General features: G+C 73.9%; 45 protein-coding genes (2 of these 45 running past the window's edge). 21 read left to right on the top strand and 24 right to left on the bottom strand.

All coding sequences use genetic code 11. The features are described 5' to 3' along the window. From CLT75_RS11135 to CLT75_RS11145, 3 genes are all read right to left on the bottom strand, one after another. A protein-coding gene (locus CLT75_RS11135) for a non-ribosomal peptide synthetase (protein ID WP_486485129.1) crosses the window boundary here: on the bottom strand, positions 1–103 show its beginning. Its footprint begins 6,071 nt before the window's first position; the window shows 103 of its 6,174 coding nt (coding positions 1–103); its start codon is at positions 101–103; its stop codon lies off the left edge, out of view. Positions 104–818: 715 nt separating this feature from the next. Beyond that, positions 819–1,835 (bottom strand): cupin-like domain-containing protein, encoded by a 1,017-nt coding sequence (locus tag CLT75_RS11140; protein ID WP_209310310.1) that lies wholly within the window; start codon positions 1,833–1,835, stop codon positions 819–821. After that, complete coding sequence (locus tag CLT75_RS11145) at positions 1,832–2,011, bottom strand: hypothetical protein (protein WP_135240733.1); 180 nt, start codon at positions 2,009–2,011, stop codon at positions 1,832–1,834. The genes CLT75_RS11140 and CLT75_RS11145 overlap by 4 nt, the downstream gene beginning before the upstream one ends. Before the next feature lie 279 nt (positions 2,012–2,290). On the opposite strand from CLT75_RS11145, the gene CLT75_RS11150 reads away from it, so the two are divergent. The 4 genes from CLT75_RS11150 (at position 2,291) to CLT75_RS11165 (ending at position 6,562) form a co-directional block, all read left to right on the top strand. After that, on the top strand, positions 2,291–4,246 hold the full coding sequence (locus CLT75_RS11150) for a sensor histidine kinase (RefSeq protein ID WP_135240734.1): 1,956 nt from the start codon (positions 2,291–2,293) through the stop codon (positions 4,244–4,246). Further along, entirely contained in the window at positions 4,243–4,920 is a 678-nt protein-coding gene (locus CLT75_RS11155) for a response regulator (RefSeq protein ID WP_318334566.1), read from the top strand. The genes CLT75_RS11150 and CLT75_RS11155 overlap by 4 nt, the downstream gene beginning before the upstream one ends. 417 nt (positions 4,921–5,337) lie before the next feature. After that, a complete protein-coding gene (locus CLT75_RS11160; RefSeq protein WP_135240735.1) occupies positions 5,338–5,634 on the top strand; it encodes a DUF1540 domain-containing protein in 297 nt (98 codons plus the stop codon). Positions 5,635–5,785: 151 nt separating this feature from the next. Next, entirely contained in the window at positions 5,786–6,562 is a 777-nt protein-coding gene (locus tag CLT75_RS11165; RefSeq protein WP_135240736.1) for a DUF2470 domain-containing protein, read from the top strand. A gap of 8 nt (positions 6,563–6,570) precedes the next feature. On the opposite strand, the gene CLT75_RS11170 is transcribed toward CLT75_RS11165, so the two are convergent. Beyond that, positions 6,571–7,473 carry an IS5 family transposase gene (locus tag CLT75_RS11170; RefSeq protein ID WP_135240737.1) on the bottom strand — a complete coding sequence of 301 codons (903 nt, stop codon included), beginning with the start codon at positions 7,471–7,473 and terminating at the stop codon, positions 6,571–6,573. A 303-nt stretch (positions 7,474–7,776) separates the two neighbouring features. Here CLT75_RS11170 and CLT75_RS11175 point away from each other — a divergent pair, with 303 nt between their 5' ends. From CLT75_RS11175 to CLT75_RS11195, 5 genes are all read left to right on the top strand, one after another. After that, complete coding sequence (locus CLT75_RS11175; RefSeq protein ID WP_135240738.1) at positions 7,777–8,160, top strand: metalloregulator ArsR/SmtB family transcription factor; 384 nt, start codon at positions 7,777–7,779, stop codon at positions 8,158–8,160. A gap of 147 nt (positions 8,161–8,307) precedes the next feature. After that, complete coding sequence (gene arsB / locus CLT75_RS11180; RefSeq protein ID WP_135240739.1) at positions 8,308–9,393, top strand: ACR3 family arsenite efflux transporter; 1,086 nt, start codon at positions 8,308–8,310, stop codon at positions 9,391–9,393. An 82-nt stretch (positions 9,394–9,475) separates the two neighbouring features. Then, positions 9,476–9,883 carry an arsenate reductase ArsC gene (locus CLT75_RS11185; protein ID WP_135240740.1) on the top strand — a complete coding sequence of 136 codons (408 nt, stop codon included), beginning with the start codon at positions 9,476–9,478 and terminating at the stop codon, positions 9,881–9,883. Positions 9,884–9,978: 95 nt separating this feature from the next. Beyond that, complete coding sequence (locus tag CLT75_RS11190; protein ID WP_135240741.1) at positions 9,979–10,341, top strand: ArsR/SmtB family transcription factor; 363 nt, start codon at positions 9,979–9,981, stop codon at positions 10,339–10,341. A gap of 64 nt (positions 10,342–10,405) precedes the next feature. Next, positions 10,406–11,080, top strand: a complete 675-nt coding sequence (locus CLT75_RS11195; protein ID WP_135240742.1) for a pyridoxamine 5'-phosphate oxidase family protein — start codon at positions 10,406–10,408, stop codon at positions 11,078–11,080. 19 nt (positions 11,081–11,099) lie between these two features. Here CLT75_RS11195 and CLT75_RS11200 read toward each other — a convergent pair whose 3' ends face one another. Beyond that, entirely contained in the window at positions 11,100–12,008 is a 909-nt protein-coding gene (locus CLT75_RS11200) for a helix-turn-helix domain-containing protein (protein ID WP_486485339.1), read from the bottom strand. A gap of 315 nt (positions 12,009–12,323) precedes the next feature. Between CLT75_RS11200 and CLT75_RS11205 the strand changes: the two genes are divergently transcribed. From CLT75_RS11205 to CLT75_RS11230, 5 genes are read left to right on the top strand one after another with little or no spacing between them, the layout of a single operon-like run. After that, on the top strand, positions 12,324–12,722 hold the full coding sequence (locus tag CLT75_RS11205; protein ID WP_135240744.1) for a cupin domain-containing protein: 399 nt from the start codon (positions 12,324–12,326) through the stop codon (positions 12,720–12,722). After that, positions 12,715–14,073: a class I tRNA ligase family protein gene (locus CLT75_RS11210; protein ID WP_135240745.1), complete on the top strand. Its 1,359-nt coding sequence runs from the start codon at positions 12,715–12,717 to the stop codon at positions 14,071–14,073. The genes CLT75_RS11205 and CLT75_RS11210 overlap by 8 nt, the downstream gene beginning before the upstream one ends. Continuing rightward, positions 14,066–16,369, top strand: coding sequence for an FAD-dependent oxidoreductase (locus tag CLT75_RS33135; RefSeq protein WP_486485130.1), 2,304 nt, complete (start codon positions 14,066–14,068; stop codon positions 16,367–16,369). Before CLT75_RS11210 ends, CLT75_RS33135 begins: the two co-directional genes overlap by 8 nt. A gap of 5 nt (positions 16,370–16,374) precedes the next feature. Next, entirely contained in the window at positions 16,375–16,749 is a 375-nt protein-coding gene (locus CLT75_RS11225) for an avidin-fold protein (RefSeq protein ID WP_486485131.1), read from the top strand. Beyond that, positions 16,742–17,443, top strand: coding sequence for a LysE family translocator (locus CLT75_RS11230; protein ID WP_135240748.1), 702 nt, complete (start codon positions 16,742–16,744; stop codon positions 17,441–17,443). Before CLT75_RS11225 ends, CLT75_RS11230 begins: the two co-directional genes overlap by 8 nt. Before the next feature lie 60 nt (positions 17,444–17,503). Here the strand turns inward: CLT75_RS11230 and CLT75_RS11235 are convergent, their stop codons facing one another. Genes CLT75_RS11235 through CLT75_RS11245 form a run of 3 tightly spaced genes read right to left on the bottom strand, consistent with a single transcriptional unit; the run spans position 17,504 to position 22,570 of the window. Next, complete coding sequence (locus tag CLT75_RS11235) at positions 17,504–19,027, bottom strand: class I SAM-dependent methyltransferase (RefSeq protein WP_135240749.1); 1,524 nt, start codon at positions 19,025–19,027, stop codon at positions 17,504–17,506. Between the two features lie 34 nt (positions 19,028–19,061). Continuing rightward, entirely contained in the window at positions 19,062–20,852 is a 1,791-nt protein-coding gene (locus tag CLT75_RS11240; protein ID WP_135240750.1) for an ABC transporter ATP-binding protein, read from the bottom strand. After that, complete coding sequence (locus CLT75_RS11245) at positions 20,849–22,570, bottom strand: ABC transporter ATP-binding protein (RefSeq protein WP_135240751.1); 1,722 nt, start codon at positions 22,568–22,570, stop codon at positions 20,849–20,851. Before CLT75_RS11245 ends, CLT75_RS11240 begins: the two co-directional genes overlap by 4 nt. A gap of 170 nt (positions 22,571–22,740) precedes the next feature. Between CLT75_RS11245 and CLT75_RS11250 the strand changes: the two genes are divergently transcribed. Then, on the top strand, positions 22,741–24,732 hold the full coding sequence (locus tag CLT75_RS11250; RefSeq protein ID WP_135240752.1) for an acyl-CoA dehydrogenase family protein: 1,992 nt from the start codon (positions 22,741–22,743) through the stop codon (positions 24,730–24,732). Positions 24,733–24,755: 23 nt separating this feature from the next. Here the strand turns inward: CLT75_RS11250 and CLT75_RS11255 are convergent, their stop codons facing one another. The 3 genes from CLT75_RS11255 to CLT75_RS11265 all read right to left on the bottom strand — a co-directional run bounded on the left by CLT75_RS11255 (position 24,756) and on the right by CLT75_RS11265 (position 26,499). Then, on the bottom strand, positions 24,756–25,724 hold the full coding sequence (locus CLT75_RS11255; RefSeq protein ID WP_209310311.1) for an HAAS signaling domain-containing protein: 969 nt from the start codon (positions 25,722–25,724) through the stop codon (positions 24,756–24,758). After that, positions 25,721–26,059 carry a PadR family transcriptional regulator gene (locus CLT75_RS11260; RefSeq protein WP_135240753.1) on the bottom strand — a complete coding sequence of 113 codons (339 nt, stop codon included), beginning with the start codon at positions 26,057–26,059 and terminating at the stop codon, positions 25,721–25,723. The genes CLT75_RS11255 and CLT75_RS11260 overlap by 4 nt, the downstream gene beginning before the upstream one ends. Before the next feature lie 95 nt (positions 26,060–26,154). After that, complete coding sequence (locus tag CLT75_RS11265) at positions 26,155–26,499, bottom strand: hypothetical protein (protein WP_135240754.1); 345 nt, start codon at positions 26,497–26,499, stop codon at positions 26,155–26,157. Between the two features lie 293 nt (positions 26,500–26,792). Between CLT75_RS11265 and CLT75_RS11270 the strand changes: the two genes are divergently transcribed. From CLT75_RS11270 to CLT75_RS11280, 3 genes are all read left to right on the top strand, one after another. Then, positions 26,793–28,007, top strand: coding sequence for a cellulose binding domain-containing protein (locus CLT75_RS11270; RefSeq protein WP_135240755.1), 1,215 nt, complete (start codon positions 26,793–26,795; stop codon positions 28,005–28,007). Between the two features lie 288 nt (positions 28,008–28,295). Continuing rightward, positions 28,296–30,491 carry a BTAD domain-containing putative transcriptional regulator gene (locus CLT75_RS11275; protein ID WP_135240756.1) on the top strand — a complete coding sequence of 732 codons (2,196 nt, stop codon included), beginning with the start codon at positions 28,296–28,298 and terminating at the stop codon, positions 30,489–30,491. Continuing rightward, positions 30,488–32,536 (top strand): BTAD domain-containing putative transcriptional regulator, encoded by a 2,049-nt coding sequence (locus tag CLT75_RS11280; protein ID WP_135240757.1) that lies wholly within the window; start codon positions 30,488–30,490, stop codon positions 32,534–32,536. Before CLT75_RS11275 ends, CLT75_RS11280 begins: the two co-directional genes overlap by 4 nt. A 4-nt stretch (positions 32,537–32,540) precedes the next feature. Here the strand turns inward: CLT75_RS11280 and CLT75_RS11285 are convergent, their stop codons facing one another. The 13 genes from CLT75_RS11285 to CLT75_RS11345 all read right to left on the bottom strand — a co-directional run bounded on the left by CLT75_RS11285 (position 32,541) and on the right by CLT75_RS11345 (position 54,675). Continuing rightward, positions 32,541–34,997: a hypothetical protein gene (locus tag CLT75_RS11285; protein WP_135240758.1), complete on the bottom strand. Its 2,457-nt coding sequence runs from the start codon at positions 34,995–34,997 to the stop codon at positions 32,541–32,543. Position 34,998: 1 nt separating this feature from the next. Further along, a complete protein-coding gene (locus CLT75_RS11290) occupies positions 34,999–35,634 on the bottom strand; it encodes a helix-turn-helix transcriptional regulator (RefSeq protein ID WP_194802792.1) in 636 nt (211 codons plus the stop codon). Between the two features lie 119 nt (positions 35,635–35,753). After that, entirely contained in the window at positions 35,754–36,053 is a 300-nt protein-coding gene (locus tag CLT75_RS11295) for a YbaB/EbfC family nucleoid-associated protein (protein WP_486485340.1), read from the bottom strand. A 53-nt stretch (positions 36,054–36,106) separates the two neighbouring features. Next, positions 36,107–39,391 (bottom strand): right-handed parallel beta-helix repeat-containing protein, encoded by a 3,285-nt coding sequence (locus tag CLT75_RS11300; protein ID WP_486485132.1) that lies wholly within the window; start codon positions 39,389–39,391, stop codon positions 36,107–36,109. Positions 39,392–39,395: 4 nt separating this feature from the next. Further along, positions 39,396–42,404: a hypothetical protein gene (locus CLT75_RS11305; protein WP_135240760.1), complete on the bottom strand. Its 3,009-nt coding sequence runs from the start codon at positions 42,402–42,404 to the stop codon at positions 39,396–39,398. 7 nt (positions 42,405–42,411) lie between these two features. After that, positions 42,412–43,770 (bottom strand): type VII secretion protein EccB, encoded by a 1,359-nt coding sequence (gene eccB / locus CLT75_RS11310; RefSeq protein WP_135240761.1) that lies wholly within the window; start codon positions 43,768–43,770, stop codon positions 42,412–42,414. Between the two features lie 6 nt (positions 43,771–43,776). Further along, on the bottom strand, positions 43,777–45,186 hold the full coding sequence (gene eccD, locus CLT75_RS11315) for a type VII secretion integral membrane protein EccD (protein WP_135240762.1): 1,410 nt from the start codon (positions 45,184–45,186) through the stop codon (positions 43,777–43,779). A 13-nt stretch (positions 45,187–45,199) separates the two neighbouring features. Continuing rightward, positions 45,200–49,159 (bottom strand): type VII secretion protein EccCa, encoded by a 3,960-nt coding sequence (gene eccCa / locus CLT75_RS11320; protein WP_135240763.1) that lies wholly within the window; start codon positions 49,157–49,159, stop codon positions 45,200–45,202. Next, entirely contained in the window at positions 49,156–49,554 is a 399-nt protein-coding gene (locus CLT75_RS11325) for a hypothetical protein (protein WP_135240764.1), read from the bottom strand. Before CLT75_RS11325 ends, eccCa begins: the two co-directional genes overlap by 4 nt. Before the next feature lie 2 nt (positions 49,555–49,556). Beyond that, entirely contained in the window at positions 49,557–53,000 is a 3,444-nt protein-coding gene (locus CLT75_RS11330; protein WP_135240765.1) for a hypothetical protein, read from the bottom strand. 42 nt (positions 53,001–53,042) lie between these two features. Continuing rightward, positions 53,043–53,882, bottom strand: a complete 840-nt coding sequence (locus CLT75_RS11335; protein WP_135240766.1) for a hypothetical protein — start codon at positions 53,880–53,882, stop codon at positions 53,043–53,045. Between the two features lie 132 nt (positions 53,883–54,014). Continuing rightward, positions 54,015–54,317, bottom strand: a complete 303-nt coding sequence (locus CLT75_RS11340) for a WXG100 family type VII secretion target (RefSeq protein ID WP_091416607.1) — start codon at positions 54,315–54,317, stop codon at positions 54,015–54,017. Positions 54,318–54,354: 37 nt separating this feature from the next. Further along, the gene (locus tag CLT75_RS11345; RefSeq protein WP_135240767.1) at positions 54,355–54,675 is read right to left on the bottom strand and encodes a WXG100 family type VII secretion target; all 321 of its coding nucleotides are present in this window, start codon (positions 54,673–54,675) and stop codon (positions 54,355–54,357) included. Between the two features lie 252 nt (positions 54,676–54,927). Here CLT75_RS11345 and CLT75_RS11350 point away from each other — a divergent pair, with 252 nt between their 5' ends. The 3 genes in view from CLT75_RS11350 to CLT75_RS11360 are tightly spaced (at most 26 nt apart) and all read left to right on the top strand, a layout consistent with a single transcriptional unit that may run on beyond the window. Beyond that, positions 54,928–55,338, top strand: a complete 411-nt coding sequence (locus CLT75_RS11350) for a YbaB/EbfC family nucleoid-associated protein (protein WP_135240768.1) — start codon at positions 54,928–54,930, stop codon at positions 55,336–55,338. Continuing rightward, entirely contained in the window at positions 55,335–56,216 is an 882-nt protein-coding gene (locus tag CLT75_RS11355; protein ID WP_135240769.1) for a WXG100 family type VII secretion target, read from the top strand. The genes CLT75_RS11350 and CLT75_RS11355 overlap by 4 nt, the downstream gene beginning before the upstream one ends. A 26-nt stretch (positions 56,217–56,242) precedes the next feature. Beyond that, positions 56,243–57,671: the 5' portion of a DUF6531 domain-containing protein gene (locus tag CLT75_RS11360; protein WP_135240770.1), read on the top strand. It continues 18,536 nt past the right edge of the window; 1,429 of the gene's 19,965 nt are visible here — the first part of the coding sequence; its start codon is at positions 56,243–56,245; its stop codon lies beyond the right edge, outside the window.

A 57,671-nucleotide genomic window follows, 5' to 3' on the forward strand; every position in this document is an offset into this window, starting at 1 on the left:
ACGCGGTGTCGCGACCACCGGCCAACCGGTCGAGGAACCACATGCGGTGCTGGGAGAACGACGGAGAGTAATCAACCTGGACACAGTTCTCTAGCTGGCGCAATTCGAATTCTCCTCGACTGGAAACCGGCAGGCGACAAGCGATTACCGACGCATGCGATTGCGTCGGCGCGCAATTCGGTCAGACATCCCGAAGCGCCATGCCCATTCATTCACCCATCGGGCGAAATGCATGGCAAGGCGGAAATCGGTCGTATGCACGACCCATTCCACCGCTCGTACTGATCAGGGGCAGGGCCTGGCTGGACGCCATCCCACGTAGCCGTATGTCGGATTTGGTCCCGCTACGACCACAAACGAGAGATCACAGAATCACTCCCAAGCGACCTTTACGATCCTTAAGTTCGTTTCCGGACGCAGATCCCCCGACACCTCCGGACGGACTCATTCTGCAACGCCGTCCGACGCTCTCGCAAACCCCATCCTGTCGGGAAGCCGATGATCGATGGACGGCAACTCGACGTGGATCTTCGAGAACGGACGCCCATTCAGGGACGCCTTTTCACGCATCGCCGCAGATGGCGGCGGGGGCGGGCGCCCGGGCGTCGCGGCCTCCCCGGGGCGCCGCCGCGCCGGGCAACCCGGCGAAAAAATTCTTCGCGTACGGTTGCCCGGGCGGCGGTGATGGACATGAACGGCGGACCGGGCCGCGCCCGTCGTACCACGGGCACCTCCCCCGGACGGTGGATGCGACCGGCCGACCGGCCGACCGTGCCGGCGGCGCCGGACCGACCACTGTGGCCGGAGTGTGACGCTCGCTACACGGCCTCGGCACCGGCCGCCGGCGGCGTGGCCATCTTGTGGTTGCGGCCGGGCACCCGGAAGTGGTGGAACGTGACAGTGGCGCTGACGTCCAGCGCGTGCACCCAGTGCCACCAGCCGACCGGCACCAGCAGCATCTGCCCCGGTTCGAGCACCGTCTCCAGCACCGTCGCCTCGGCGTACCGGGGATGCCGGTCGAGGTCCGGTCGCGCCGCGTCCACCGCGCTGAACGTCCCGCCGCGGGGATAGACCAGATGCCGCTGGTACGACGGCACCAGCCGGACGTGCTTACGGCCGAGCACCTGGCAGAGCAGCACGGTGCTGTTGTCCACGTGCAACGGCGTGACGGTGCCGGCCGGTCCCAGCAGCAGGTGCCCGCCACCGGCCGGGTCGACGAGGTGCGCCGGCGGCCGCACGTCGGCGGCGAGCGCCCGCAGCGCGCCGTTCCAGTTCTCGTTGCGCGGCACCATGTAGTAGTCGTTCGTCCGCGCGCCGGAGTCCAGCAGCGCCACGTAGTCCGCGAACGGCATGGTGGTGCGGTGCCTGTCGTACTGCCAGGCGTGGTCGGGGTTCGCCTCGCGGCCGGTCATCACCTCGACGACAGCGTCCGGGCACCTGCGGGCCATCCGGGCCGGTGTCCAGTCCCGCGCGGGCCAGTCCTCCATCAGGCCGTCGAGCACGACCGGCCGGTTGCCGTAGTAGTAGCGGGCGAAGAACTCCTCGGCGCCGGGGGCGGACCGGCGCTCCAGGGCGCGGCCCCCGTCGTCCTCGCGCAGCACCCGGTAGGTGTCCAGCACCGACTCCATCCAGTCGTAGCGCAGCGCGAGCCGCCGGCACACGGCGAAGTACGGATGGCCGGCGAGCGCCGCCAGCTCCGCGTCGACGGCGTCGGCGTCCGCGCCGGCGGCGACGGCCGCCGCGCGGGCCTGCCCGGTGGCGACGCCCATCGCCAGGTTCTCGGCGAGCCACTCCCGCCAGGCGGGGAGCAGGCCCGGCGCGGCGGCCACCGTCACCGGGTGACCTCGACGGGCGGAGCGGCCGGCGCGGCCGGGCGGAGCGACAGCACCACGGCGCCGCCGCGGACGTCGGCGGGCGGCGGCGTGAGCCGGGGCGCCCGGGTGTACTCGGAGCAGTTGACGTAGGAGTTCTTGACGTGGGCCGGGATGTGGTCCGGCGTGGTGTCGGTCATGCCCGGCAGTCAACCGGCGCGGCGTCCCGGGCCGCCAGGGACGCCGATCCCGTCCGGCCCGGGACGCCGTCGCCGCACCGCACGGCCGATCCCGCCGTCCCGGCCGGACCGGGACATCCGCCCCTGGCCGCCGGGACGCCGCCGCCCGCAGGGTGACGGCGGCGGGCCGCGCCGGCGCGGAAACGGTACGGCGGGCCCGCGTACCGCCCGGCCCGCCACCCGGCTCACGCCGTTCAGGTGGTCCCCCGACACCTCCCGGCCTGACACAGTGGACCCGACATGCGTGACGACCTCCTCACTCCGCGTCGAACGGCCTGGGCCGTCCTCGTCGCCACCGGCGTGCTCACGCTCGGCGCGGTCGCCGGCTGGGCGGTGGCGACTCCCCCGTTCACCGCCGGTCAGCTCTACTCGCTCGTCGACCTGCTCGACGGCGTCGTCTACGGCGCGGCGGCATGGCTGATCCTGAGCCGCCGGCGCAGCGGCAGCCGGCTTCCGGGGTGGATCGCCGGCGCGGCGGCGCTCGGCGGCGCGCTCGCCGCGTGCTGCGCGCAGTGGCAGCTCGCCGTCGGCGGGCCGCCGCTGCTGACCGCCCTGCACCAGTGGGCCTGGGTGCCCGGCCTCTACTCGCTCGTCGTGGTCATGCCCTGGCTGCTGCCGGAGCGGCCGCCCGGCCGGCTCGACCGGATCGCGGTCGCGGTCGGCCTGGGGTACGTGGCGCTGACGGTGGCCGTCCTCGCCACCGCGCCGCCGCCGGTGGGAGTGGTGCCGCTGACGCCGGAACTGCGCGAGGCCCGCGCCGCGCTGCTGCGACCGTTGTCCCCCGTCCTGCCGTACGCGCTGGTCGGGCTCGGCGCGCTCGCCGCCGCCGGCGTCGCGTGGCGGTGGCGGCGCGGGGAGCCCGCGCTGCGCAACGGCCTCGGCTGGGTGACCGCGGGCAGCGCGTTGCTCACCCTGGCCTTCCTGGCCACGCTCCTGCCGCCGGCGGTGGTGCCGCCGGCCGTCCCCGCGCTGCTGATGCTCGCCTCCCAGGCGTTCTTCCCCGCCGCGGTGGCAGTGGTGGTGCTGCGCCAGCAGTTGTGGGGCATGCGGCTGGCCGTCCGGCGCACCCTGGTCTGGCACCTGATGACCGCGACGGTGATCGCCGCCTACTGCGCGGCGGTCGCCGTGTCCGATCGGCTGCTGCCGCACGCCGCGCCGCTGCCGCAACTGCTGGTCACCGGCGTGATCGCGGCGGCCTTCCAGCCGGTCCGCGCGCTCGTGCAGCGACGGGTGGACGGGCTCGTGCACGGCGAGTCGCCCGAACTCCTGCTGCACCGGGTGGTGCGCAGCGGCGGCAGCACGACCGACATCGGCGCGGCGGTGGCCACCGCACTGCGGCTGGCCGACGTGCGGATCACCGAGGACGGGCCGCAGCCGCCGCCGCACGAGGGCGGGCCGCCGGTCACCGTGCCGCTGGTCCGCGGCGACCGGCTGGTCGGCCACCTGCACGCCTGGCCCCGGCCCGGCGAGCTGCTGGACGACCGGGCCGGGGAGGCGCTCGCCGTCCTCGCCCCGGTGGTCGCCGCGATGGTGGACCTCGCCGGCACGAACCGGGACCTGGCCCGGTCGCGGCAGCGGCTGGCGGAGGTACGCGACGAGGAGCGCCGCTCGCTGCGCCGGGACCTGCACGACGGCCTCGGGCCGGCGCTCAGCGGCATCGGGCTGGGCCTGGCCGCCACCCGCAACCTGCTGCGCCGCGACCCGGACCGGGCCGAGGAACTGCTGGACCGGCTGACCGAGGAGCTGACCGCACGGGCGGCGGAGGTACGCGAGCTGGCGCACGGGCTGCTGCCGCCGGTGCTCGCCGACGGCGGCCTGCGTCCCGCCCTGGACCTGCTGCGCACCCAGTACGCGCGGGCCGGGCTGCGGATCGTGATGCGCGCCCCCGCATCGCTGGACCCGCTGCCGGAGCCGGTCGCCACCGCCGCGTACGGCGTCACCGCCGAGGCGGTGCGCAACGTGCACCGGCACGCCGGGGTGGACACCTGCACGGTGTCGCTGGACCGGCTACCGGACCTGCTCCGGGTCACCGTCACCGACGAGGGCCGGGGCGTGGCCGCCGGGCCGGTCCGCCCCGGCGTGGGCCTGCACGCCATGCGGGAACGGGCGCAGGCGGTCGGCGCGACGCTGACCGTCGGGCCGGCACCCTCCCGCGGCACCACCGTCTGCCTGACCGTCCCCCTGGAGTGCCGGTGACCGACCACCCGATCCGCGTCGTCGTGGTGGACGACCACCCGGTCTTCCGGCTCGGCATGAGCGCGCTGCTGGACACGCTCGACGGCATCGAGTGCGTCGGCGAGGCCGCCGACGCGTCCGAGGCCCGGGTGCTGGTCGACAGCACCAGGCCGGACGTGGTGCTGATGGACCTCCATCTCGGGCCGGGATCCGGGATCGAGGCCACCCGGGCGTTGAGCCGTGACCACCCGGAGGTCCGGGTGCTGGTGGTGACCATGCTCAACGACGACGCCTCACTCGTCGCCGCGGTACGCGCCGGAGCGCGTGGATACGTGCTCAAGGGGGCCTCGGCCGCGGACGTGGAGCGCGGCATCCGGGGTGTGGCCGGCGGCGACCTGGTCCTCGGCGGCCCGCTCGCCGACCGCGCCGCCGCTCTGCTGGGCGCCCGCGCCGACGGCCCGTTCCCGGAGCTGACCGACCGGGAACGCGAGGTGCTCGGCCTGCTCGCCCGGGGCCTGTCGAACCCGCTCATCGCGCACCGGCTCGGGCTGAGCGCCAAGACCGTACGGAACAACGTCTCCGCCATTCTGGTCAAACTCCGTCTCGGCAGCCGCGCCGAGGCGATAGCCCGGGCGCGCGACCACGGAATGGGTAATCCGAACGCCGCCGAACTGCCGCCGTCCCCGGCCCGCTGATCGGCGCCGCCGATTTCGAATCCGGCGCCCCGGTTTCGATTCCGGTCCGGTCGGCGGAGACGATTCCCGCACGCCGTTCCGGGGCGCTCCCGGCACACGCCGGGCCTGTGTCGTGGCTGCTCACCGGCGCTGCCGCCGGCCGCCCCGCCGCGCCGGGAGCGGGGCGGAGAAGGACGCCTCCCCGTGTGGAAGAAAGCCTTCCCTAACCAAGGTAAGGCTCATCTTCGCCGGTCCGGGACTCGGCGCGGAAACGGCGACTTACGGCCGCCAACCCCGCATTCCGTTGTTAAGGTGAGCATGATCCTCACTGACGGCGGACGGGTTTGAGGACCGGGCCGCACGGCAAATACCCGATGGCATTCGAGCACCACGAGGCCGGCTGTTCGTGTCCGCCGGCCCGCATGACTTGGAGGCACCATGAAGACCCTGTTGCAGTCTCCGCCGGTACGTGAATGCGCCGCCACCGCGTGCAGCTTCAACGACAACGGCTGTCACGCTCCCGCGATCACCGTGGCGGCGTCCGCCGACGCGGCCTCCTGCGCGACGTTCGTCGAGTCCTCGCTCAGCGGCGGGATCGCCGAGGTCACCGGCGCGGTGGGCGCCTGCGCGCGGGCCGAGTGCGTGTACAACACCAACCTCGCCTGCACCGCCGAGTCGATCACGGTCGGCCCGGGCGCCACGGTCAGCGACTGCCTGACCTACCAGCCCGCCTGACGAACCGGACACCACGCCCGTACGGGTCACGACGGTCACCGTCGTGACCCGTACGGCTGTGCGGCATCCGACCCGCCGTTGCACAGGTAAGCCTTACCTACTACCGTCTGACCTGGGCCGACTTCACCCCTTCCCGGCCGAGGAGACAGACATGGCGTTGCACCCCGCCGGGCGCCCGGCCCCGTCGGCCGGCGTCGCCCCGGTCGCCGCCCGGCCGTCGGCGCTCCCCTCCACGCCCCGCGACGCCGTCTCCGCCCGGTGCGTGCTGAGCGCCGCCTCCTCGGTGCGGCTGACGCTCGGCGACACCACCGCCGACCTCCTCTCCGCCCACGCTGTCCTCCCCGACGGCACGATCGTGCTCGCGGTCGACGCGATGAGCCGCACCGGCGGCCTGCTGGTGGCCGCGCGCGGCCACAGCGGTGCGGTACGCCTCGACGTGACCCACCTCGCGCCGGTCGCCGTACGCTCGCGGGTGCGCGCCCGGCTGCGGATCCTCGGCACCGCCCGCCGCTTCGACCCGGCCGCACTCGACGCCTGCGACCCGGCCACCGTGATGTCGCTGCTCGACCTGCCGCCGGTGGCGCTGTGGGCGATCGCGCCGGACGAGATCGTCCTCGACCGGGCCGCCCAGCCCGTCGCGGTGGACCCCGGCACGTACCGGGCCGCCCGCCCGGACCCGATCGCCGTCGACGAGGCCGCCCACCTCGCGCACCTGGCCCGCTGCCACAGCGACCTCCTGGACCGGCTCGGCACGCTCGTCGACAGCGGCGCCGGCGCGACGCGGATCGTCCCGGTGGCGCTCGACGCCGAGGGCATCGTGCTGCGCGCGGAGCGGCCGGACGGTCACACCGACACCCGGTTGTCCTTCACCCGGCCGGTCACCGCCGGCGCCGGCCTCGCCGAGGCGTTGCGGACGCTTGTCGCCTAGCCCGTGTTTCATAAGGCCCGGAGGTACTGGTTGATGGCGGCGATGGTCAGGGTGGCTTCGTAGCGGACGGCGAGTTTGTCGTAGCGGGTGGCCATGGCGCGGTGTTGTTTGAGCTGGTTGATGCCGCACTCCACGGCGTGGCGTCGGCGGTAGGTCTCAGGGTTGAAGGCGGGTGGCCGGCCGCCGCGGGAGCCTTTGGCGCGGCGGTGGGCGTCTTGGTCGGTCTTGCTCGGGATGCAGGCCTTGATTCCGCGTCGGCGCAGGTAGGCGCGGTTGGCCCTGGACGTGTAGGCCCGGTCCGCGAGGACCTGCTGCGGGCGGGTCCGGGGCCGGCCGGGACCGCAGCGGGTGACGCGGATGCGGTCGAGGACCGTGGTGAATTGCGGGCTGTCACCGCGATGTCCGGCCGTGACGACGGTGGCCAGGACCTTACGGCCCTGTTCGCAGGCGAGATGGGTCTTGGTGGTCCATCCGCCTCGCGAACGGCCCAGCGCATGATCGGCAGGCTCGGCGTAGATCCCGCCGGGTGGTTCTTTCTGCTGGTCGCCGTTACGGCGGGCGCCGGCGGCGTGTTGATGGGCGCGGCTGATCGTGGAGTCGACGCTGACGGTCCAGTCGATGCGCCCGGCCGCGTCGGCTGCGGCTTGCAGCCCTGCGAGGATGCGGGCCCAGGTGCCATCACGTTGCCAGCGGCGGAACCATCGATACAGCGTCTGCCATGGGGCGTAGTTCGCGGGTACGTCACGCCAGGGCGCACCGGTGCGTACCCGCCACCGTATGCCGTCGATGATCTGTCGTCTGGTCCACTTGCACGGTCTTCCCCGCGACGATTCCGCAGGCAGCAAAGGGTGCAGGTGCTGCCACTGGATGTCGCTGAGGTCATGCCGCGCCGCCGCCGCTAGGCTGGCCACGAGGTCTCCGGTATTCAGGTTTGCTTGGTCGCTTACCCACTTACCGGAGACCTCTTCAGCAATCGATCACCGCCACGCCGTGACCTCACCCGGCCCACGCCCACTTACGAAACACGGGCTAGGGCGCCGGGGCGGATCGCGTCCGCCCGGATCGAGGAGGCTCACGAGCGCCGCGGGTCAGCCGGGTTCGCCGTCGAGCCCGCCGCTTCCGCTCCGTACTGAACGCATCGCAGCGACACCCTGTCTTGATGTCGGTCTAAACAGGGGCTTGCGCGCTGATTAGATGGGTGTCAACCTAGAGACATGCCGAAGCAACAGGCGCCGATTCCCCTCGTCGACCTCAACGCCGACGCGCCGTGCTGCCCCTCGCTGGCGCAGCGCCGGGTCCCGGCCGAGACGGCGGCGGTGCTCGCGCCCGCGTTCAAGGCCCTCGGCGATCCGGTACGGCTGCAGCTGATGTCGATGATCGCGTCCGCCGAGGGCGGCGAGGTGTGCGTGTGCGACCTGACGCCGGCGTTCGACCTGACCGGGCCGACGATCTCCCACCATCTCAAGACGTTGCGCGAGGCGGGCCTGGTGGACGCCGAGCGGCGGGGCACCTGGGTCTACTACCGCGCGCGGCCGCAGATCCTGCGCCAGCTCGCCGGCCTGCTGTCGATCGAGCCGGCCGCCGCGGCGCAGCGGTAGCCGCACGCCACACCCCGCGGAGAGCCGGTCCGATCACCGTCACACCTGCCACCGCCTCGGCCCGCAGGCTCTCGAGGCAGCCGCCCCGCACCGGCGCGGCCTCACCCTGCGCGTACGCGCCGGCACCGACAACCCACTGGAGCCTCCATGAGTACCGCCACCACAGCCGACCACGCCCCGCCGGTGGTGGCACGCCTGTCGCGCCTCGACCGGTTCCTGCCGGTGTGGATCGGCCTGGCCATGGTCGCCGGTCTGCTGCTCGGCCGGATCGTCCCCGGCCTGGACGAGGCTCTCGGCGCCGTCGAGGTCGGTGGCATCTCCCTGCCCATCGCCCTCGGCCTGCTGATCATGATGTATCCGGTCCTGGCCAAGGTCCGCTACGACCGCCTCGACACCGTCACCGGTGACCGGCGCCTCCTGGTCTCGTCGCTGATCCTCAACTGGATCGTCGGTCCCGCCGTCATGTTCGCCCTGGCCTGGGTGTTCCTGGCCGACCAGCCGGAGTACCGCACCGGTCTGATCATCGTCGGCCTGGCCCGCTGCATCGCGATGGTCATCATCTGGAACGACCTGGCCTGCGGCGACCGGGAGGCGGCAGCGGTCCTCGTCGCCGTCAACTCGGTGTTCCAGGTCCTCGCCTTCGGCCTGCTCGGCTGGTTCTACCTGTCGGTGCTGCCGGGCTGGCTGGGTCTGGACGGCGCCGCGCTGGAGGTCTCCGGCTGGGACATCGCCGGTAACGTGCTCGTCTTCCTCGGCATCCCCCTGCTCGCCGGCTACCTCTCCCGCCGCCTCGGCGAGCGCACCAGGGGCCGCGACTGGTACGAGCGGCGGTTCCTGCCCAGGATCGGGCCCGTCGCCCTGTACGGACTGCTGTTCACCATCGTCGTGCTGTTCGCCCTGCAGGGCGAGGCCATCACCGACCGACCGGCCGACGTGGCCCGCATCGCTCTGCCGCTGCTGGCCTACTTCGCCCTCATGTGGGCCGGCTCCTACCTGCTCGGCCGGGCCATCGGCCTGAACTACGAACGCACCACCACCCTGGCGTTCACCGCGGCGGGCAACAACTTCGAACTGGCCATCGCGGTCGCGATCGGCACCTTCGGGATCGCCTCCGGCCAGGCCCTCGCCGGCGTCGTCGGCCCGCTGATCGAGGTCCCGGTCCTCGTCGGCCTGGTCTACGTCTCGCTGTGGGCCCGCGCCCGCCTGTTCCCCGCACCGGGAACCCGGCCGTGAGACGCCTCGGCCCCGGATCCGTCACCGGCATCCACCGCGCCGCGGCACGCCGCGCGGCAACCACCCGAATCAGGGAGACCCGATGAGCGACAAGCCCAGCGTCCTGTTCGTCTGCGTGCACAACGCCGGCCGTTCCCAGATGGCCGCCGGGTGGCTGCGCCACCTCGCCGGCGACACCGTCGAGGTGCGCTCCGCCGGCAGCGCGCCCGCCGGCCAGGTCAACCCGGCCGCCGTCGAGGCCATGCGGGAGGTCGGTGTCGACATCACCGACCAGACCCCCAGGCTCCTGGAGTACGAGACGGCGGAGTCCTCGGACGTCATCGTCACCATGGGCTGCGGTGACGCCTGCCCCGTCTTCCCGGGCAAGCGGTACGAGGACTGGAAGCTCGACGACCCCGCGGGCAAGGGCGTCGACGCGGTACGCCCCATCCGGGACGAGATCCGTACCCGGGTGGAACGGCTGCTCGCCGAGCTGCACCCGACCGCCTGACATCCGCCCTCACGGTCGACACCGGAGTGGCAACCGACGATGATCCGGTCCTGATTGCACCGGCGGGCGGCCGCCGTTGGTGCGACGATGCAAGCGTGGGAACTGCGAAGACTGCCACCCCTGCCATCTCGCCGCTCACCGGCGAGCCGATCAAGCGTGCCGACGCCGAACGCCTCGCGGGCGTCCTGAAGGCGTTGGCCGACCCGGCCCGGCTGCGCCTGCTCAGCCTGATCCAGTCCGCGCCGGAGGGCGAGGCGTCCGTCAGCGACCTCACCGCGCCGCTCGGTCTCTCCCAGCCGACCGTCAGCCACCACCTCCGGATCCTCACCGAGGCCGGTCTGATCGAGCGGGAGAAGCGGGGCGTGTGGGCGTACTACCGCCTGGTGCCGTCCGCGATCTCGGCGATCGCCGAGTTGCTGACGCCGCCTCGTAAACGGCCGACGAAGAAGGTCCGCTGAGCCGGCACCCTTGAGGTGCGCGGCCCGAGCCGGTAGAAACGGCGGGGCCGACAGGAGATCAGTCATGACCGACACCGACGGGCGGTTGTCCGCGACGCCGCGTACGACCCTGCGCCGGATGAAGGAGAAAGGGCACCACGACCGCGCCGCCCTGTTCGACGTGCTCCGGGCCGCCTCCGTCTGCCATCTCGGCGTGCTCGTCGACGGCGGCCCGATGGTGGTGCCGACCGTCTACGGCTTCGACGACAGGCACCTCTACCTGCACGGCTCGGTGGCCAGCCGGAGCCTCACCACCGACGCCGAGGTCTGCGTGACGGTCACCGTGGTCGACGGGCTGGTCCTGGCGCGCTCGGTGTTCGAGCACGGGATCAACTACCGCAGCGCGATGATCTACGGCCGGCCCCGGTGGGTGACCGACGCCGAGGAGAAGGTGTACGGCCTGCGGCTGCTGACCGAGCACGTCGCCCCCGGCCAGTGGGACCACGCCCGCCGCCCGAACCGGCGGGAACTGGCGGCCACCGCGCTGCTGGCGCTTCCGCTGGCCGAGGCGTCGGTCAAGACGCGCAGCGGACCGCCGGACGACGGCGACAGCCCGGACGCCGCCCTCGGGCTCTGGGCCGGCGAGCTGCCGCTTGTCGCGCGCTGGGAGCAGCCGGTGACCGACCCGGCGCTGCCGCCGGCGACGCCGGTGCCGGCGCACGTCGCCGCGCGCGCCGGCACCCGCGCCGACCAGGGCTGACGGGCGGCCCCCGGTCCGCCTACCGGAGCTGGCGGGCCACCTCCGCCAGCGGCAGCCGGGGCTGGACGGCCGCGCGGGCGGCCACCACGGCGAGAGCCCGGGGCACACCGGCGCAGTGCGCGATGATCTCCCGTACCGCCGCGCGCTCGGCGGTGAGGCGACGCTCGCCGAGGCGCGCCGCCAGCAGGTCCCACGCCTCACCGGCGGCCAGCTCGTCGACCACGACCGGGCACGCGGCCTCGCCGACGACCAGGCCGGTGAGGCGGTGCCGGCTGGTCACGACCACCATGCAGCCGGGTACGCCGGGCAGCAGCGGCCGCACCTGGTCGGCGTCGCGGGCGTCGTCGAGCACGATGAGCATCCGGCGTCCGGCGAGCGCGCTGCGGTAGAGCCCGGTGCGCGCCGCAGGTCCGCACGGGACGCCACCGGGTACGTCGAGCGCCTCGATGAGGCCGCCGAGCGCCTCCGCCGGCGGCACCGCCGCTCTGCCCGGTTCACTGCCGCCGAGCTGGACGTGCAGCACCCCGTCGGCGAACCGGGCCGCCGACCGGTGCGCCCAGCGCAGCGCCAGCGCCGTCTTGCCGATGCCGGACCGGCCGGACAGGACGCACACGACCACGCTCGACATCCGTCGCGGTCCGCCGTCGAGCAGCCGGTCGAGTTGCCGCAGTTGGGCGGAACGGCCGGTGAAGCCGGGAATCTCCAGCGGCAGTTGCATGGGGCGGATCCGGGCCGACAGCGCCGGGTGGGCGGGCAGGCCGAGGACCTCGCGGAGCAGCCGGACGGTCGCGGGCCGCGGACGGGTCACCCGCGACGACTCCAGGTTGCGGATGCTCCGGACGCTCAGTCCGGTACGAGCGGCCAACTCCTCCTGTGTCAGGTTGGCCAGTCGCCGGGCGGTAGCTATTTCATGACCCAACGTATCCATGTAGCCGATCACAGCGTCGTCTCCGTACCGGTTCTGGTGGATTCATGACGGTGGACCACCGACGCCGCGACCGCTGAGCGGGCAGTCAGCAGCGACATTGCCGGTGATCTGCCGGTGAAGCTCCTGTTGGCCAGACGAGGTTAAGTCCACAGTGGGTCCGACGCTATCGACCGGAGTCGAATCGACGGTCGACGAGACGGGCCCTTCCCGGCATCGGTGCAGCGTCGCAGAAGCAGCACTTCCGGTCACTCTCCGCAAACCTCAGATCCGTCCGGCGCGGGCCCGGAGGGCAGCGCGCCGACCAGGAGGACGAACATGCGAAGGTACGTCAGCGACACCGCCGAACTCACCGACGAGTACGGCATCCGGATCGGCCGCTGGACGCAGTACCGCGATCTCGGCCCGTTGCCGTTCGACGCCATGTGGTGCGTGATCCCGCCCGGCGGCAGCAGCAGCGAGGACATCCACCCCGAGGTCGAGTTCGCCGTGGTGACCCGCGGCACGGCCATCTACGAGGCGGGCGGCGAGAAGGTCGAGGTGCCGACCGGCGGCGTCATCCTGCTCGAACCCGAGCAGCGCCACGTCATCCACAACCCCTCGCCGGAGCAGCCGCTCACCATCCTCAGCATCTACTGGATGCCCCGGCCCGACGACGCGGCGCAGCCCGACGACGCGGCGCAGCCCGGCGCGGACGACGGAGCCGGCCGTGACTGACGCCGCCTCCGGCGTGGTGCTGGTGGTGACGCCGCCACCGACGCCGAACGGGCCGCTGCACCTCGGGCACCTCAGCGGCCCGTACGTCGCCGGGGACATCGCGGCCCGCGCGCTGCGCGCCGCCGGCCGGCGGGTGGTGACCCAGTGCGGCCTGGACGCGCACCAGAACTACGTGCTCGCCCGGGCGGAGGCGCGGGGCGAGACTCCCGCGGACACCGTCGACCACTTCGGCTCGTCGATCCACGCCGCGCTGCGCGCCGCGCGCATCCGGTACGACGTCATGGCCGACCCGCTGGCCGACGCCGACTACCGCCGGGCGGTGGCGAGCCTGCTCACCGAACTGGTGGAGGCGAAGGTGGTGGAGGTCGCCCCGGTGTCGCTGCGCGCGTGCGCGGCCTGCCGGCGGACCCTGCACCACGTCCGGGTCGCCGGGCGCTGCCCGGCCTGCGGCGCCGGCGCGAACGGCGGTACCTGCGAGGGCTGCGGCGGCTTCTGCACCGCCGCGAACCTGGCCGGTGCGCGGTCGACCTGCTGCGACGCGGCACCCGAACCGGTCACCTGCACGGTCCCGGTGCTGCGGCTCGACGAGCACCGGGAGCGGCTGGCCGAGTTCTGGTCCCGCGCGGTGCTGCCGCCCCGGCTGCGGCGCCTCGTCGCCTCGTACCTCGACGGTGGGCTGCCGGAGGTGCCGCTGGCGTACCCGACGGACTGGGGCGTCGAGTGGGACGACGGCCTGCGCATCGACGTCTGGGCGGAGATGGCCCTGGCCAACCTGGTGCTGCCCGCCCGCCACCTGCGGCCGGACGCGGACACGCTGGCCGGGTACCTGGACGCGTGGCGGGACGTGGACGAGCAGTGGATCTTCCTCGGGGTCGACAACGCGTTCTACTACGCGCTGCTCATCCCGGCCCTGCACCTGGCCGCCGGGCTGCCCGACCGGCCGACCGGGCTGGTCGTGAACGAGTTCTACCGGCTCACCGGCGCCAAGTTCTCCACCAGCCGCGAGCACGCGATCTGGGCGCACGAGTTCCTGGCCACCGAGGACCCGGCGATGGTCCGGGCGTTCCTGAGCTGGGACCGGCCGGACAGCTACGAGTCCGACTTCCGGCCGGAGGCGTACGAGGCGTTCGCCGCCCGGTACGCCGCGACCCTGGCCGGCGCCGTACCCGGCCTGGACGGCGTGCTCGCCGACACCGAGCTGACCCGCGGCGAGCAGGCGCTGCGCCCGGAGCACTTCGACCCGGCCACCGCGGTCCGGGCGGCGCTGGCCGCGTACCCCGGTGCGCCGACGCGGGCGGCCCGGCTGCTCGGCGTCGTCGGCGGCGCGGAACCGGCGGGTTCGGATGGGTGAGCCGCGCGTGCTCGTCGTCGGCGCGGGCGTGAGCGGCGTCCTGCTCGCCCGGCGGCTGCGGGACGCGGGCGCCGACGCGGTCCTGATCGGTCCGCACGGCGGCGGTCCGGACGGGCGGCCCGCCGACGCGACTGCCGCGTCCGGCGGGCTGGTGCGGGCCTTCGAGCCCGATCCGGCCGCCCGGTCCCTCGCCGCCGCGAGCCTCGCCGAACTGCTGGCCGATCCGTCCCTCGCGACAGCGGCGGGGTGGCGGCGGACCGGCTCGCTCTACCTGCTCGACGCCGGGCCGGCGGCCGGCGTGGACGGCGCCGAGATACTCACCCGGGCCGAGGTCGCCGACCGGTTCGGCTTCGCCGGACTCCCGGACGGCACGGTGGGGATCTGGGAGGACCGGGCCGGCTACCTGGACCCGGACCGGCTGCGCCGGACCGTCCTGCGTGGCCTCGGCCGGACCGAGACCACACCGGTGGCCCGCCTCGACGACCGCGTGGTCGAGCTGCGCGACGGCCGCCGGCTCACCGGCGACCTCGTCGTCGTGGCCGCCGGCGCCTGGACCCCGCGCCTGCTGCGCGCCGCCGGGCTGCCGGCCTCGCTGCGCACCAAGCACATCCAGTACGCCCACCACGTCACCGGCCGCGCCGAGCTGCCGTGCTTCGTGGACGAGACCAGCGGCCTCTACGGCCGGCCGGCCGGTCCGGGGCGGATGCTGCTCGGGCTGCCCAGCGACAGGTGGGACGTCGACCCCGCCGTCCCCCGAGCCGGACGCCGCGCTGGCGGCACGGGTCCTGACCGTGGCGGCACGGCGGCTGCCCGGCCTGGACCCGCGACCGGCCGGCCTGCCGGTGAGCGCCGCCGACTGCTACAGCGAACCCGCCGGCCTGGCCCTGCGCCACGTGGCCGGCGCGGTGCACACCTTCACCGGCGGCAGCGGCGGCGCCGCCAAGACCGTCCTGGCCGCCAGCCGGCTCGCCGCCACCGCCCTGCTGAACACCCGAACCGCGATCCCTGTCCCCCACGGCCAGACAGAGGCAGACTGATGACGCAGACCTTTCACACAGTGGGAATCGGCGCCGTGCCGGCGAACCTGAGCCTCGCGGCGATGTACGACACCCTCGCGCCGCACGACATCGCGCTGTTCGAGGCCCGCGACCGGCCGGGCTGGCACGACGGGATGCTGCACAGCGGCGTCCGCATGCAGACCGGCTGGGTCAAGGACCTGGTCTCGCTCTACGACCCGACCCACCCGCTGTCGTTCCTCAACTACCTGGTCACCACCGGCCGGGTGTACGCCCTGCTGGGCGCCGGGTTCGACACCATCCCCCGGATCGAGTACCAGCAGTACCTGGTGTGGGCGGCGGGTCAGCTGCCGCGCATCACGTACGGCACCCGCGTCGACCGGGTCGAGTTCGACGGCGCGCTGGTCAGCCGCAGCGGCGGTGCGGAGGTCGCCCGCTCCCGGCACCTGGTGCTCGGCAGCGGAACCGTCCCCTTCGTACCGGAGTTCCTGGACGCCCTCGACCCCCGGCACCTGTTCGTCGCCGACGAGCTGCACCAGCGCCTCGCCACGGTGCCGGACGAGCCGGACCTGCCGTGGATCGTGATCGGCAGCGGCCAGACCAGCGCGGAGTGCGTCGCGGCGCTGCTCGCCCGCGGGTGCCGCGACATCAGGTGGATCGGACGGCGGTCGTGGTTCGCCCCGCTGGAGGACTCCCCGTCGGCGAACGACCTGTACCGGCCCGCCTACCAGGAGGCGTTCCTCACCCTGTCCCGGGACGTGCGGGAACGGCTCGTCTCCGGTCAGATCCTGACCAGCGACGGCATCTCCCCCGGCACGCTGCGCGGCGTCTACCAGCACAACTACGAGGAGCGGCTGCGCACCGGCCGGTTCCCGGTGACGATCATGCCGAGCCGTACCGTGACCGGCGCCCGGCAGCTCGACGGGGAGGTCGAGCTGGAGTGCCTGACCGCCGGCAGCGGCGAGGAACGGCACCGGGCGGTGAACCTCGTCGTCGCGGCGGGACGCCGGCAGGCGCCGCTGCCCTTCGACCCGGAGCTGACCGCGCTGATCGACCTGGACGAGCGCGGTGAGCCGGTCATCGAGTCGGACTACTCGATCCGGTGGAAGCACGCCGACGACCACAAGATCTTCGTGCTGAACCGGGGGCGGTACGTCCAAGGGCTCGTCGACTCCAACCTGAGCATCCTGCCGATCCGCAGCGCGATGATCCTCAACTCGATCGCCGGCCGCACCGTCTGCCGGTTCCGCGACGACTACCTCAGCACCCGATGGGCGTGAGTGCGATGACGTCATTCGACTACGACGACCGGATCTTCGTCTCCGTCGACCACGCCGGCGACGCCGACCCGCTGCGGGGGCACTACCACCAGCGCGGCGACCTGGTCTGGGCGGAGATCTCCGGCGGCCCGGTCCGGCACGGCCGGCTCGCCGGCACCTGCGACGCGCGGGGCGTGGTGCGTTTCGCGTACGTGGAGGTGCTCGTCGACGGCAGCATCGTCGTCGGCGAGTGCGAGTCGCGGCCCGAGCGGCTGCCGGACGGCCGGATCCGGCTGCGCGAGCAGTGGCGCCGGCACGGGCCGCGCCGCGACAGCGGCGTCTCCGTCATCGAGGAGGCCGCCCCGGCCCGCGCCGAGGCGAGGGAGGAGCAGCGTGTCTGACATCCAGATCGTCAGCTTCGTCGCGGCGAGCCTGCTCATCATCATCGTGCCGGGCGTCGACTTCGCCCTGGTCACCCGGCAGACCGTGCGGTACGGGCGGCGGGCCGGGTTCGTGGTGCTGGCCGGGCTGTTCGCCGCCGCGCTGGTGCACGCCTCGCTCGCCACCGCCGGCCTGTCCGCCCTGCTGGTGTCCTCGCCGACGCTCTACACGGTGCTGCGCGTCGCCGGCGCGCTGTACCTGCTCTACCTGGGCGGCACCATCCTCTGGGCCACCCGGCCACGACGGGCGACGGCCCCGGCCGCGCAGCCGGTCCCCGTGGGCGCGGGCGGCCCCGGGCCGGACGCGGGCACCGGCCCTGCCGCCGCGCCGGAGACGGTGGCCGCCGACGAGCCGCACGTGGCCCGGCGCTCGTTCGTCATGGGCGTCACCAGCCAACTGCTGAACGTCAAGGTGGTCGTCTTCTACGTCTCGTTCGTGCCGCAGTTCGTCAAGCCCGGCGACGGCGCGGCGGCCCGTACGGCGGTGCTGGCCGCCACGTTCATCGGCCTCGCCGTGCTCTGGTGGGCCTGCTACATCCTGCTCATCGACCGGTTGCAGCCCTGGCTGACGCGGCCGTCGGTGCTGCTGGTGATCGAACGGCTGACCGGGCTGATCCTGATCGTCCTGGCGGTGCGGATCGCGCTGAGCCACTGAGCCGCACCACAGGCGCCCGCCGGCCCGGCCGCATCCAGCCGGGCCGGCGGCGCTGTGGTGTCAGGCGTTGCGCGGACGGTGGGCAACGGTGAGGACGTGGGTGGTCGGCCACTCCAGCGGCCGGCCGTCCAGGTCGGTGAGGGACGCGACCGGTGCGATCCGGTTGTCGATCACCCAGTCGTTGCGGACCGGCGCCGAGGCCGGGCCGATCTCGAAACCTGCCTCGGTGAGCAACGCCGTCCAGTCGGCGAAGCTCAGGCCGCAGAACTGCTCCTTCGTCTCCGACAGCCAGTTGTCGGTGTAGTCCTTGCGGGTCAGGTAGTCCATCGCCGCGCCCAGGCCGAGACGGACCGCGCCGTCGGCCAGGGGCTCGTACGCGAAGCCGAACGCGAAGTCCACGGCGAACTGGTCCAGCCGCGCCCGCGTCGACAGTCCCGAGACGTACCGCCGGACCTCGGCCGAGGTCAGGTCGGCCAGGTCACGGCGGGGCGAGGCGGGGTTGTCGCCGTCGTCTGTGGTCAGCCGCAGGATCACCGGCCGACCGGGGTCGTCCGGTCCGCACACGTCGCTGTTGATCCAGACGCCGCCGGGCACCGTGTGGTCGTGGATGCGGCGGGCGAACTGGAGCAGCGACTCCCGCTGCCGCCCGTACGACCAGATCTCGTGGGTGAGCGCGAAGGTGAGCGTGGTGTCGACAGAGCGGTCCTTGAACACCGCGCCGCCGAGGACGTTGCGGTGGAAGAAGTAGACGTTGGCGTTGCGGAACACGCCCTGCGCCTTCTTGTGCAGGCACTCCTGGTAGAGGTGGCGGGCCACCTCCACGCCGATCAGGTCGCTCTCCCGCAGGGCGGACTCCCGGTCGGCCAGTTCCAGGACCGCGCCGGCGCCGCAGCCGATGTCGACGATGCGGCCGGGCTGCACGTACCGGCGCACCGAGTCCCACTTGCGGTGCGCGGCCGAGGCGAACGCCTCCACGTAGGTGCGGTAGTCACGGGTGACGGTGAGGCCGCCCTCGTCGCCGACGAGCGGGTCGTTCACCACCGACCGGATCGCCTCGACCAGGCGGTAGCGCTCGAACACGTCGATCGTCGCCGGGTGGGTGAGCGTCCGCCAGGTCTCGTCGCCGGCGGCCAGGCGCAGCAGCACGTCCCACGGCCGTTCCGGGGTCTCGGGCAGGTCCGGGTCGGCCTCGACCTGCGCGATCGCGAAGCCGAGCCGCTCGTACAGCTTGGCGACCTCCGGCGTGGAGCAGGCCACCACCGTGTCGGCGGGGGTGAGTTCGAGTCCGGTGGCCACCGCGATGCTCTTGAGCGTCACCTCGGCGAACGTGTCGGTGTACGCGGTGTCGAAGATCGGTACGGCCAGCGAGCGCAACCCGGTGAGCACGCTGAACCGCTCGATCGCGGCCTCCCGCCTGTGGTACGCGACGGGGTTGCGCCGGGTGTTCTCGTGGTTGGCCGACGTCACCGCCCAGACCACTGTGGCCTCGTCGCCGGCGAGCCGGCTCAGGTAGTCGGCCTGGAACCGGGTCAGCAGGTGGTGCCGCCCCGGGAACAGCACGAAGCGGGTCGGCAGGTCGGTCATGGTCACCTCGCCTGGGCGGTGGAGCGGTCGGTGATCATACCGGGACGCGCCAGGAACGCCAGAGATGGCCGTACCGGCCGTCGGCGGCGAGCAGTTCCTCGTGCGTGCCCTGCTCCACGATCCGGCCGTGGTCGAGCACCACGATCCGGTCCGCGCTCACCGCCTGGCTGAGCCGGTGCGCCACGATCAGCGTGGTCCGCCCCTGCGTGGCCGCGAGCGCCGCCCGGTCCAGGTCGCGGGCCCCGGCGCTGCCCGCCTCGGCGGTCGCCTCGTCGAGCACGGCGACGGCGGGCGCGGTGAGCACCAGCCGGGCCAGGGCGACCTGCTGGGCCTGCGCGGCGGTGAGCCGGTGGCCGCCCTCGCCCACCGGCGTCGCCAGCCCGTCCGGCAGGGCACGCAGCCAGGTGGTGGCGCCGACCCGCTCCATCGCGTCGAGCAGCTCGGCGTCGGTCGCGTCCGGGGCGGCCAGGCGCAGGTCCTCGGCCAGCGGCCCGGCGAAGACGTGCACCTCCTGGCTGACCAGTGCCACGTCACGCCGGGAGGTGGCCTCGCCCGCACCGGTGAGCGGCGCGCCGTCGAGGCGTACCGATCCGTCGGTGGGCGCGATGATCCCGGCGGCGATGCCGGCGAGCGTGCTCTTGCCGGCGCCGCTGGCGCCGACCAGCGCGACCCGCTCCCCCGGCGCCAGGCGCAGCTCGACGTCGGCGAGCACCAGCGGCCCGTCGTCGTAGTGGTGCCGGCGCACCGTGACGTCCAGCGCGGCCGGGCCGCGCGGGCCGGCGGGCGGGGCGGCCGGGCCGGACACGGTGGCCGGGCCGGTGTCGGGCAGGTTCGCCACGCCGACCAGCCGGGCGAGGCTCGCGCCGGCCTGCAGCACCGAGTCGGACTCCATCAGCAGCAGGCCGATCGGGTTGAACAGCCGGTGGAAGTAGAGCGCGGCGGTGGTCGCCGCGCCCACAGTGACCAGGTCGTCGCGGACCAGGAAGAACCCGGCCACGAGCACCGCGGCCAGGCCGAGGAACTCCGACCTGTTGATCCGCAGGCCGAAGCGGGTGTGCAGGTTGAAGATCTCCAGCGACAGGTCACGGGCCAGGCCGGACCGCTCGGCGATCGCCGCCACGTGCGCGTCCTCGGTCCGGTACGCGCGCACCGTCGCCGCGCCGCGCAGCGCACCGGCCATCGCCTGCGTCCGCTCACCGGTGGCGACCCGCTCGCGGGCGTAGTACGGCATCGAGCGCCGCAGGTACCAGCGCAGCGCCAGCGCGTACGCGGGCGCGGCGACCAGCCCGGCGAGGCCGAGCCGCCAGTCCAGCGCGACCAGCCCGAACACGGTGAGCACGACCGACAGCAGCGCGCCGACGAACGACGGGCCGCTCACCGCGATCACGTTCGTCACCACCGCCACGTCGTCGCCGACGCGGGCCAGCAGGTCGCCGGTGCCGGCCCGCTCCAGCGTCGCGGACGGCAGATGCAGCGCCCGGTCGAGGACGCGCTCACGCAGCCGGGCCAGCACCGTCTCGCCGAGCCGGGACGCGAGCGCGGCACCGAGCGCGGTGAGCAGGCCGGTGAGCACTGCGGCGGCGGCGATCACCGCCACCCGGCCGGCGATCCGGGAGGCCGGAGCGTCGGCGATGACGTCGTCGACCAGGCGGCCGAGCACCCAGGGTGCGACCAGGCCGCCGGTGGCGGCGGCGACGAGCACCGTCGCCGCGGCGGCGCTGAGGCCGGGCCGGTCGCGGAACCGGGCGACGAGCGTGGTCCAGGTCTGGCGGGCGGACGCGACAGGCAGCAACGTCCGGCCGGGGGTACGCGGTTCGGCGGTCACCGCAGCGTCTCCTCGCGGTAGCGGGGGTCCTCGGCGAGCAGGCGCTCATGTTGTCCCTCGGCGGCTACCCGGCCCTCGGCGATCACCACCACCCGGTCGGTGATGCGCAGCAGGGCCGGGCTGCTGGTGATCAGCAGCGTGCCCCGGGGCGCCGCCCGGCGCGCTTCGGCCAGCCCGTCGGCGAGCTGCGCCTCGGTGGCCGCGTCGACGGCGGTGGTGGGGTCGTGCAGCACCAGCACGGGCGGGTCGGCGTGCAGCGCCCGGGCCAGCCCGAGCCGCTGGCGCTGTCCACCGGAGAGGTTCGCGCCCCGCTCGACGAGCCGGTGGTCGAGGCCGCCGGGGTGCGCGTCCACCACGTCCTGGGCGGCGGCCGCGCGGACGGCGGCGTGCAGCCGCGCCTGATCGGTACGGGCGCCGGCGGCGAGGTTCGCCGCCACGGTGCCCTCGAACAGCGTCACGTCGTGCGGTTCGACGAGTACTGTGCCGCGCAGCGCGTCGACGTGCAGGTCGTCGGCGGGCACGCCGTCGACACGCACGGTGCCCCGGCGCACGTCCGGCGGCACCCGCCCGGACAGCAGCGCCACCAGCGCCTCGGCGTCGGCCGGGTCGTACGCGAGCACACCCACCAGCTCGCCGGGGCCGACGCGCAGGTTCACCCCGTCGAGTCCGGCGTGCCCGACGTCGTCGAGGGCCAGCCGTGGCCCGGCCGCGGGCGCCGGGGCGGGCGCGTCGCCGGGCCGGGTCAGCGGCTCGGCGCCGAGCACTCGCGCCACCCGGGCGGCGGAGGCGCGGGCCATCGCGAACAGTTGCACGCACCAGCCCATGGTCTGCACCGGCTCGGCCACGAACTGCGCGAGTCCGACCACTGTGACCAGCTCGCCGATGGTGAGCCGGCCGCGCAGGGCGAGCCAGCCGGCCACCCCGGCGACCGCGGCGAGGAACAGGCCGTTGGCGGCGGTGGTGAGCCCGAGGTGCAGTCCCTTGGTGTTGGCGGCGCGCAGCGTCACCGCGAGCGCGTTGCGGCTGGCGGCGGCGTACCGGCCGGCGGCGTGGTGCTGGGCTCCGATGCCGCGCAGCACGCGCAGTCCGGAGACGAGGTCCACGGCGAGCGCCGTGGTCTCGGCGAGGGCCTCCTGCTGGGAGCTGCTGCGTCGGGACAGCAGCGGCGCCATCCGTTGCAGCACCAGCACCAGCACCGGTACGCCGACGAGCACGCCGAGTCCGAGGGGGACGTCGATGACCAGCAGCGCGGTCGCCGCGACGGTCAGCGCGGTCACCGCGGCGACGCCGAATCCGGCCACCCGCACCACGAGCGCGGAGAGTTCGGCGTCGGAGGCGGCGACCGAGAGCATCTCGCCGTCGCGCAGGCCGGAGCGGTGCCCGCGCGGGTCGAGCGCGCGCTCGGCGATCTCCACCCGCAGCAGGTGCGCCTCCCGCTCCACCGCGGCGAACGCCTGGCGGGCGCCGTTGCGGTAGGCGAACGCGAGCACGGCGAACAGGGCCGCGAGGCCGGCGACCGAGTACGCCAGCGCCCACGGGTCGCCGGTCACCACGGCGCGGTCGATGATGAGGCCGATCGCCACCGGCACGAGCGCCTCGGCGACCTGGTGCAGGCCGAGCAGCGTCACGCCGATCAGCACCGGCCGTCGCTGGCGGCGCAACGCCTGACGCAGCACGTACCGGGCCGTGACGGCGCCGCCGGCGGGATGCGGGGACACGAGGGGTTGCCTCCAGTGCTCGAAGTGAGGACAGCCTAACCTCAGCCGCCGGGGTGGCCGAGCCGGGTGGCACGGCTCACCACGGCCTCCGCCAGCGGGGCACGGTGACCGCCGGTAATGTTGATCAGGCCGAGAGTGCACCCATATGTCCGCTGCCCCGAGGAGCGACCATGCTCGATCACGCGTCCGGCCGAATCGACATCGCCCGCCTTCAGGAGACGCTCGACGGACCGTGGGCCGAGGTTCGCCAGGCCCACCGCAAACACCTCGACGAACGCTTCCTCCCGGTCTACGGCGAGACCGGCGACCAGGCGCGCGAGCGGATCACGCGGCTGCTCGGCGAACTCCCGGTCGAGCTGGGCATCGCCGCGGGCTTCCCGCCCGAGTACGGCGGCCGGTCCGACATCGGCGCCTCGATCGTCGCCACCGAGATGCTCGCGCAGGTCGACCTGTCACTCATGGTGAAGGCCGGCGTGCAGTGGGGCCTGTTCGGCGGCGCGGTCGCCGCCCTCGGCACGAAGCGGCACCACGACGCCTACCTCCGGGACATCGTCGAGGGACGGATCTTCGGCTGCTTCGCGATGACCGAGACCGGCCACGGTTCGGACGTGCAGCAACTGCGCACCACCTGCGTCTACGACCCGCAGACGCAGACCTTCGACCTGCACACGCCGCACGAGGCGGCACGCAAGGACTACATCGGCAACGCGGCCCGGGACGGGCGGATGGCTGTGGTCTTCGCCCAGCTCGTCACCGGCGGACGCCGCCACGGGGTGCACGCGTGGCTGGTGCCGATCCGCGACGAGCACGGCAACCCGATGCCCGGCGTGACCATCGGCGACGCCGGACCCAAGGCCGGCCTGCTCGGCGTCGACAACGGGCGGCTCAGCTTCGACCACGTACGGGTGCCCCGGGACATGCTGCTGGACCGGTACGCGCAGGTGGCCGAGGACGGCACGTACTCCAGCCCGATCGAGAACGACTCCCGCCGCTTCTTCACCATGCTCGGCACGCTGGTGCGGGGCCGGGTCAGCGTGGGCGGCGCCGCGTCGGCGGCCACCAAGGCGGCACTCGCCATCGCGGTGCGCTACGGCGACATCCGCCGCCAGTTCAGCGACGGCGCCGGCGACCGCGAGGTGCTGCTCAACGACTACCTGGCCCACCAGCGCAAGCTGCTGCCGGCGCTGGCCACCACGTACGCGCTGCACTTCGCCCAGACCGAGCTGGTCGCCGCGCTCGACGAGATCCAGGGCGGCGACGGGCCGGTCGACGAGCACCGGCAGCGGGAGCTGGAGTCCCGTGCCGCCGGCCTCAAGGCGGTGCAGACCTGGCACGCCACACGCACCATCCAGGCGTGCCGGGAGGCGTGCGGCGGCGCCGGCTACCTGTCCGAGAACCGGCTGCCCAGCCTCAAGGCCGACACCGACGTGTTCACCACGTTCGAGGGCGACAACACGGTCCTGCTCCAGCTCGTCGCCAAGGGGCTGCTGACCGGCTACCGGGACGAGTTCGGCTCGCTGGACGGCTGGGGGCGCGCCTCCTTCGTCGCCGAGCAGGTACGCGAGATGGTGCTGGAGCGCACCGCCGCGCGGGCGCTCATCGCGCGGCTGGTCGGCGCCGTGCCCGGCCGGGACGACGAGGTCGCCGTGACCGACCGGGGCTGGCAGCTCAAGGTGTTCGAGGACCGCGAGGAGCACCTGCTGGACAGCGCGGTCCGCCGCCTGCGCGGTGGCGCCTCCACCAAGAAGGACCGTCCGTTCGACATCTTCAACGACGTGCAGGACCACGTCCTCGCCGTCGCCGCCGCGCACGTCGACCGGGTGACCCTGGAGGCGTTCGTCGCAGGCATCGACGCGACAGCCGACCCGGCGGTCAAGGAGCTGCTGTCCCGGGTCTGCGACCTGTACGCGCTGAGCGTCATCGAGGCGAACAAGGGCTGGCTGCTGGAGCACGGCCGGCTCACCCCGGCCCGGTCGAAGGCGATCACCGGCGTGGTGAACGGGCTGCTCAAGGAGCTACGCCCGTACATGCGCACGCTGGTGGACGGTTTCGCCATCCCGGACGCGTGGCTGCACGCCGCGATCCTGCGCGAGGAGCCGGCACGGCAGGAGACGATGGCGGCCCACGACGCCACGGGCGACCCACAGGCGGCCGCCGCGTAGCCGGCCGGTGCCACGGCCCCCGGTCAGCCGCCGGGGGCCGGCGCGGGTCGCGCCGGTGCCGGCGTGCCGGCCGGTTCGCCGACGGCGGCCTGCGACGCGGCGTACGCGCCGGCGCCGATCGCCAGGTACAGCCCGCCGAACAGCCAGAACGCGGCGAACAGGAAGCCGCGCTCGGCCATCGCGGAGATCATGACGAGCGCGCCGGCCAGGGCGGTCACCGCGTACCCCGCCCGGATGCCGTACGCGCACAGCGCGCCGGCGACGAGGGGTCCGGCGATCCACAGCGCCGCACCCGCCCAGCCGATGCCGACCGAGCCACCGGCGGTCGCGACGGTCACGAGCACGCCGGGCAGCGCCACGATGCCGCCGGTCAGGTAGCGCCACCACCGTCCACCGGCTCCTCGCCGCATCGCCCACGGCACGAGCGCCGCCGCGACGGCCACCAGCGCGAGCGGGACGTAGTACAGGCCGATCTCGCCGGACGCGCAGGCGAGCAGCGTCAGCACCGCCGCGCCGGCGAACCGTGCCGGACCGCGGGCCCGGCCCCGCAGCACGAGCGGCGCGGCCGCGAGGAGCGCCGGCAGCAGCGTGAGCATCGCGATGCCGGGGCCGAACCGCCGGGCGACGCCCTGCTCGCCGGGGTCGGCGCCGAGCGGGTCGACCGGCAGCGTGGACGGCAGCAGGAAGCTCACGCACACGGCGATCAGCACGCCGGCCGCCACCGCGACCACTGACAGCATCCGGGCGGCCCGCTCCGCGCCGTCCCGGACCGGCAGGCCCAGTTCCTCCCGCGCCTGGCCCGCCACCGTGTGTGGTCCGCCGAGACCGGCGAGGATCTCCGCGATGTCGCGCCCGCTGTCCAGCGCGTCGGCGATGTGCGCGCGGACGTCCGCGACGATCTCGCGCGCCTCGTCCGGCGGGACCTCCGACAACTCCTCGTCGAGGGCCCGCAGATAGGTCTCCGCCGCCTCCGGGAGGCCGTCGTCGCTCATGTCTCCTCCGTTATCAGCTCGTCCACGTGCGGCTGGATCTCCCGCCACACCGCCGCGAACATCCGCAGGTGCGCCCGGCCCTGATCGGTGATCGTGTAGTACCGCCGGGCGTGCCCCTGCTCGGGCGCCACCCACCGGGTCTCCACGGTGCCCGCCTGCCGCATGCGGGCGAGCAGCGGATACAGGCTGCCCTCGCTCGCGGTCAGGCCGCGGACCGCGAGCCACTCGGCCAGTTCCAGGCCGTACATGTCGCGTCGCGAGAGCAACGCGAGCACGCAGTACTCCAGCACGCCCTTGCGGATGTTCGTGGTGATCCGCTCACGTGCGCCGTCCATGCGACGCAAGATACCTTGCTATGCAAGACATGTGGCGCGAGGGGTCCGCGGCGCACCGCGCTCGCCGCACCGCGGACCGGCGTCGCGGGGGTCGGTCAGATCGTCTTGTACGAGCCGAAGGTGCCGCGCGTCGTCCAGCCCCGGAAGAGGCCGAGCCCGTAACCGTGCCCGCTGCAGTCGGCGGACTGGTAGCCGATGACGTTCTGGAAGCCGCCGCTCCAGCCGAGCAGCCAGTCGGCGTCGGCCGGGAACGGGCGGCACAGGTCGTCCGGCACCGCCTGCCGGGCGACCACGGCGAGCGGATCGCTGGAGTAGAAGACCAGGCCCGTGTCGGGGTTCGGCATCGTCGCCGGCTCGGCGGCGGCGGGCGCGGCGAACAGCGGGACGGTCAGGGCCGCGGCGGCGAGACCGGCGGCGATTCGCATGGTGGACGTGCGCATTCTGTCCTCCAGGGACGGTGGGCGGCCAGGAGGGGGCGGCGGTTTACCACCCCGTCAGGAGTGATGCGCATCGATGCAAACGATGCCGCAGGAAGGTTGAATTGTCAACCAAATCGGTGACGGACATCGACCGACGTGTGTTGACACATTTTGTTACGGCGGTGATAGTAACTGCAAAGCTCCCGCCGGTCCCTCCGCTGGGACGCATCGCGGCGGCGCCACACCGACGTGGCCGGCACACCGCCACCACCACCGTCCAGGGAGCGCCGTCGACGACGTCCCCTGGAGGACGCATGAGAAGACGATCGAAGATCTACGCCGGGCTGGCGGCCGCCCTCGTCCCGCTCGCCTCCGTGGTCGTGGCGCTCGGCGCCACACCCGCCGGCGCCGCGATCGGCGGCTCGGGGCCCTACCCCGCCGACTACGAGACCTCGTCGAGCCTGCCCAACCACACCATCTTCCGGCCCCAGACGCTCCCGTCCGAGCGCCTTCCCGTCCTGGTGTGGGGCAACGGCGCGTGCTCGGCCAACGGCCTGTCGCAGGGCACCTTCCTGCGCGAGATCGCCTCGCACGGCTTCCTCGCCATCGCCAACGGGGCGCCGAACGGCTCCGGCTCGACGAACGCCCAGATGCTCACCCAGTCCATCGACTGGGCGGTGGCGGAGAACTCCCGCTCGGGCAGCAAGTACTACAACCGGATCGACACCACGAAGATCGCCGTGGCCGGGTTCTCCTGCGGCGGCCTGGAGGCGTACGCGGTCTCGAACGACCCGCGCGTCACCACCACCGGCATCTTCAGCAGCGGCCTGCTCAACGACGCCGACGACTACCAGCTGCGGCGGCTCACCAAGCCGATCGCGTACTTCGTCGGCGGCCCGAGCGACATCGCCTACCCGAACGCGATGGACGACTGGGGCAAGCTGCCGGCCGGGCTACCCGCCTTCATGGGCAACCTGAACGTCGGGCACGGCGGCACGTACGACCAACCCGACGGCGGCGAGTTCGGCCGGGTCGCGGTGCTCTATCTCAAGTGGCGCCTGAAGGGCGACATCAGTGCCGGCGCCAACTTCGTCGGCCCCGACTGCGGTCTGTGCCGCACGCAGTGGAGCGTCCAGCAGAAGAACCTGACGCTCGATGCCCCGCCGCCCACCACTCCCCCGCCGACGACCCCGCCGCCCACCACGCCGCCGCCGACCACGCCGCCGCCGGGCGGGGCCTCCTGCACCGCCGTCTACGCCGTCCAGGACCAGTGGAACGGCGGCTTCGTCGCCAACGTGACGGTGACCGCGGGGAGCACCGCGCTGACCGGCTGGCGCGTCACGCTCACCCTGCCCGGCGGCGCCGCGATCAGCTCGCTGTGGAACGGCGTGCCCAGCGGCACCAGCGGCACCGTCACCGTGGCGAACCAGAGCTACAACGGACGGCTCGGCGCGGGGCAGAGCACCACCTTCGGATTCCAGGGCACCGGGACCGGCGGCGGCGCCACCGCCACCTGCACCGGTAGCTGAACCATCTCGGCGGGGCCGGCGCCGGACGCCGGCCCCGCCCGAGGTGAGTATCGTCTCGCCGGGACGCCCGGCCCCCGCCCGGTCCGTCGTGGACGGTCCCTGCCGGCGTCGCGAAGACTGCCTGCTAGCGCGACCGGCGGCGGCCCTAGACGAACATGACGCGCACCGGAAAGCCCTGCGCCGTAAGCTTTTCGGCCATCCACACGAAGTTGACATGGTAGATGGTTGGGCTAGGGTTCCGCCGAACGGTTGTCACCGAGGCAGGTATCCGGTCACCACGAGGACGGCATGACGGCACAGTGCAGTGGCTTCGACATCCGCTTGCTGGGCAGTCTCCGGATCACGTTCGCCGGGCGGGAACTGCCGCTGCGCTCGGCGCAGCGCCGGGCCGTCTTCAGCGCGCTGGCGCTCACCCCGGAACGGGGCCTGTCCCGGGACGAGCTGATCTCCGCGGTCTGGGGTGACCATCCGCCGGCCAGCGCGACCGGCAACCTCTACACGTACGTCTCCGCCCTGCGCCGCATGCTCGAACCGGACCGTGACAGGTGGTCCTCCGGCCGGGTGCTCACCTCCGAGGGCGGCAGCTACCGGCTGCACCTCGACGCCGACGCCGTCGACGTGCACCGCTTCGAGCGGCTCCGCGAACGCAGCCGCGCGCCCCGCGCCACCGGGGACACGACGGGCGAACTGGCCGCGCTGGACGCCGCGCTGGCCGAGTGGCGGGGAGACGAGGCGCTCGTCGGCGTACCGGGACCGCGAGCCGCCGGCCATCGGATCCGGCTGGGTGAGCTGTACCTGGCCACAGTGGAACGTCAGGCCGACCTGATGCTGGGCCTCGGACGCGGCGCCGAGGTCGTCGACCGCCTGCTCGCGCTCGTCGGCCGCCACCCGGCCCGGGAGAGCCTGTACGCGGTGGCGATGCGGGCGCTGGCCGCGCAGGGGCGTACCGCCGAGGCGCTCGCGCTCTACGCCACGCTGCGGGACCGGCTGGTCGAGGAGTCGGGCACCGAACCCGCCGCCGCCGTCCGGCAGATCCACGACCAGCTGTCCGGCGCCACCGCGGCCCCGGTACGCGGCCCGGGGCCGGTCCCGGCCCGGCACCCCGGTTTCCGGGGCCGTTCCGCCGCGCTGGCCCGGCTGCGCGCGGCGGTCACCGGCCTCGCCGGCGGACGCGGCGGCAGCATGTGGATCAGCGGCGAGGCGGGCATCGGCAAGTCCGCGCTGCTGGCCGAAGGGCTCAGCGGCGCGGCGCCGCTCGGCGTCCAGGTCGGCTGGGCCGTCGGCGACGAACTGGCGTACCGGATGCCGTTGAGCATCGTGCTGGAGTGCCTGTCCCTGGGCAACGACGCGGACGGCCTGCCCGCCTCGCTGCACGCCTGCACCGGCGGGGCACCCCCCACCATGACCGTCATCGACACGGTCCAGCGGTTCGTGGTCGCGCGGTGCGCCGAACGGCCGCTGCTGCTGGTCCTGGACGACCTCCAGTGGGCCGACGACATGTCGCTGCTGGTCTGGCACGCGCTGCACAAGCTCACCCCCCGGCTACCGCTGCTGCTCGTCTCCGCCGCCCGCCCGGTCCCGGCCGGATACGAGGTACGGCTCCTGCGCCGGGTGCTGCCCCGCGACGGCACCACGCTCGTCGACCTCGGCCCGCTCGACGACGACACCGCGACCGGCCTGGTCCGCGCCTGGTCCCGTCCACCCGGCCCGGGCCCCGGCACCGTGCGCTCGTTCGTCGCCGCGGCCGCCGGGAACCCGTACTACCTGCGGCATCTCGTCCTCGCCGACCGCGACGGCCGGACCGCCGACACTCCCGGACCGGAACTGACCGACGCGGTCTCCCGGCACCTGCAGCCGCTCGCCGACGACACCCGCCAGTTGCTGCGGGCGATCGCGTTCCTCGGCAACAACTACCTGGTGGCCGACCTGGCCGCGGTCACCGGCAAGTCGGCGCCGGAACTCGTACCCGCGGTGGAGGAGGCGCTGGCCGCCGGGATCCTCGTCGAGGACGGGCGCCGCCTGCGGTTCCGACATCCGGTCATCCGCCGGGTCCTGCGCGGCGCGATCCCGACCGCGCTGCGGGTGCTGATGCACAGGCAGTTCGCCCAGCGGCTCGCCGAGGCCGGCGGCGACCTCGGCCGGGTCGCGGGCCAGCTGCTGGCCGGACCGGTGCCGGTCGACGCCTGGGTACAGGAGTGGCTGACCGCGCACGCCGCGCAGCTGGGCGCCGCCGCTCCCGCGCCCGCGATCGCGGTGCTGCGCCACGCCGTCGCCTCGCCCGGCCTCTCCGCGTCGTCCCGCGAGCTGCTCACCGCGGAACTGGCCCGGGTGCTGCACCGCTGCGGCCTGCCCGCCGGCGCCGAGGCGACCTGGGTGTCGGCGCACACCGGGGACGCCGCCACGCGCGCCGAGATGAACCGGATCGCCGGCCCCCCGGACGGGCCGTCGGCGAACGTCGGCCCGGCGGTCGTCGGGCAGCGGTGAGGAGACTGCGCGTCACCGTTCTGGGGCCGGTACGCGCTTGGAACGGCGAAGTCGAGATCGACCTCGGACCGGCCCGGCAGCGGGCCCTGTTCGCGATGCTGGCCGCGAACGCCAACCGCCCGGTCACCCGCGCCGAGCTGATCCGGGCGCTGTGGGGCGAGTCGGCGCCGAGCGCCGCGGCGGGCAACATCTACACCTACGTCTCCGGGCTGCGGCGCGCCCTGGGCCCGGCCGGTGGGCTGCTGCGTTCCGGCCGGGCCGGATACACGCTGCGCCTCGAACCCGGCGCGCTGGACGCCGACCGGTTCGAGGCGCTGTGCGAGGCGGCGGTGGAGCCGGCTGCCGCCGGGCGGCCCGGGCAGGCCGTCGCCCTGCTCGACGAGGCGCTCGCGCTCTGGCAGGGCGAGGCGTACGCGAACGTCACCGGACTCTTCGCCGACCTCGACCGGCACCGCCTGACCGAGCTGCGGATCGCCGCGGCGGAGCGGCGGGCCCGGCTGGTCCTGACCGGCGGCGGCGACGATGCGCTGATCGCCGACCTGACCGCCCTGGTCCGTGACCATCCGCTGCACGAGCCGTTCCACGAGCTGCTGATGTGCGCGCTGCACCGGGCCGGCCGGGGCACCGAGGCCCTGGACGTCTTCCACGCGGCGCGCCGGGTGCTCGTGGACGAACTCGGCGTCGAGCCCGGCCCGGCGCTGCGCGAGCTGCAGGGCCGCATCCTCGCCGAGCCGGCGCCGCCCGTACCGGTGGCACCGGCAGGGGTGGCGGCAGGGGTGGCGGCGCCGGCCGCGCCGCCCGTACCGCGACGGGGACGCCTGGTCGGGCGCGACGCCGAGCTGGCGCTGCTGCGCGACCTGATGGACGCGGTGGGCGAGGGCCGCAGCGCGATCGTGTGGATCGAGGGCGAGCCGGGCATCGGCAAGTCCGCGCTGCTCGACACGGCGCTGCACGAGGCGCGGGCCCGGGGCCACCGGGTCGTGCGCGGCAGCGCCGAGGAACTCAGCAGCCGCATCCCGCTGCACCTGATGCGCCGGGCGCTGCGCCTGGAGGACGCGCCGCACGACGACCCGGCGACGGCCGTCGAGCGGGTGCTCGACCGCGTCCGCCGGCTGACCGCCGAGGGCCCACTGGTGCTGGCCGTCGACCATCTCCAGTGGGCCGACGAGGTGAGCCTGCTGGCCTGGGAGCGGCTGGCCGCGCTGACCCGGTGGCTGCCGCTGCTGCTCGTCGCGACCGCCCGGCCCGAGCCCGGCCGCCGCGACCTGGCCCGGCTGCGGCGCGGGGTGAGCACCCGCGACGGCCACCTGATCCGGCTCACTCCCCTGCCCCCGTCGGACATCGAGCAGATCTTCGGCCGGACGATGGGCGTGCCGCCCGGCGCCACGCTGCGGTCGCTGGCGCCGCTGGCCGCCGGCAACCCGCTGTACGCCCGGGAACTGGTCACCGGCCTCGTGGCCGAGGACGGGGTACGGGTGGTCGACGGGCTCGCCGAGGTCGACGCGCGGGCCGACGAGATGCCACGGTCGCTTCTGGACACCGTGCGGGCCAGCCTCGACCACCTCTCCCCCGGCGCGCGGGAGGCGCTGCGCTACGCCGCCCTGCTCGGCGACGAGTTCGCCGTCGCCGAGGTCGCGGCGGTCACCGGGCGCACGCCGTTCGACCTGATGGCCGACCTGGAGGAGGCGGTCGCCGCCGACGTCCTCGTGGACGCGGGCAGCGAGCTGGCGTTCCGGCAACCGGTGCTGCGGCGGGCGCTCGCCGGCAGCATCCCCGCCGCGCTGCGGCCGACGCTGCACCGGCACGCGGCGCAGGCGCTCGCGGACAACGGCGGTCCCGTCACCCGGGTCGCCGGACACCTGCTCGCCGGGCCGCCGGAGGTGGACGAGTGGCTGGTGGGCTGGCTGGTCGCGCACGGTGCCGAGCTGTCCCGGCAGGCCCCGGAGCCGGCGCGGGAGCTGCTGCGCCGCGCCCTGGCGGCCCCTCGGCTCCCGCAGGCGCAGCGGACGACGCTCGCCGCCCTCCTCGACAGTCCCGACCGGTAGCGCCTCAACGCAGCCCGGGAACGCCCACGAACCGGCGGGCGGCGGACGCCGGGACAGGCGTCCCCGGGCCGGTCCGGCGCGCGAGGTGCTGGCGCAGGGCGGCCAGAGCGAGGGCGTCGAAGCGCACCCGCCCGTCGACCGGCGGCTCCTCCACCGCCAGTTCCCGCACCAGGAGCCGGGCGGGGGCACCGGCCTCCGGCTCCTGCACCTGGAGCACCGTGAACGCCGTACCGGGCAGGAAGAGAACACGGGCCGGGACGCCGTCGCCGGTCTCGAACGCCGCAGTGCGCCGCGCGGTGGCCGACCAGATCAGCACCTCGACCGTGCCCGGCAGGTCGGCGGGCGGCTCGGCGAGCGCGTTGGTGAACCCCCAGTCGGTGAGCACCCGGCGCTGCGCGATCCGCCGCAGGTCCGCAGTGGTCAGCTCGGCGCCGGCGTACGCGACGCCGCGGTGCACCGGCAACCGGCGTACGCCCGCCGACACGCACCTGGCGAACGGCACGTGCCCGCCCGGCTCGGCGGACCGCAGCGCCTGGTCGAGGCCGTCGCCGGCGGCGGAGAGGTAGAGGCGGACGGCTGTCGCGTACTCCACCGCGTCGGCGCCGCCCGCGAGCGCCGGATGCGCGGCGAGCACGTCCGCCACCTCGGCGGCGACGGCGGCGATCTCCCGGCGGAACGCCCGCCGGAACCAGGTCCGCTCCTCGTCCAGGTCGGGACCCGGGCGTACGCCCCGCGCGTCGTCGCCGGGGGTGCGCTGGAAGCGGACGGGCGCCGGTGCGGGGCGGTGCACCGGCAGCGTCATCGTCGGGCTGGTCGCCCAGCCCGCGCCGCCGCCGAGCACCGGCCCGGCCACGACCCGCGCCGCCGCATCCGGCCCGTTCGCGTCCGGCCCGATGCCGTGAAGCCCGGACACGTCCGGCCCGGCCACGTGAAGCCCGGCCGCGACCGGCCCGGCACCGGGAGGCTCGGAGACGTCCGTCCCGGCATCGTGAGGACCGGCCGCCTCCGCCCCGGGGCCGGGAAGGCCGGAGCCGTCCGGCAGGGTCGTGTCCGGCGGGGCTGCGGGAACGGCGGCTGCGGAAACGGCCGCGCCCGCCGACGGCGCGGGCGGGCCGGCCACGACGACGGGCACCGGCTCCGGGACGGGCGCCGGCACCGACGGCGCGGGAGGCAGCCCGGCGGCGTGACCCGTGGTGTGCCGGTAGGTCCCGGCCTCGATCCCGCGCGCCGAGAGCCCCGGGCGTCCCGGCGCCACGAGCGAGGACGGCTGCACCGCCGCCCGCTTGCGGGTCGCCGGGTCCAGCCGCTCCGCCAGGTCACCGGCCAGTTCCCGGTGGCGGTCCGCCACGGCCGGCGCCGGGTCGTCCACGACGAGCCGGACGCGGTCCGGGTCCATCGGCACCGCGCGGATCCGGTCGGCGTGCCGGGGTGGCTCCGGGCCGCGCAGCCAGAGGCCGGACGGGATCACCTCGACCACCGCGTCGTGGGCGTACTGGTAGACGCGGGGGCCGACCGGCTCGCCGAGTTCCGGCGGCGCGCGGTGGCGCAGGATGCGCGGCGTCACCGCCTTCGCCCCGAGCGTCTCCCGGGGCCGGTAGGCCAGTTCCTCGGCGAAGACCTGCCAGCCGGGCCGCCCGTCGGCGTCGACTGTGAACAGGGCCGGGCCGTCCGGACGGCCGCTCGGCACGCCGGTGAAGACCCGCACCGGACAGCGCAGCAGGTCCGCCAGCGCCTGCCCGAACGGCTCACCGTCCGGCAGCGCGACCGGGCCGTACTGGACGAAGCGGGCGTGCTCGCGCCCCTCGGGCGCCAGGCCGCGCCAGAACCGGGCGATGTCGTCGAGGCGCAGCGGCGCCGTCCCGGGGCAGCCCACCAGGACCGGCATCGCGTCCGGCAGGCACGGCATCGTCGAGGTGAGGTGGCTTCCGTGTACGGCGACGGCCGCCTCGTCGCGGCTCTCCCGGAGCCAGACGCCGCCGGGCAGCGGCTCGGCGGCGCACGTCGAGCTGATCGTCAGGTGGTCGACGGCGGCGCCATCCCAGGCCGGTACGGGATAGCGCTTGGACTGCCAGACCGGCGTGTGGCCGCGCCGGTAGCAGACCCACCCGCCGAGGTCCGTGGCGTGCACGAACAGCAGGCCCGCCGCGCCCGGGATCATCCGTCCGAACGGGGCGATCACCGGCCGGCCCAGCCGGTCGGAGAGCCACTGGCCGGCGAGCGCCCCGGTCTCCGGGCGGGCGCCGCACACCACCAGCCGGATGCCCCGGCGCAGGCGCTGCCGGCGCAGCTCGGTCGCGACCGTGTCCCAGATGTCGAACGGCAGCTCGTGTTGCAGGTCCAGGATCACGATGTCGTTGTCGGGATCCCGGTCCACCGACAGCGCGACCGTACGGGCCTCCGTGCTGATCCGCTCGCTGGCGTGCAGCACCAGGGCGTTGCCGACGGTGTGGCGCGTGATCACCTCAGATCATGCCGGAGCGCAGGGCGTAGGCCACCGCGTGCGAGCGGTTGCGCAGCTTCAGCCGGTGGTTGAGGCCGTAGATGACGTTCTTCACCGTGCGTTCGGAGTAGCGCAGCTCGTCGGCGATCTCGTTGGTGTCGAAGCCCTCGGCCATCAGCCGCAGCACGTCGATCTCGCGCGCGGTCAGGCCGGAGGCGTTGAGCCCGTTGGGGTTGAGCACGTCGCGCTGGAGCCGTTCGATGTGCTTGAGCAGCTCGCCCACCAGGTTCGGGGGCAGCACGCCGCCGCCGGAGGCGGCCGCCCGGACGCTGTGCACGAGGCGTTCGGCGGTGACCGCCGCCCGTGGCAGGACCGCCACGACCCGGCACTCCACGGCGGTCAGCAGTTCCTGTTCGCTGACCTCGGTGGTGATCAGGACGACCGGGGCGCCGATCTCGGTCGCCGCGAGGCGCAGCATCGCGATCACGTCGGTGGTGAGCCGCTCCGCGGCGACGACGAGGACCTGCGCCCGCGTCCGGTCCGCGCTGTCCAGCAGCGTGATGTCGGAGCGCGACCGGAGGTGGGCAGTCAGGCCGGTGTGGGTCAGCGGGTCGGGCGCGTGCACAAAGACGGCAACTTGCTCCACAGCCATCTCCATCACTGTCAGTAGGGGCTGACAGTCTCATGGAGAGTCCTTCAGGAAATCTCCACACTCTCTTTCCGGAGGGCGCCGAGCCGTGAAGATCTTCCCATAACCGCTGGTCAGACTTTTTTCAGTCAGTGAAGATTGATTTCGACGGGGCCCATCTTCTCCGTCGCGAGCGTCCCGGCGTTCGCGGCAGCGGCCTGGATCGCCTCCATGATCGCCGTCTGCAACGACGCTGCGTCACGCTGCTCGTACACCCGTGGGTCGACCCGGACGGCCTGGACCTTGCCGAGGCCGCTCGCCATGACCACGACTGTGGCGTCCTGCGAGCGGCCGGTGACGATCGCCCGCTCCAGCTCCGCCTGCGCGTTGCGCATCTGGTCCTCCAGGCGCTGCGCGTTCTCCATGAACTCCTGGAACGACGGTGGGATCGGTTTGGACTCGGGCTGCATGCCGGGCCTTTCTGTGGGGGACGGTCGGGTGGTCAGCCGACGGCGGCCAGGCCGCCGAGCCGCTCGCCGGCCGCCGGGCCGGGCGCGGCCAGGTCGGCGAGCGCGAGGGTACGGGAGCCGGTGCGCCGGGTCAGCGCGAGCGAGAACTGGTGGGCGGCGTGGACGGTACGCTCGGGCAGCCGGCCGGCCAGCTGCGTCAGCGCGGCCCGCACGTCGTCGGGCACCTCGTGGCCCCGCCGCACCAGGTGCCGCAGCACGATCGCGGCCAGCTCGTCGGTGCTGAACTCGGGCACCGACCACTGCTGGCCGAACACCTCGTTCACCGCCGGCACCGCTGCCCGCAGGCTCGCCAGGGCCGCCTCCTCGCCGGTCAGCACCACCACCGGATCACCGAGCCGGGAGCGCATCCGGTTCACGAGCGCCTCGGCGATCTCCGGCGCGACGCCGGAGGCGTCGTCGACGTAGTCGAGCAGGAGCACGCCACCGGCCGCGTCGTCGAGGACCGCGTCCACCAGACTGCCGGCCTGGCCGGGCCACTGCGGCGCCAGCTCCCGGCTCGTGCTCACCCGCACCAGCTGCCCGACCGGCACCAGGCCCAGCTCCGACAGGCATGCCGCGTACAGCCGGGCGTACTCGCTGCGGCCGCTGCCGGCCCGACCGCCGAGCAGCACGTTGCCGGTGCGGCCGGGGCCGCGCCGGCGGTTGCGTCCCTCGCAGAGCTGCAGCAGCGTCTGCCCGGCCGCCTCCTTGACCCGCTGCCCGCCGACCAGGCCGCAGATCCGCTTCCAGCTGCGGGCCGCGTTGATGGCGCCGGTCGGGTCGGTCGCCGCGTCGGGCTGCTCGCCCTGCTCGACCGGCAGGTCCTCCAGCAGCGCCAGCTCGGGTTCGACGTCGGCGGCGGTGAGCCGGTTGAGTTCGTTGTCCTTCGTGGGCGGCGTGGTGGCCAGGCGCGACGCCTGGTTGTTGATCAGCGCCTCGAACAGCTTGCGGGCCACCCGGCCGTTGCCGAACGTGGCGTTCTTCGGCACCCGGGTGAAGTAGGCGGTGAGCGCCTCCACCGCGTCGTCGGTCAGCTCGTAGTAGTGCTTGCTGACCAGGTTCGAGGTGATGGTGACGAGTTCCTCGACGGAGTAGTTCGGGAACTCGATGGTGCGGGTGAACCGGGACGCCATGCCGGGGTTGGAGGCGAGGAACTGCTCCATCAGCTCGGAGTAGCCCGCGACGATCACCACCAGTTCGTCGCGGTGGTCCTCCATCATCTTCATCAGCGCGTCGATGGCCTCCTGGCCGAAGTCCGGCCCGGAGCCGCCCGAGCCGCTGGACAACGTGTACGCCTCGTCGATGAAGAGCACGCCGCCGAGCGCCTTGGTGACCAGCTCGGTCGTCTTGATCGCGGTGGAGCCGATGTACTGGCCCACCAGGTCGGCCCGCGCCGCCTCCACCATGTGGCCCTTGGACAGGATGCCCAGCTCCTTGAGCACCGAGCCGTACAGGCGGGCCACTGTGGTCTTACCGGTGCCGGGCGGGCCGGCGAAGACCAGGTGCCGGCTCATCGGCGGCATCGGCAGGCCCATCTGGAGCCGGACCTGCGACATCTTGATCAGGTTGATCAGCGCGGTGACCTCCTGCTTCACCCCGCGCAGGCCGATCAGCCCGTTCAGCTCGCGAAGCGGCTCGCTCAGCTCGTCCGCGCCGTCCTCCGCCGTACCCCCGTCGTCGGCGACCGGGGCTGGCGCGGCGGCCGGCGGGCCGGCGGGCGCCGGCGTGGCCTGCGGGCGGCCCACCGTCAGCGCCTCGGTGGTCACTGTGGCGCCGGGCGCGCGGCGGACGTCCTCGGCGCCGCTGTCGCGCACCACGCACCGGGTGAGCGCTACCGGCTCCACGGTGTCCACGCCGATGCCGGCCGCGCCGCTGCCGAGCACCTCCCCGTCGCTCACCGACCCCCGGGAGCCCGCCGCGAAGACGATCCCGTCGGCCCGGGCGTCCCGCACCCGGGTCTGCGTGACGGTCGCCGACCCGGTGACCCGCAGGCCGTCGCGGGCCGCGCCGACGATCTCGCTGTCCCCGAGCTGGAGGTCGCCCTCGGCCAGCGCGCCGGAACCGCGCAGCAGGGCCGCGCGCAGCGTCAGGTCGGCGCCGGCGCCGACCCGGACGCAGGCCGCGCCGGTGCCGGTGAGGCGGGCCTCGTGGACGACGCCGCGCGCGGGGCCGGTCAGCGCGAGCGCCGTCGCCTCGCCCGCGTCCACCACCAGGTCGGTGCCCTCCAGCGAGGCGCCGTCCTGGACCAGCACCCCGCCGCCGGTGGTGATCTCGGCGCGTAGCCGCTGGAGCACGACAGCCGACTCACCGGCGAGCACGGCGACGTTGTCGCGCGTGCCCCGCACGGTCAGCCCGAGGAACCGGGGCGCGCCGCCGTTGACGGCGATGCCCACCGGCGCGTCCTCGACGGTGCAGTCGGTGAAGGTCGGCCGGCCACCGCCGAGCACCTGCACGGCGGTGTGGCCGGCACCGCCGAACGTGCAGTTCCGGAACGACGGCGACGCGCCCTCGGCGATGTGCGCCGACTGCACCGCGGCGCCGGTGAACGTCGAGTCGCTGATCTGCGCGTCCGCCTCGCCCCGGACGAAGACGTCGACGTTGCCGCTGCCGGTGACGGACAGGCCGCGGATGCGGGCCCAGGCACGCTGCTCGACCACCAGGGCGGGCTTGCCGGCGCCGGTGATCTCGCACTGCTCGATGGTGAGCCGGGCGTCGCCGCCGACACACACGCTGTTCGCACCGGCCGTCCGCAGGCGGCACCGGCGCAGCGTCAGCGCGCTCTGCTCCCCCGCCACCACGCTGCTCGTGGCGACGTCGTGGACGTCGGTGTCCTCGATCGTGCTCGACCCGGCCGACATCACCACCACGCCCGCGCCCGCCGAGCTGGTCACGTCGCAGCCCCGCAGCGCGACGGTGCCCTGCATCCGGGCCAGCAGCGTCACCCAGGAGGCGCCGCTGACCCGGCAGTCGTCGAGCGCCACCTCGCCCGCGTACACGTCTACCGCCGCCAGCGTCGTGTCGGCGCTGCTGAGCGTGATACCGCGCAGCTGGGCGCCCTCGCCGCGGACGACGAGGACGCTGCCCTCCTCCACGTGCACCTCGACGGTGCCGGGCTGGGCCGCGCTGATCGTCACCCGGTCACCGACCACGAGCTTCTCGACGTACCGGCCGGGGTGGACGTCGATCGTGGCGCCGGGCTCGGCCCGGGACAGCGCGGAGCCGATCGTCGGATAGGACCCCGGCTTCCGGTCGCCCACCACAAGAACCTGCCGACTCACCGCGTCATCCCTTCCGGTCCAGCCCGGGCAGCACCCGCAGACGCCCGCGGGCCGCCGCGCCGATGCGTACCCGGGGCTCGGCCGTGGCCCAGCGGTCCACGCTGCGCCGCAGCGACGTGATCGCCAGCTCGTCCAGCGACACCCGGTTGGAGTCGACCCGGCCGGTGTCGTCGATCTCGTTGGCGCCGATCTCCCGCAGCATGACCGCGCCGCGCTCGCCCGCCGAGGGCCGGCGCAGGTCCAGCACCTTGAAGTTCGTACCGGGCAGGAACAGCACCCGGTCCTCGACGTGCTCGGCCCCCTCCGGCTCCAGCAGGCTGGTCCGGCGGGCGGTCATCGACCAGATCAGCACGTCGGTGTCGCCGTCCTCGGACGCGCACGGCTGGGTCAGCGCGTTGACGAAGCTCCAGTCGGTGACCAGCCGCCGGTCCTGGTAGAGCGCCCACTCCCCGTCGGTCGGCGACAGCCGGTAGACGGTGGTGCCCCGGAACGACGGCATCCGGGACACCCCGGCGACCACGCAACGCGCGAACGGCACGTGCGGTCCCTTCCGGCCGGAGCGCAGGCCGGCGTCGACGCCCGGTCCCCGGCCGGTCAGGTAGAGCCGCAGCGCGACCGAGTCGGCGAGCACGTCCTCGGTGGACACACCCGAGCCCTGCATGCCCGGGTGCTCGGACATGATCCGGGACACCGAGCTGGCCATCACGTCGAACTCGCGGCTGAGCGTGCGGCGCAGCCAGGCGCGCTCGTCGGCGAGCCCCTTCCTCTCCGACAGCAGCGCGCCCGCGCCGGCCGAGGGCACCGGCTGCACCCGCGCCTCGGCGGCCACCTCGGACGGCTCGGCGTCCTCCGCCGGTTCGGCCGGCCCGGCCTGCCCGGCGGGCCCGGCGGGCCCGGCGGTCTTCGCGGGCTCGGCGGCGTCCGCTGGACCGGCCCCGGCGGGCGGGACGGAAGGCAGGTCGACGGCCGTCGACGGCGGGGCCGCGACCGGGGGCGGCGGCGCCACCGGCCCGGCCGCCACCGGCGGCGTCGCGAGCGCCCGGCCGAAACCGGCGGGCATGGTCGGCGGCGCCGGCTCGCCGAAACCCGCCGGCATGGTGGGCGGCGCGGGGTACGGGTCGTGTGCGGCGTCCTCGGCGGGTGCCGCCGAGGCCCCGTTCCCCGGCCCGACGGCGACAGGCCCGGCCGGTGCCGCCGATGCGACGGGCGTGACGGGGGTGGTCGGCTCGACCGAGGCGACCGGTCCGGCAGCGGTGGCCGACGCGGCGGGAGCGACCGGTTCGACGGGGGCGACCGGCGGCGTGGGGACGGCCACCACTGGGGTGACCGGCGGGGCGCCCGGCAGTGGCACCGCGGGCGGGGCCGGCAGCTCGGACACGAGCGACACCGTGGGCGGCTCGGGCAGGTCGGACACGAGCGGCGCCGAGGGCGGCTCGGGCAGGTCGGGCAGGTCGGACACGAGCGGCGCGACCGGGGGCGGCGGCAGTGCGGGCGCGACCGGAAGCGGCACCGCGGGTGGTGCAGGCAGCGGCGGCGCGGAGGACGCCCGTGACGCGGGTGCCTGCTCCCTGTCGGCGGGGAGAGCCGGGACCGGGGCGGGAGCGGCGACCACCACGCTGTCCGCCGCGGGCGGTGCGACAGGCGCGGGCGGGGCGGCCTCCATGTACGCGGGCACCGGCAGGGTCGTGCCCACCGCCCGCGTCTCGGCTTCCAGGTCGATGACCACCTCGGCCCGGCTGGCCGGTTTCGCGCCGGGCACCAGCACCGACGCCGGCATCAGCGCGCGACTCGTACCCGCCATGCCGTCGACGCGTGCGGCCAGGTCGAGCGCCAGCTCCCGCATCCGGTGGGCGGTGGAGTGGACGGTGTCGTCGAAGACGAGCGTGCCGCTGCCCGCGTCGAGCATCGCGGACCGGACCTGCTCGGCGTTCTTCGGCTCGACGGTGGAGCGTACCCAGAGACCGGTCTGCACCACCTCGACCACGGCGCCGGGGGCGAACCAGTAGACCCGGGGCGCGACCTCCTCGGCGCCGGGCAGCGGCGGGCGGTGGCTGAGCACGGCGGGCCGGCGGGCCCGCGAGTTGGGGTGTGCCCGGGGCGTGTAGGACAGTTCGAGCGCGTACGGCGCCCAGCCGAACGCGCCGTCCGGCAGCACGGTACGGATCTCGTACCGGTGCGGGCTGCCGATCGGTACGCCGGTGTAGCAGGTGACGTCGGTGTTCAGCAGGTCGGCGAGCGCCTGGCCGAACGCCTCGCCCTCGGGGATGCGGACCTCGCCGAACTGCACGAAGCGCACCCGCTGGCGGTTCTCCTCGTCGAGTCCGCGCCAGAAGCGCACCACGTCGTCGAGCGACAGCGGCGGCGTGCCGGGGCAGCCCAGCAGCACTGTCATGGTCTCGGCCCGGCAGGGCACGTACGCGGTGAGCCGCTGCCGTTGCGGGTCGACCACCTGCGGGTCGCGGTTGCTGTGGATCCAGACCCCGGCGGGGATCGGTTCGATCTCGGCGGTGGCGCTGGACGGCCGGGTGTCGATCGCGGCCCGGTCCCATCGCGGCGTCGGGTAGCGCTTGGCGTCCCAGGCGGGCGGACGGCCGGGCCGGAACCGTACCCAGCCGCTGCCCGGGGCGGAGTGGACGAACAGCGTTCCGGCGGAGCCGCGTACCAGGTCGCCGTCCGGGGCGATGACGGTGCGGTTGAGGCGTTCGGCCAGCCACTGACCGGCCATCGCCGCGGAGTTGCCGTGCCGGCCGCAGGCGATGAGCCGGATGCCGCGGCGGCGGCGCGGCAGCACCCCGGCCATCGACTCCCACGCGCTGATCGGCATGCCGTCGCCGAGGTCGAGCACGACCACGTCGTTCTCCGCGTCCTCGATCATGGACAGCGCCAGCGACTGGGCCTCCGGGCTGATGGCGTCCTCGGCGTGCACCACCAGGGCGTTGCCGACGGTGTGCTGGACGACGCCCTCGGGGCGGTCCTTGCCGCCGCCGAACAGGTCCCGGAACCGGGTTGCCATGATCGACCTACCCCACTTCTGCGGCCGCGAGGGCCCTCATGCTCAGCGCCGGTCCCTGGGGCACCAGCGCGAGCAGTTCTCTCGGGAAGGGAACGTTCACGACCCGGTCGAGCTTGAGCGCCCGTACCGCGTCCTGGTCGCCGATCGGGTACGCCTTTCCGTCGTCCGCGATGTACGTGGGCAGGGGTTGCGCCGCACCCGAACCAACCGGAGCCGGGAGCACCGCCATGCCGCTGCCGGGCGCGGTGAGCACCGTCGCGCGGCCGTCGGGGCGGACGCCGGAGCGGGCCAGCGGGGCGAGCACGGCGGTGCTGTCGAACCGTGTCCCGTCCACCGGGCTCTGGCGCAGGCACAGCGCGTACGGGCCGGGTTCCTGCGGGGTGAGGCCGGTCAGGTCGGGCAGCCGGGTGAGCAGTGACCGGTCCGCCGACATCCGGGCCGCGGCGAGGCCGGCGGCGCTCAGCTCCACCGGCTCCTCCCCGGAGGTGGCGGTGGCGAGCAGGAACTCGGTCCGGCTCAGCGGCGCGAGGCCGTCGCGGCGCAGCACCAGCAGCTGCTCGACGCCGGTGTCGGGCCGCTGCCGGAACAGCGTGCCGATCGGGTACGTCCGGTCGCCGACCCGCCCGGAGCGGCCCGCGCCGGGGATCGTGGCCGGGGCCAGGTCCGGCCCGTCGGGCAGGAAGTCGAGCCAGTCCTGTGGTGCGGGCACCTTGCGGGTGGTGGTGGCGCCGAGCGCGACGAGCACCGCCGGGTCGGCGACCCGGTGCCTGCGGCCGGCGGTCACCAGGTAGGTGGGTCCGTCGTCGGCGGCGCGGACGACGGCGAAGCGGTCGGCCGGCAGCGGGACGGCCTCGGCGCGCGGGTCGAGGTTGAGGCCGAGCCGGTAGCCGGGTTCGTCGGTGACCGAGCCGGGCAGGCAGGCCAGCCACGGGCCGGCGACCATCGACCCGGTGGCGACCGACTGCGGCGCGCCGTCGATGCCGATCGACGGTCCGCGCGGAACGTCCTTGATCGACTCCTGGGAGATGAGCTTCACGGTGGCGCCGCTGCCCTGGATCAGCATGGCCGAGGTGAGGTTCGGCGTCGGGCGCAGCACGCCGTCGAGGTAGACGTACCGGTTGCCGCTCTCCTTCTCCACCAGGATCACGCCGCTGCGGGTGTACGCCTTGCTGCCGCCGGGCACGATCCAGCCGTAGACGGCGAACCCGGCCACGACCAGGACGCTGATGAGCACGCCGAAGGCCAGGCCGGTGACGGCACGCTGCCCGGGTATCTCCGCCGTGGACGGGTCGCCCTGCACCAGGGCGGAACTCAACCGGCCCATCATGAACTGGTGGGCGTGGACGTGGTCGCGCTGGGTCTGCACGGCCGGCTACCCGAAGAGTCCGCGGGCCCAGGCGTAGAGCCCCAGCACCTGGGCGAGCACCGGCAGCACGGCCAGGCCGGTGGCGACGTCCAGCCCGCCGGCCGTGTACTCCCAGAACGGCAGCATGCGCCGCGGCCACGGCCGCAGCGCGGCCATCACCAGCGGCACCAGAAGGGCGACGAGCCCGCCGAGCAGGACGTACCGGCCGGTCGGGGCGAGCTTGTCGGAGAACATCAGGGCCACCATGAGGTAGCCGACGGTACCGGCCGCGACCAGGGCGACCCGCTGCCAGAAACCGAAGAAGGTACGCGAGCGCAACAGGATTGCACTCGATGTCACGAGCACGAGCGTCCACCCGGACCAGCCCGGCGCCCGCATGGTGTGGTGCATCAGCACCGGCAGGACCAGCGCGGACGCGGTCATGCAGGCGGTCAGGTAGGTGTCCGCCTCGTCGGCGCGCGACTTGACCAGGTCGGAGTCCTCCGGCTCGATGTCGTACGACATGTCGGCGCCGGTCTTCGGTAGCTGCGGTCCGCGCAGCCGGGCCAGCTTCACCGCCGCCCGGGGCGCGATCACGATCAGCACCAGGATCACCGACACCGCCACCGCGGACACCTGCGGCGCGGTGAGCGCGAACCCGTCGCCGGCCAGCAGGACGAGCACCACCATCGCGGCGGTCAGCGCGACGATCAGCAGCGGGGCGAACGGCATGACCGGTGTGACCGTCCGCTGCGCGATCAGCAGGATCGCGGCCACCCCGACGACCGCGACGGCGGCGGCCAGCCCGGCGGCGGCGGTCCAGGCCACGCCGTCCGGGTCGCCGTCGACGGCGCTGGATGCGGCGACCGCCGCGAAGAACGCCGCGCCGCCGCCGAACAGCAGCGGGAACGCGCCGTCGGTCTGCTGGCGGGCGCTGACGATCGCCGCGGTGAACAGCCCGGCCGCGAGCACCGCGCCGGCGATCACCTGGGGCAGCACCGGGCCCCGGTCCACGAGTACGGCGGCGATCAGGCCCATCGCCACCAGGGAGAGCACCAGGAACAGCACCCGGCGATACTCCGGCTGCCACCTGTCGGCCCGCCGGTTGACCACCGTGGCGACGCCCTCGGCCAGGTCGTCGAAGTCGAGTTCGGGCAGCGGGTCCTGCGCCGGGCGCAGGTGCAGTTCCTCGCCCTCCAGCCAGTCCAGGCTCTCCGGCGTGCCGGAGAGCTCGAACGGCGCCTGGCCGAGGCGTTGCAGCACCCACGACTCGTCGGGCACCTCGCCGTCGGGCACCCGGGCCAGGTCGGTGGTGTGCCGCACCAGCAGCGGCATGAGGTTCGCCACCGGCATCCGGGCCGGTACGGCCAGGTCGGCCCGGCGGGCCGGCCCGATCACCGTGATCCGGCACAGTTGGTCGTTCAGCGCTGCGGTCACCAGTGAGCCTCTCTCATCGGGCCGTGTCCGACACGAAACCGGTCTGCATCAGGCGTACGCCGCGCCGGGTGACGAGCTGGGCGCGCCCGGGCGGCAGTTGGCGGGGCTTCGCCTCGCCGAGGAACTTGCCCTCCTCCTTCGGGTAGGAGAAGAGCGTCGCGGGCGTGCCCAGCTCCCACATCCGCCGGATCACCGGGTCCATCATGGCCCGCATCGCGCCGGAGGTGCTCCGCGCGACGATCACGTGCAGGCCGATGTAGGCGCCTTGGGCCAGCAACGGCAGGAGCGGGTCGAGCGTCGAGCCCATCCCGGTGCTCTTGGTCATCAGGTCGTAGTCGTCGACGATGACGAACAGCTCCGGCCCGTCCCACCAGTCGCGTTTGCGCATCCGCTCGGACGAGACGTCCGCCCCGGGCATCCGCCGGTTCATCGAGACCGACGCCTGGCCGGCCAGCTCGTGCATCTTGTCGCCGGTGAACGCGAAGCCCACCTGGTACGCGGCGCCGATCGCGGTGTCCAGGTCGCGGCGCGAGTCGCCGAGCACCACCTTCGCCCGCTCCGGCGGGTAGTGCTGCTGGATGGACCGCAGGACGAGCCGGAGCAGGTTGGTCTTGCCGGTCTCGCTGTCGCCGAAGACCAGCATGTGCGGGGTGGCCATGAAGTCGTGCCAGACCGGGGCGAGACGCTGCTCGTCCTGCCCGATGACGAACTTGAAGTCGGACTCGGGCGGCGGCAGCGTCTCGACCATCAGGTGCGCGGGGAGCATGCGTACCGGCGGGGCGGCCGGGCCGGGCCAGAACGTGCCGATCTCCTCGACCACCGACTTGGTCGCCTCGGCCAGGTCGCCCACCTCGGAGCTACCGTCCATCCGGGGCAGCGCGGCCAGGAAGTGCAGCGCGCCGGCGGTGAGGCCGCGGCCGACCTGGTTGGGCACCGTGGCCGCCTTGCGGGAGCCGTGCTCGGACTCCATCGCGTCGCCGAGCCGCAGCTCCAGCTTCGTGCCGAGCAGGTCACGCATCCAGGTACGCAGCTCCGACCAGCGGGTCGCGGTGACGATCACGTGCACGCCGAAGGACAGGCCACGCGAGGCGAGTTCCTGGAACTTCTGCTCCAGCTCCTGGAAGTCCTGCTTCATCGTGTACCAGCCGTCGATGACCAGGAAGACGTGCCCGAAGCCGTCCTCGATCACCCCCTCGGCGACCTTCGCGAGATAGCTGGACATGGAGTCGAGGCCGTGCCGCGCGAACTCGGCCTCCCGCTTCTCCATGACCTGGAGGACCTCCTCGACCGTCCGGACTACGCGGTCGCGTTCCATCCGGGTCGCGATCGAGCCGACGTGCGGCAGGCCGGCGATCGAGGCGAGGCCGCCACCGCCGAAGTCGAGGCCGTAGAACTGCACCTCGCGGGGCGTGTTCGCCAGCGACAGCGCCAGGATCAGGCTGCGCAGCAGCGTCGACTTGCCGCTCTGCGGGGCGCCCGCGATGCCGACGTGGCCGTCGGCACCGTTCAGGTCGACCACCAGCAGCTCGCGCAGCTGCTCGGCGGGCCGGTCCACCACGCCCACCGGAACCCGCAGGCCACCCTGGACGGTCGGGTCGTCGATGGTCATGCCGCGGACCGGGTCGGGCAGCACGCTCGGCATGAGCGAGTCCAGGCTGGGCGCACTGGACAACGGCGGCAGCCAGACCTGGCGGGCCGGCGGGCCCGAGCCGGTGAGCCGGTCCAGCAGCACCTCGACCAGGCTCGGCCCGTTCGCGTCGGCGGCGGGCTCCTCGACCTGCTCGGCCGGGCGCTCCGGCCCGGGGTCGTGGCGCACCGCGACCTGCCGGGTGGTGAACGGCACCACGTCCGCGGCCGGCTCGTCCCCGGCGTCCGCGACGCCGCCGTAGCGTCCACTTCCGGTGTACGCGCCCGAGACGTACGCCGCCTTGAAGCGCACCAGGTTCGTGGTGTCGACCTTCAGGTAGCCGTTGCCCGGCTCGGGCGGCAGCTCGTACGCCGCGCCCACGCCGATGACCGACCGCGACTCCATCGAGGAGAACGTGCGCAGCGCCAGCCGGTACGACAGGTGCCCCTCGACCCGGTTGATCCGGCCCTCGTCCAGGCGCTGGGAGGCGAGCAGCAGGTGCACGCCGAGCGACCGGCCGAGCCGGCCGATGGACACGAACAGGTCCATGAACTCGCTCTTGCTGGACAGCAGCTCGCTGAACTCGTCCACGATGATCAGCAGCACCGGGAAGGGCACGAGCTGGGCGCCGTTGCCGCGCGCCTTCTCGTAGTCGAACAGCGAGGCGTAGCCGCTGGCGCGCAGCATCTCCTGCCGCCGGGTCATCTCGCCGTTGAGCGCGTCCTGCATCCGGTCGACCAGCGGCAGCTCGTCGGCCAGGTTCGTGATCACCGCCGAGGTGTGCGGCAGCTTGTCCATGCCGAGGAACGTGGCGCCGCCCTTGAAGTCGACCAGCACCAGGTTGAGGATCTCCGAGCTGTGCGTCGCGGCCAGTCCGCAGACGAGGGTACGCAGCAGCTCGGACTTGCCCGAGCCGGTGGCGCCGATGAGCAGGCCGTGCGGTCCCATGCCGCCCTGCGCGGACTCCTTCAGGTCCAGCTCGATGACCTCGCCCTCCTCGGTGACGCCGATCGGCACCATGAGGCGGTTGCGTTGCGGGGTCCGCGTACGCCACAGCGCCTGCACGTCGAAGGTCATGGCGTCGCGGATGCCGAGCAGCGTGGTCAGCTCGAAGCTGGTGTCCAGCGGCTCGTCGGAGACCTCCAGGGTGCCGCTGGTCCGCTTCGGCGCGATGATCCGGGCGAGCGCCTCGCACTGGGTCCGGTCCAGACCGTCGCGTGTGGCCGTACCGGTCGTGGCGCCGGCCGGGAACTCCACGACGTCGTCGGTGACTGTCAGCCGCAGCACCTTGGGGCCCCCGGGCATCGCGCCGGTCAGGTCGAGCAGCACCACGTTGCGGATGCCCGCGCCGAGCAGGCGGGAGCTGTCCGGCAGGTCCACCAGGTGCGCGACGATCACCAGGAACGGCTCGCTGGTGGTCGACTTGACGGCCCGGTCGTGGTCGCCCCGGTCGGTGATCTCCGGGCCGAGCATGTCCATCAGCGCGTCGTGGCTGCCGGCGAACATCCGCACCGGGCCGGCCGCGTCGTACGCGGTGGGGTGCGCGTTGTGCGGCAGCCACTTGACCCATTCCCACGGGCCCCGGTGCACCTCGGCGGCGAGCACCGCGATCCGCAGCTCGTCCGGGGCGTGGAACGTGGCGAGCTGCGCCACCATGGCGCGGGCCAGGTCGATCGCCGGGTCGATCGCGCCCTCGAACTCGACGCTGGTGAAGCTCGGCAGGCCGACGGAGGTGGGGATGCCGGACACCGTCCGGTACGCCTCGGAGAACCGCCGCAGCGAGATCGACGACAGCGGTTCGAGATCCTCGATCGGCTTGGTGGACGGCGGGTTGAACTTCAGCATCGCCGTCTGCCGGCCGAGACCGATCCGCACCCGGCCGAAGTCGTCGTGGCTGGGCCGGCGCTCCCACAGCCGGCTGCCCATCGCGATCGACCACAGCCAGCCCGGCTGCGGGTTGTTCCACAGCACGTGCCGGCGCTGCTGGTCGGCCGCCTCGCGGGCCTGCTTGCGCAGCTGCCCGATGTAGCGGAGGAAGTCACGCCGCTCGCCGCGCATCTTGCGCTTGCGCTCGGCGGCCGCGCGGCCGATCTGCATGACGCCCATGAGCAGCATGCCGCCGGCCATCGCGCCGCCCATCACGTACATCACGGGGGTGCGGTTGTAGAGGCCGAACATGGCGAGCATCGCGCCCATGCCGAGGCCCATCGGCACGACCATCGCGAACGAGCGGAAGTCGAGCGGGGCCTCCTCCGCCATCAGCGGCGGCTCCTGGAGCTCGATCGAGCCTTCCGGCGCCTCCGGGCCCGGCGCGCGGGGCGGGCGCTTGACGGTGACCGTACTCATCCGAGCGTCCCCGCGTCGGCGCCGTCGCCGCCCCAGACGGTGCGCTCCTGGCGCAGCAGCTTCACCGCGTAGCGGTCGTTGCGGTAGCGCTCGGCCACCTTGACGTCGTCGTCCTCCTCGGCCTGACGCTTCTTCTCCTTCTTCGCCCGCTCCTCCTCGTCCCTGCGGCGTCGCTCCTGCCCGGCCCAGAACGCCTCGGCGCGGGCGGCCGCCGCCTTCTCCTCCTCGGCGAGCGACATCGTGAACTCGGCGTCGCTGACGCCGGGCTCGCCACACCGGCGCATCTTCTCCAGGTCGGCGCTGAAGAAGTCGAACGTGCCGTCCGCCGGCCGGGGCGCCTTCGCGGGCGCGACCCGCCGCCACACGGCGCGCGGGGGCTGTGGTGTCTCCGACATGGTCACCCTTCCCTGCCCTCGTCCGCTGACGGACCGGTCAGCCAGTCCGCGTCGCTGAGGTCGTCCCAGCCCGTCGTGTCGTCGGGGTCGTCGTCCGGCCGGACCAGCGGCACGTGGTCGTCGGCCGCCGGCCGGGCACGGTCACCGCCCCAGACGGCGTCGTCCTCGCGCAGCCCGGCGGCGGGCTCCCGGCCGGCGCCGGGCTCGCGGTCGTCGTCGCGATCGGAGCGGGACCGCACCGTACCGGCCCGGGCCGGGTCGTCGGGATCCGCGCCGGACGTCGCGCGGCCGGACGCCTGCGGGCCGGGGCCGGCGAGTCCGGCCACGGCGGCGGCGCCAGCCAGGCCGAGCGCGCCGGGGACCGCGACCGCCACCTCGCCCTCGGCCACGGCAGCCGCGACGCCGGCCTTCCGGTGCGTCCCCTCCGGACTGCCGCCCCCCGGCGAGGCCGGTTGGTTCGGCTGCGCGGGCTGGTTCGGCTGCGCGGGCTGGCTCGGCGCGGCTGCCAGGGCCGGTGGGTTCGCCGCCGGGCCGGGCTGAGCGGGCTGGCCCGGCTGGGCGGGCACGCCGGGCACGCCCGGCTGACCGACGATCACCGGAGCCGCCACGACACCGCCGACCGCCGGCTCCGCCGGAGGCGACGCGACGGCTGGAGGCGGCACGACGGCCGGAGGCGACGCGACGGCTGGAGGCGGTGCGACCGCCGCGGGCGGCTCGGCCTGTGACGGCGGTTCCACCGCCGGGGACAGGTCGACCACGGTCGGCACCTCCACCGCCGTCGGCGGTGCGATCACCTCGGGTGCGGGTGCGCCCGGCGTACCACCGATGCCGGACACGGGTGCTGCCGGAACGTCAAGCGCGGCCGGTTCCTCGACGGCGGCCCCCGGCACGCCCGGGTCCAGGCCAACGGCCGGACCGTCCGGTTGCGAGCCGGGCACACCGGTGTCCGGCGCAGAACCGTCGAGACCCGCCGTGCCGTCACCGAGCCCCGGCTGCGGGCCGGACGCGTCCACGACCGGTGCGGAACCGTCCAGGCCCGTGCCACCGGCTGCGGTGCCGTCGCCCGTCTCCGGCGAGCAGTCCTCCGGTCGGGCCGGGGTCCAGTCGGTCTGGTCCGGACGGATCAGATCCGACGCGCCCGGTGCGGTACGGGGTGTGGTGCCGGCGGGCGCGTTGCTGCCCGGCGGGCCGACCATCGGTGGCACCACACCGGCGACCGGTGCCGTCACGTCGGTGCTCGGGAGCGTCACACCGGTGCTCGGCGGCACGGCGGGGACCGGCTCCACCAGTCCGGCGCCGCCGGTGCCCGCTCCCGTGGGCGCCTGCGGCGCACCGGCGTCGGGGGTCGACGGGCGCCAGTCGTCGGCGTCCGCCTCGATCAGTCCGGAGGCGTCCGGCGCGTCCGGCACACGGGCGGGCGCGCCCGCACCGGCGCCCGGCGCACCCGGCGCCCCCGGCATCATCGGCATCGCGGCGCCGGCCGGCGCCGTGACCGGCGAGTCGACGCCGACGCCCGGGGCCACGGGCGCGGCGGGGATCTGCGGGCCGTCGACGCCGAGCCCGTCGCCACCGGCCGGCGCGCCGCCCGACCCGTCCGGCACGCCCGCGTCCACACCCACCGGGCCCCAGGTCTCGGGGTCGCCGCTGACGAGTCCCCGGGCGTCGGGGGACTCGGCCCCACCGGGGTTCGTCGCGCCGCCGGCGGGCCCCGGCATGCCGGGCATGGGCGGGATGCCGGCGCCCAGCCCGGCGCCGCCGGACGAGGCGCCGGCCGGTGCGCCGGGAACCTGCACGCCGTCGAACCCGGGTGACCGCCAGTCCGCCTCGTCGCCCTCCACCAGGCCCTTGGCATCCGGTGCATCGGGGACGCCGGAGCCGCCACCGGCACCGGCGCCGGGAGCGCCCGCGCCGGGCATGCCCGGCATCATCGGTGACTGGAAGCCGCCGCCACCGGGCACGGCGCCACCCGGAGCCGCGGGGATGTCCACGCCGTTGACGGCCCCGGGGGCGAAGTCGTCGCTGTTGCCGAGCAGCCCGTTCGCGTCCGGTTTCTCCGGCAGCCCGGGGCTGCCGCCCGCGCCGGGGCCGGCGCCGCCGGGTGGGCCGAATCCCGGGATGCTCGGCGCGGTGAACCCGCCGCCCGGTTTGCCGATGCCTGTTCCCGTGCCCGTGCCCGCCCCGGGCTTCGGGCCGCCCACCTCACCCGGTCCGGAGAACGACGGCGGCTTGACCGATCCGGCACCGCCCGCGCCGCCGCCGAGGTTGGCCGAGCCGGGCGGCTTGATGCCCGGCGGAACGACACCGGGACCGAGCCCGCCCGGCAGGCCGCCCCCGCCCGGCACGCCACCGCCCGGTACGCCGGCGCCCGGGAAGCCGACGCCCCCCGGCCCGTTGATGCCCGGCGCGTCGAAGCCGGGCAACCCGCTGCCGCCACCGGGGGTGGGACCACCGATCTCGCCGGGGCCGGAGAACGACGGCGGGGTGATGGCGCCAGGCCCCTGGCCGGAGCCCGGACCACCGATGCCGGCCAGGTTCGGCGGCGTGATGGTGGGCACTGTGATGTTCGGCGGCGTGGTGAACCCCGGCGTGGTGATGCCGCCGACGGGGGGCGGGGTGAACCCCGGCGGGGTCACCGTCGGCGGGGTGGTGAGGTTCGGCGTCGTGAGGTTCGGCATCGTGAGGTTCGGCATCGTCGGCGTGGTGATGCTGGGCGGCGGCATGGTGATCCCGGACGTCCCCGCCTTGTCGGTGGTGATCTTGTATTGCTCGGCGACCGTGTGGACGACCTCGGCCATCTGCTGGGCCATCGGCTTCTCGTACTCGGTGCCGCTGATCGGCACCGGGCCGTCGCCGCTGCCGACGCCGTTCTGGGAGGCGATCGTCGCCCAGGCGCCGTCCAGGTAGGCGATCGTCTGCTGGGCCCAGGAGAGGTGGTTGGCGGCGTCGTAGAGCTGCGACGGCAGCGACGTGACGTTTGTCGAGGAGTTGATGCTGTTGGCCGCCGTGGTGGAGTCCGGAACCGCGCCGCCGGCCAGGTGCTCGGCCTGCTTGCCGAGCAGGTCGGCGTAGAAGTTCATCTTGTCGCGGAACCCGTTTGCCGCCGGCCCCTTCCACGCCTTGTCGTCGCCGACCATCGAGGTGACTGCGGTGCGGATGGTCTGTTCGAGCCAGATCAGCAGATCCTGCGTCGCCTGGAAGGCCCGGGCCGCCTCGACCACCGACTCCACGTTGACGCGGCTGGCCGCGTACTTCAGCCCTTCCTCGCTGAACACGGCGGCGCCGCCGTTCACCGCGGCCTTGAGCTTGCGCCAGCCCCGGGTCTCGGTCGCCCAGGTCTGGTAGTCGTACAGGTCGCCGACGGGGATCACCTTCGGCGGGAAGGTTCCTTCCGGCTCCGCCGGGTCGTTCCACCCGTCGAGCTTGCTGTCACCGAGACCGTTCCCCATGCCCCGTCCCTCTTCACGACCTGCCGGACCGATCCGCCCGCGTCAGTTGCCGTCGGTCTTGATGATCTTCTGACCGTAGGTGCTCAGGTTGTCCAGGCCCTTGAAGGAGTCACCCATGATCTCGCCGAGCTTGTCGGTGGTCAGCGCGTTCAGCTCTTCGAGGTTGTCGTACTCCACGGCCATCTTCAGCAGGGCCGTCCGCACCGCGAGTAGGGCGGTGTTCATGTTGACGAGCATGTCCTTCATGTCGCCCTTGACGCCGCCGTCCTGAGCGGTCGCCCCGACGACCGCCTGCCGCAGCACCTCGGCCCGGGCGAAGGCGCCGGGCCGCGGGTCGATCGCGCCCACCTGGTCGGCAGTGGTGAGCAGGATGTTCCCGGCACCGGTGACCTTGCCCAGCACCTCCTCGGCGAACCACTTCAGCGCGGCGGTGTTGACCGCCACGCCGCCGGTCGAGGCGGTGTCACCCTTGAACGTCGGGTTGATCGCCGGCGGCTTGAAGCCCGAGTCGGTCGGGGTCTTGTCCTCGTCGATCCAGTCGGGCTTGTCGGTGAACGCGGGCGGCTTCACGTTCGACGGGTCGGTGATGTTGTCCTTGTACGTCTTGACGAGGTTCCGCCAGCCGTCGGTGTCGAGGACGTTCTTGTCGTACCACTCGCGGGCTTCGATCCACTCCGGATGCTCGGCGCGGACCTCGTCCTTCCACTTGTCGAAATCCACCCCGGTGCGGCTGTTCTGATGCTTGTTGTAGAAGGCCATCCAGGAGTCGTACGCCGCCTGGGTGGTGCCCTCCGGCTTCCCGATGGCGGCGTCGCCCATGCCGTAGGCGTTCATCGCGCTGATGGCTTTGTCGTTGGGGTATCCCCAGTCAATGCGGGCCAAGGAGCTCACTCCACTCGGGTGTCGACGGCGGAACGTTGGCACAGACCCCAGCGGCCCGGGTCGTCTAGCTCACCGGGCCGGGGACGGACGACGCGGGCCGCCACGCCGCGTCCGCGGCGGCCGTCCGGCGGGTCAGCCGCCGCGGACGTCGTTCCAGATCATGGCGTGACGCTGCTCGGTGGTGCCGTAGTTGTCCGAGATCTGCAGCAGCGTCTGCCGGGCCTGCTCCAGGTAGCCGACCATCGAGTCGGCCGCCTGGTTCCAGGCCAGCTTCGAGACCTTGTACTGCTCCTGGGCGGCACCGGTCCACTGGGCGAGGCTGGCCTCGACCGTGCGCTCCATCTCCTCCAGCGACGACTGGATCTGGCCGTTGATGCGGTTCATGTCGGTCAGCACGGCGTCTGCCTGCACGAAGTCGAAGGTGTAGTTGGACATGTCAGTCCTCTCGGGAGATCGGGGGTCGGGGTGCGGCTCAGATGCCCGGCAGGGCCGCGCCGAAGGAGTTGGCGACGCTCGACGCCTCGTCCTCGGCCGTCTGGTAGCCCTTGGTGGTCACGCCCATGACCTCGAGCATGTTCAGCAGCTCGTTGATCACCCGCTGGAACGCGTTCTCCCAGTTGTCCATGGCCTGGTTGAAGCCCTGCGACGCCTGGCCGGTCCAGGAGGAGATCAGGACGGCCATCTGCCCGTTCACGGCGCGCAGCTGGCCGGTGAAGGCGGTGGCCTTGTCGGAGAACTCCTGGGCAGCCCGCTGCATACCCTCTTCGGTGGTACTGACGGTCGGCATCGTCACGGCCGGACTCCTCGTGTCAGGGAAAGGTGGCAGGGAAGAGTGTTGATCCGCGGCCGTGCCCGGCGGCAACCCGGTCGCGCCACCATGTCCGAACGTCACCCAACATTGCACGGCAGCGCCCCCGTAACCGCCGCCACCGGCCGGCAGCCCGGGAAGAGTGGTTGCACTTTCATGCACTGATCCCCGGCCGGAGTTCCGGCGCCACGGTCGTGGCGTCTTCACTTGACGGCGACGTCGAGGGAGTGGTCCGTCGTGAACTACAGCGAGCGCATCGAAGGCCTGTTCCAGGAGTACGAGCGGCAGCGCACCAGCCTCGCCGAGATGCAGGCCCGGATGAGCGCGCTCTCGGCCACCGCGACGTCACCGCGCCGCGAGGTGAGCGTCACCGTCGGCCAGAACGGTGTGCTGACCGACATCCAGTTCCCCTCCGGCGCCCACAAGCGGCTCACCACCGCCGACCTGACCCGGCTCATCCTGGACACCTACGCCGACGCCAAGGAACAGGTCATGAACCAGGCGGCCGACGTGCTGGCGCCGATGCTGCCGGACGGTCTGGACGCCCACAAGCTGGTCCGGGGCCAGGCCGGGGCCGACGCGTTCCTGCCCAAGGAACCCCGCATGGTGACGAGCGTGCGGGAACTCCTGACCCGGGGGCCCGAATGATCAGCAACAATCCCGGCGGGCGGCTGTGGGTCGACCCGGACGGTGTGGAAGGGCTCGGCAAGGCGTACGAGTCGCACGTCCAGCTCTACGAGTCCTATCTCAGCCAGCTGACCGCCCTGCGCGCCCGGTACGCGAACGCCTGGGGCGACGACGACATGGGCGAGCAGTTCTCGACGAAGTTCCTGCAGGGCCTGGACAACCTCGAAGCGATCATCGGCGGCGTCAAGGGCACCCTGCACTACACCGCCCAGGGCCTCAAGGAGAGCGGCCGGGCGTACCGGGAGGCGGACGAGGCGGCCCTGGACGTCAGCCGGAAGATGGCCAAGGACTTCGACGGCCTGGACGGCCCGACGTACGCGCGGCGGGCGGTGGCGGGCCCGGTGCTGGAGCCCACCGCGGAGGGTGAGGCGCGCCGGCCCCATCTGCTGTCCCGCCGCCTGGCGGTCGGTGAGCCGGTCGCCGAGCGGGCCAGGCTCCTCCCGCAGCAGCAGGGCACGCCGCTGCTGCCGCTGGAGCCCGCCGAGGCGCTGATCCCGCTCACCGCCGCCACTCCGGCCATCTCGTCCTACTTCGCCCGGCCGGAGTACGCGACCGCGTACGTCGGCGGCCGGCCGCTGCCCGAGGGGTACCGGCTGATCGCGCTCAACCCGTTCGAGGACGGCAGCACCCGGGTGGACGCGAACCTCTACGACTCGATCACCCCGCTGACCGGCACCCCCGTCACCACACCCGACGGCACGGCGATCGATCCCGGACAGGGCCGGTTCTTCGTCGTCAAGGAGAACCCGGCCGTGGACCCGACCGTGCCCGGCTACCAGCCGCTGTACCTGAGCTACGCGCCGGACGGCACGCCCACCCCGATCATCCCCGGCGCCTGAGCCACCCACCCCGCGCCCGGTAGGACATGCCCGACTTCCACATCCCCAACGACCCGCAGTGGCAGTGGGCGTACGACCTGATCCTCGTCGCCGTCGGCGAGGAGTACCCGAAGGCCGATCCCACCGCCCTGCGGGCCATGGGCGACGAGCTGTACGCGCTCAGCAGCACCATCCTCAACGGGATGGGCGCGACCGCCAACCTCGGCTACGGGCTGGCCGGGAGCCTGTCCGGCCCGGCGATGGACGCGTTCCAGCAGTACCAGGTCGGGATCACCAAGAACGTGCCGGCCGGCGGCAACATCGCGCTGGCGCTGGGCGGGTCCGCCTACAACTTCGCGCTGGACTCGGAGAACACGCAGTACAACATCGTCATCGCGGCCTTCACCCAGGTCGTGGAGATCGCCATCGCGCTGGCCTCCGGCTTCGGCGCGGCGGCGGTGCCCGCCCTGATCAAGATCGGTCAGGAGATCGTCGGGGCGCTGATCAGCCTGTTCCGCCAACGGCTGCGGAACATGCTGATGCGGCTGGCCTGGGAGGCGTTCCAGGAGGGCCTGGAGGAGCTCTGGCAGAGCGCCGCCGCCCAGGTCACGCAGATCATCGAGGGCAACCGCAAGTCCCTGGACTACAAGGACCTGGCGATGGCGTTCGCCGGTGGCGCGTTCATCGGCGCGGGCGTCAGCGGCGTGCAGATGATCGGCGGCAAGTTCTTCCCGAAGATCAACAACAGCGTCCTGTCACGGGAGGGCCTGTCGGCGCTCGCCGAGACGCTGTTCGAGGGCCTGTTCACCATGATGGTCGGCGGCGGCGGCTTCAACCCGTGGGCCACCATGAGCTCGTCGATGATCGGCGGGATGGCCCACCACTACGCCACAGTGGTCGGCCAGAGCTACGGTCCGGGCGCCGGTGCCGGTGCGCCACCGCCGACGATCGAGACGAAGAACCTCACGACGACCGCTCCCACGCCGCCGCCCACGGCCGTGGACGGACCACCCGTTCCCCCGCCCGTCGGCTCCTCCGCCGGCCCGGGCAGTCAGGTCGGCGGCCCGGGTCCGCAGCCCTCGGCCGGCCCGGTCGCCGGAGGCGGTGCCGGTCAGGGGTCGGGCCAGGGCGATGCCGGGAGTCAAGGGCCGGCGCATCAGGGCTCCGGGGACCACGGCGCAGGCAGCCAGGGTACCGGTCAGGGCAGCGCCGGAAGCACCGCTCCGGGCAGCCAGCCGCCCGGGGGCCAGACAGCGGGCGGTCAGACCTCGGGCGGTCAGACTCCGGGCGGTCAGACTTCCGGTGCTCAGACTCCCGGCGGTCAAACCCCGGGCGGTCAGACCGCGAGCGGTCCAGCCGCGGATGGTCAGACCGTCGGTGGTCAGGTCCGTGACGGGTCGCAAGCGGGCGTACCGAACGGCAGCACGAGCCCCGACGGCGTCGGAGGTCAGACCACGAGCGGGCCCGGCACGGCCG

The organism is Micromonospora sp. CNZ285 (genome assembly GCF_004637285.1).

Excerpts from the sequence above, each read along its gene's own strand:
- CLT75_RS33135 (WP_486485130.1), top strand. The coding sequence starts at position 14,066 with ATGGGTGAGCCGCGCGTGCTCGTCGTCGGCGCGGGCGTGAGCGGCGTC.
- CLT75_RS11205 (WP_135240744.1), top strand. The coding sequence starts at position 12,324 with ATGCGAAGGTACGTCAGCGACACCGCCGAACTCACCGACGAGTACGGC.
- CLT75_RS11255 (WP_209310311.1), bottom strand. The coding sequence starts at position 25,724 with ATGAGCGACGACGGCCTCCCGGAGGCGGCGGAGACCTATCTGCGGGCC.
- CLT75_RS11165 (WP_135240736.1), top strand. The coding sequence starts at position 5,786 with ATGGCGTTGCACCCCGCCGGGCGCCCGGCCCCGTCGGCCGGCGTCGCC.
- CLT75_RS11330 (WP_135240765.1), bottom strand. The coding sequence starts at position 53,000 with ATGGGGAACGGTCTCGGTGACAGCAAGCTCGACGGGTGGAACGACCCG.
- CLT75_RS11265 (WP_135240754.1), bottom strand. The coding sequence starts at position 26,499 with ATGCGCACGTCCACCATGCGAATCGCCGCCGGTCTCGCCGCCGCGGCC.
- eccCa (WP_135240763.1), bottom strand. The coding sequence starts at position 49,159 with ATGAGTACGGTCACCGTCAAGCGCCCGCCCCGCGCGCCGGGCCCGGAG.
- CLT75_RS11160 (WP_135240735.1), top strand. The coding sequence starts at position 5,338 with ATGAAGACCCTGTTGCAGTCTCCGCCGGTACGTGAATGCGCCGCCACC.
- CLT75_RS11305 (WP_135240760.1), bottom strand. The coding sequence starts at position 42,404 with ATGGCAACCCGGTTCCGGGACCTGTTCGGCGGCGGCAAGGACCGCCCC.
- CLT75_RS11235 (WP_135240749.1), bottom strand. The coding sequence starts at position 19,027 with ATGACCGACCTGCCGACCCGCTTCGTGCTGTTCCCGGGGCGGCACCAC.
- CLT75_RS11225 (WP_486485131.1), top strand. The coding sequence starts at position 16,375 with ATGACGTCATTCGACTACGACGACCGGATCTTCGTCTCCGTCGACCAC.
- CLT75_RS11185 (WP_135240740.1), top strand. The coding sequence starts at position 9,476 with ATGAGCGACAAGCCCAGCGTCCTGTTCGTCTGCGTGCACAACGCCGGC.
- CLT75_RS11340 (WP_091416607.1), bottom strand. The coding sequence starts at position 54,317 with ATGTCCAACTACACCTTCGACTTCGTGCAGGCAGACGCCGTGCTGACC.
- CLT75_RS11260 (WP_135240753.1), bottom strand. The coding sequence starts at position 26,059 with ATGGACGGCGCACGTGAGCGGATCACCACGAACATCCGCAAGGGCGTG.
- CLT75_RS11355 (WP_135240769.1), top strand. The coding sequence starts at position 55,335 with ATGATCAGCAACAATCCCGGCGGGCGGCTGTGGGTCGACCCGGACGGT.
- CLT75_RS11175 (WP_135240738.1), top strand. The coding sequence starts at position 7,777 with ATGCCGAAGCAACAGGCGCCGATTCCCCTCGTCGACCTCAACGCCGAC.
- CLT75_RS11325 (WP_135240764.1), bottom strand. The coding sequence starts at position 49,554 with ATGTCGGAGACACCACAGCCCCCGCGCGCCGTGTGGCGGCGGGTCGCG.
- arsB (WP_135240739.1), top strand. The coding sequence starts at position 8,308 with ATGAGTACCGCCACCACAGCCGACCACGCCCCGCCGGTGGTGGCACGC.
- CLT75_RS11150 (WP_135240734.1), top strand. The coding sequence starts at position 2,291 with ATGCGTGACGACCTCCTCACTCCGCGTCGAACGGCCTGGGCCGTCCTC.
- CLT75_RS11195 (WP_135240742.1), top strand. The coding sequence starts at position 10,406 with ATGACCGACACCGACGGGCGGTTGTCCGCGACGCCGCGTACGACCCTG.
- CLT75_RS11200 (WP_486485339.1), bottom strand. The coding sequence starts at position 12,008 with ATGGATACGTTGGGTCATGAAATAGCTACCGCCCGGCGACTGGCCAAC.
- CLT75_RS11290 (WP_194802792.1), bottom strand. The coding sequence starts at position 35,634 with ATGGAGATGGCTGTGGAGCAAGTTGCCGTCTTTGTGCACGCGCCCGAC.
- CLT75_RS11275 (WP_135240756.1), top strand. The coding sequence starts at position 28,296 with ATGACGGCACAGTGCAGTGGCTTCGACATCCGCTTGCTGGGCAGTCTC.
- CLT75_RS11270 (WP_135240755.1), top strand. The coding sequence starts at position 26,793 with ATGAGAAGACGATCGAAGATCTACGCCGGGCTGGCGGCCGCCCTCGTC.
- CLT75_RS11145 (WP_135240733.1), bottom strand. The coding sequence starts at position 2,011 with ATGACCGACACCACGCCGGACCACATCCCGGCCCACGTCAAGAACTCC.
- CLT75_RS11250 (WP_135240752.1), top strand. The coding sequence starts at position 22,741 with ATGCTCGATCACGCGTCCGGCCGAATCGACATCGCCCGCCTTCAGGAG.